Origin of the sequence: Burkholderia sp. WP42, assembly GCF_000745665.1 — a bacterium.
GTDB lineage: Bacteria > Pseudomonadota > Gammaproteobacteria > Burkholderiales > Burkholderiaceae > Burkholderia > Burkholderia vietnamiensis.
Genome location: NZ_JQJT01000017.1, coordinates 170586 through 225172 on the forward strand (window position 1 = coordinate 170586; position 54587 = coordinate 225172).

Sequence of the window (54587 nt, forward strand, 5' to 3'; positions counted from 1 at the left end):
GCGCCTGGGGCGATGCCTGGGTCGGTATCACCGGCAATCCGCAGTAACCGGACGTTCGGTTTTGGCGCGATGCTGCCGTAATCACGTTGTCGCGACAGTTCACGCGGCCACGCCGCGCCTTTCTGATGCGGCCCCATCACTGATCACGTCGCGCTCGCGCGCGACGAGGTGCCGCTTCGTTTCGATATATGCGGATGCAGACGACGCTGCGTGATCCCGCGCAGCAGCAGTCCTGTTCGATCGCTTCCGGTCCGTGCGCCAGCGCGATGACGAAGCGCCCGTCGCAACCGAGCACGGCGCCATGTCGGCAGCAACGCGCACGAGGTCTGACGAACGCGCTTACCGACCGCGATTGCGCGCGAATGTGTGGGTAATCATCTGAAGATTCCGCTGAAACGCCCGAGATTGTACAGATGCCGTCAACAGTGAATTTGCGATTTAAGTATTTACCCTGATAGTCGCGCCTCCTAGACTTCCACTCATGCGCAACGACTACCGAGTCCGAAGCGCCCGACAAAACAATCTGGAGGTAACGCATCATGAAATCGCTGATCCAAGCAGTTGCATTGGCCGCGCTGGTCGCCGCACCGGTCGTGTCGTTCGCTCAATCGAACCAGCAGCCGCTGACGCGTGCGCAAGTGCGTGCGGAACTGGTCCAGCTCGAAAAGGCCGGCTACAACCCGAACGACTGGATGAACTATCCGGACAACATCCAGGCTGCGCAGGCGAAGATCGCCGCTGCTCGCGACACCGGCGCACAGGCTGACGTCAGTGGTTACGGTGCCAACCCGGTCGCGACGTCGCAGTCCGGCCGTCGCGCAGTCGTGCCGGTCGCGACCGATCGCTCGTCGGTCTACTTCGGCCACTGAGCCGTTCGTCGTCACGCGGCCGCCGGCCGCCGCGCCGGCTGCATCGACAAACCCGCACTCGCCCTGAGTGCGGGTTTTTTCATTTGCACGGCCGCGGCGTGCGCTGACAACCGGTCGCGCGTGCGCTAGCATCGCGGTCGGTATCGACGCGGCGGTCGGCGGCGCAACGCGCTTGTCGCCGGCCGATTCGCGACGCCGCGCGCCGAGGCGCGGCGGGCACCAGCAACACGCCCGGCACCGCGTTCCACGACTTCAACGAAAACAAACAGGAGCATCCATGCGTGTCCCGACCGGTCTGCTGTGCGCGCTCGCGCTGACGGCGAACCTTGCCCATGCCCAGACGAACTGCGCCGATGCGGCGGATCAGGCCGCGCTGACGGCGTGTGCCGATCGCGCGTACAAGAAATCCGACGCGGAACTGAACCGCACGTACCAGGCCGTCACGGCGCGCCTGCGCGATGCCCGGCCGCTCGCTGACAAGCTCGTGAGCGCGCAACGCGCGTGGATCGCCTACCGCGACGCCGAGTGCAGCTTCTCGAGTGCGAACGCCGAAGGCGGCAGCGTGTACCCGATGGTCGTGTCGACCTGCCTCGACGATCTGACGAAGACGCGCACCGAAACGCTGAAGGGCTATCTGTCCTGCGAGGAAGGCGATCTCGCGTGCCCGGTGCCGGCGCGCTGAAAGCGCGCTCTAGACGTCGTCCGCTTCGTCGAGCAGCTTGTGCCGCATCGCGTAGCGGACCAGCGCCGCCTCGTGCGGCATCTGCATCTTTTCGAGGATCCGCGTCTTGTAGGTGCTGACCGTCTTCGCGCTCACGCATAGCGCCTGTGCGATCTCGGTCAGCGTCTGGCCGGCCGCGATCCGGCGGAACACGTCGAACTCGCGATCCGACAGCCGCTGATGCGGCAGCGTCTCGGCCGGCTCGTTCAGGCTCTGCGCGAACTGCTCGGCCATCGTGAGGCTGACGTAGACGCCGCCCGTCGCGACCTTGGTCACCGCGCCGACCAACTCGGCGCTCGCGCTTTCCTTGGTCAGATAGCCCGACGCTCCCGCACGAAACGCGCGCACCGCGTATTGCTGCTCCGCGTGCATCGTCAGCACGAGCACGCGCAGCGCGGGTTTTTCGTCCTTGATCTGCTTGATCAGCTCGACGCCGTTGCGGCCCGGCATCGACAGGTCGAGCACCAGAACCTGCGCGGGCGTCGAACGGACCAGCGCAATCGTCGACGGGCCGTCGCACGCTTCGCCGGCCACTTCGAATCCGGTGGCGTTCTGCAGAATGTGCCGCAGACCGTCGCGCACGAGCGTATGGTCGTCGGCGATGAGCACCTTGATCATGTGAGGGTGTTTTCCTGTTGAACAGCGCCGAGCGGGAACGCGACCGTGATCGAGAAGCCGCGCGCGAGCGCGGTGTCGATCGTCACGCTGCCGCCGAGCATGTGCGCGCGTTCGCGAATGCCGATCAGCCCGAACGATTTGTCGTGCGCGGGGCCGCCCGGCGCCGCGCCGCGGCCGTTGTCCGCAACGCGCAGCACGCAAAAGCCTTCTTCGATGTCGAGCCGCAGCGCCACGCGTGTCGCATCCGCATGGCGCGCGACGTTCGTCAGCGCTTCCTGCACGATCCGGAACAGCGTGGTCGCGCCCGTGCTCGTGAACGCGATGCCGCCCGTTTCGATGGTGCGCTCGACGTCGATCCCGTAGCGGTTGGTGAAATCGTTCGCGAGCCACTCGATCGCCGGCACGAGGCCGAGGTCGTCGAGCATCACGGGACGCAGGTCGGCGGCGATGCGCCGAACCGACGCGACGGTCGCGTCGATCAGCCGGCGCATCCCGTGCAGGTGCGACAGCACGCCGTCGTCGGGCTGCGTGTGGCCCTGCGCGCGCAACTGCTGCTCGACGACCGACAGATCCATCTTCAATGCGGTGAGCTGCTGGCCGAGGTCGTCGTGCAGTTCGCGCGCGATGCGCGTCTTTTCTTCTTCGCGCACGTTCTGCAGGTTCGCCGACAGTTCGCGCAGCTCCTCGCGCGATTGCTTCACCGCGTTCTCCGCGCGCAGCCGCTCGGTGATGTCGCGCAGCATCACCGTATAGAGCTTGCCCGATGCGTCGCGGATCTGCGAGATCGACGCCTCGATCGGGAATTCCTCGCCGTTGCCGCGCAGCCCGAACAGCACGCGCTGACGACCCATCTGCCGTTCCGAGACGCCCGTCACGCCGAACTGGTCGACGTGCTTCGCATGCGCGGCGCGGAACCGCTCGGGGATGAAGCGCGACAGCGGCGCGCCGATCGCCTCCATTGCCGACACGCCGAATACCTGCTCGGCCATCGGGTTGAAGATCACGATCGTCTGCTTCTCGTCGATCGTGATGATCGCTTCCATCGACGAACGGATGATGCCCATCATCCGCGCCTCGTTCAGGATGCCGCGGCTGTTCGCGCCGGCATCCGCGCCGCCCGCGCGGCCGCGCAGCAGCGCATGGACCAGCGCCGCGAACGCGATCGACGCGATCAGCCCGGCTGTGAGCACGATGCCCGCCGCGCGCTGCGCGCCGGTCGCGCTCGGGCGGCCGTCCGCGGAATAGGCCAGCGTGAGCAGCGTGCCGCCGAAATTCAGCTGGTCGGTGCGCTGCATCAGGTCGGGGGACGCCATGGCCTCGTCGGTCGTCGTTTCCGCGCTCGCGATCGGATGCGGATTGTCGCCCGCGCTGATGCGCAGATCGAGCCCGCGCTCCGCGTCGAGCGCGCGCTCGACCAGCCGATTCGGGTTCAGTTCGGCGAACAGCACGCCGTCGGCGTCGGCTGGCGTGGCGGCCGTCCGGGACGCGGCCGCGGCGCGCAGAAACAAGGTGAGGGTGCGCGCATCGCGGGACGTATCGCTGTCGGCGGGATGAATGCCGAGCGCGACGTCGCCGCTGCGCAGCGCGCGGGCGAGCGGCGCCTGATCGAACGAGCCGAAATGCACGTCGGGCGCGTTGGACGCCGGGGCGCTGAGTGCGGCGACCGCGAGCGGACCGTCCGGCATCGGCGCATGGCCGGCGAGGGCACCGAGTGCTGCCGGCGACAGCGGCGCGTAGCCGATCAGCCGGACCGGCGAGCGGCCGCTGTCGAGATCGAGCGTGTCGACGTACCGGCGCCATTGCTCGGGCGTCATCTGCGGCGCGAGCGCGAACGCGCCACGCGCGCCTTCGAGCACGGCGACGCTTGATTGCAACTCGTGACGCAGCATCGCGCTCACGTGCGAGGTGCGACGCTCGAAGCGTGTATGGACGGCGCCTTGCCACTGCTCGCGAACGAGCAGCGCGACGCCGAGCGACAGCGCCGCGCCGGCGAAGAGTGCAACGACACCGGCCGCGAACGGCTGGCGTAAAAAGCTTGGCGAACGCGTCGGGCCTCGGGCGTCACGCGGCGGGGTTCCACTGGCGGTCATTCGATAGCCATTCAGATGTCGGGGTTGCCCGTGGCACGGGGCAATGCGGCAAATCCGGAAAAAACTCGCACCGGCCGCGGACGGCGTCTATTTTGAAGGTGAAATTGTGCGCGTTTTGCACGTATTTTGTAATAGGGGCCAGCCAAAAAACCGACGCGAGGCGTCGCGACGGGCGTCGCGGCGGCGTTTGATGCGGGTCAAGCGGAGGCTCGGGCCCACACGGCAGACTGTTCGGCAGGCGAGCCGGCATCGGGCCGGCCCGCGATGACGGGCGCGCTACGCGCGTGCCTGCTCGGAGGAAAGAACCATGTACAAACGGATTTTCGTCGGGCTCGACGGCAGCCCGAGCGCGCGTCTCGCGCTGAACGAGGCGATCCGGATCGCGGCGGCATCGGGCGGCAACGTGACGTGTGCGTACGTCGTCGAACATCGGCCGCAACTCGTCGACGTCGATGCGGGCTTCGCGGCCGAACACGACGGCGATGCGGCGGCGGCCGACGCGGCGACGCAGGTGCTCGACGACGCGAAAGCGGTACTCGCGCAGCATCGCGTGCCGGGCACCGTGCGCGCGCTCGACGCTTACGGCGACGACATCGCTGCAGTGCTGATGCGCACGGCGGCCGAAGCCGACGCCGATCTGATCGTGATGGGCACGAGCGGGCGGCATGGCCTGCGCCGGCTGTTGCTCGGCAGTGTCGCGGAATCGCTGCTGCGGGCGGCCGATCGTCCGGTGCTGCTGGTGCGGCAGCAGAGCGCCGCTCCGGGCGCCTGACGCGGCGATGCGGGCCGCGCAGGGCCGCTCGTGGAGGGCGGGCGAGCGTGTGCTGCGTGGTGCGAGCGGCCCCGTGAGGCGCTGCGGTGGGCGGCGGACCGACGGCATGCTCGTCCGCGGGCCGGATGCACGCATTGCCGATCAGCGGCGTTGGCGCAGCGGTTGCGTGTCCGCGGGAATTTCTGGCAGGATCGGCACGGGTTCGCCCGGGCTTCGTCGGCAGGCGGCGTCCCGCGCGCTCGCGTCGCCGTTTGCATGGCGGCGGCAGGTGGCGCGGCGGTGGCCCATTGCCATCCTGCGTTGCCAGCCCGATTCCATCCTTCATCGACTTCATCCGCCATGCCGATCCGCGCCGCCGACTTGATTCGCCAGTTCAATCTGCAACCGCATCCCGAGGGCGGCTATTTCCGCGAAACCTACCGCGCCGCCGATGCGGTCACGCGTGCCCCCGACGGCGCGCCGCGCGCGGCGTCGACGGCGATCTACTACCTGCTGTGCGATGGTGCGTATTCCTCGTGGCACCGGATCCGTTCGGACGAGGTCTGGCATTTCTACGCAGGCGACCCGCTCGAGGTGTGGGTGCTCGACGAGCACGACGGGCTGACGATACACCGGCTCGGCAACCCGCTCACGCATCCGGGCACCGTGTTCCAGGCCGTCGTGCCGGCCGGGCGCTGGTTCGGCGCGCGGTGCGCCGCGCCGGAGCACGTCGCGCTGGTCGGCTGCACGGTCGCGCCGGGGTTCGAGTTCTCCGAGTTCGAGCTGGCGGACGCGACCGCGCTGGCCGCCGCGTTCCCGCAGTACGCGGAACACGTCGCGGCGCTCGCGCAGCGCCGCGACGCCTGACGGCGCCCGGTACGTTCCCGGCGGCGCTCGGCAAACCCGTTTAGAATGCTCGGTGGTGCAGGATCGGCCGCGGACGTGCCGCGGCGATCGCTGCCTGCCGTATCGACGGCCGCCCCGTCGCACGGTCCGCATGTCTTCCAGGAGCGCCGCCGTGTGGCACTTTCCCGTTGCGATTCCCTCGTCACTCGGCCCGTGGGCCGTGTTTGCGAGCGTACTGATCACGCAGCTCGGCGTGCCGGTTCCGGCCGTGCCGATGCTCATCCTCGGCGGCACCATGGCGGCGATGGGGCAGGCGTCGTGGGCGAGCATGTTCGCGGCGGCGATCGGTGCAACGATGCTCGCCGATTCGCTGTGGTTCTTCATGGGCCGCACGCGCGGCCGGCGCCTGCTGAACGGGCTCGTGCGTTTCTCGCTGTCGCTCGACACGACGCTGCGGTTCGCGCGTAACGTATTCGAACGCTACGGCGCGCCGCTGCTCGTGCTGTCGAAGTTCCTGCCGGGCCTCGGGCTGGTTTCGGCGCCGCTGCTCGGCACGACGGCGATCGGCATCGGCGTGTTTCTGTTCTGGGATCTTGCCGGCGCGTCGTTGTGGGCCGCGTTCTGGCTCATCGGCGGTGCGGCGGTACACGACCAGATCGTCCAGTTCGTGCTGTGGGTGCGCGCGAGCGGCGGCACGATCCTCGATGCGTTTCTCGCGATCTTCATCACGTTCCTGCTGTACCGCTGGGTGCGGCGCGTGCAGTTCCGCCGCTACCTCGCGCAGGTGCGCATCTCGCCGCCACAACTCGTCGAGATGATGACGTCGAACGAGCCGCCGCTGATCTTCGACGCGCGCCCGCGCGCGATTCGCGAGCGCGAGCCGTACCGGATCGCCGGCGCGGTGCCGGTCGATCTCGATTCGCCGGATCTGCTCGATCCGGAATTGCTGAAGCGGCCGATCGTCGTCTATTGCGTGTGCCCGAACGAGGCGACCGCGAAGCGGCTGATCGCGAAGATGCAGCGCAAGAAGATGATCCACAACGTCCGCGCGCTGAAGGGTGGCCTCGATGCGTGGGAAAAGCACGGCTATCCGGTCGAACCGCTACCGGCGGATGCGGATGCGTCGCGGTATTTCGTGCAGCCGGACCACCATGGCGCCGCGCTCGCCGGCGAATACACGGTGCGGGCGACGTTGTCGAAGTGAGGCGGCGGCGCTCGCTTCGTCTTTCGTCGCACGTATGTCGGTGACTTCGGGCGCGATTCTTCATATTCGGATTGCGTTTTACCCGGCAAACAAGAACGTCGATTATTTCTTATCAGAAGTATTTCCCGGCAAGTCGCAGCGACAAACGTTGATCGCCGAAGCTGTTTGATCATCTCTGACACTGTGGTTTGCCTGCTTTCTGTTACGCTCACGCACCGTGAATAACACCATATCAATTGCGGATGCGCTGGGCCGATGAAACATTGCGACGCACGCGGAAAAACCATCAACGAAACACGATGGCGAACTCCCGAATCTGCGTAATCCCGAGACAATTCCAGAATGATCGATTCAAATCGGCACGCGCCCAGATACGGGAATCCCGCCTGGCGTCGCAACAGCGCATCGGCCGGGCGCGCATTGACAGATCGCCACTATTTCGGCGACTTGCGATTCGAGCACTCGCTCGTCCACCGCACCGTGTAGCCGCGCCTGGAGCACACGGTGACCGATCGGCCGCCCGCCGTAGCCCGATGTACCGCTACGCAGCCGGTGCGATCGATGCGAACCTCCCGGCACCGTTGATGATCGCTACACCGGCTCGTTCGCTACGCAGCGATCACGCGCGGTCGGTTTATCGGCGGCACGCGATACGAAATCGATAATGCGATCACCGAAGGCCGCCACCCGGACCGGTTTCGACCGCGTAACGATACGGCGGTGGTGCGACGTTTCAGCGGACTAAACGAAGCACAAATACCAGTCGATCAATGCGGCAGTCCGCAACCCATCTTTACCAAAAAAGTCCCGACAACTACGGGAATACATGAGGCCAATACCATGAAAACATCCATTCGTTTGCCGGCCCTGTTGGCAACTGCACTCGTCTCGGCGGCACTGTCTGCGTGTGGCGGCGACGGCGTGAATCCGATGAGCGCCGGCGTCGCCGGTGCGGCGTCGTCTCCGGCGCCCGTAGCGCCGCAACCTGTGCCACCAGCTGCCCAGGCGGCGTGTCGGCCGGCCGGCAAGTTTACGTACACGGGTTCCGCGTCGCAAATCGCGGCGAATAACGGGCAGTTCGCCGTCGTGACCGTGCCCACGCTGCCGCCCGCATATGCGAACAACCGCAACTTCACCGCGCCGAATGCGCCGGCGTCGAGTCTGGTTCAGCAGGCAAGCGGCGCGTTCACCACGCTCGCGTCGTCCGCTGCGGCGACCGACTGTCTCGGTCTCGATCACGGCGCCGTGACCGAGATCCAGAGCAGCGGCACCGACGTTGCGATCGGCCGGTGGAACCAAGCGATGGACACCGACGGCAACACCTATACCAGCACGCAAGGCGTTCATTACGCCGTCGGTACGCCGCTGGCGTTGACGGCGACGAGCGGTACGCTCGCCTGCACGCAACTGCTCGCGGATACGGTCGCGAGCGACAACGGCAACGCGTCCGGCACGCTCGGCGCGACTACGGCTACGCTGGATCTCGGCGCACGCACGCTCGACAACCTGCGCCTGTCGCTCAACGTCGCAAACACCGCGTACACGCTGACGTACGCGCAAGCACCGTTGAACGGGACGTCGAAAACGGGGCAGCTGTCGATTCAGTCGGTCGTCGTCGGCCACGATGCGACGCAGCCGCTGGTCGCCGTCGGCTACGCGGGCTCGCTGCCGAACGCCGGCGGTATCGGCGGCGTGGTCGTGCTGGCGTGCAAGTGAAGTGACGGGCGCTACGCGCCGATAGTGCGGATTCCGGCCGCGCTCGCGATCGGCCCGGTGAGGGGCGTGCCGCTCGGCATCGCGTATGCGATGTTCTACGCGAACCGCGCGAGCGCATCCGCGCCGACGAAGCCGTAAGCGGACCGGTGCGCCCCGGCGACGGCCCGCGGCGGCATTGATCACGATCATGCGTGCGCGGGCCGGACGTCATATGCTGTCGAAATCGCTTGTCCGCGCTTCGCGTGCGCAGCCGTCGATTCGTGCGACCGCGCCGGCCGTCCGGCCGACGTGCACCGCCGCCGCGCGAAGCATCCGTCGTCGCTCCCGACGACGTGCCCGCGAGGAGACCGCCGCCATGCCATCCACCCCATCCATTCCGACGCTCGCCAGAATCGCATTGGCCGTCGATCCGACGCCCGAGGCGCTGTCGGCCGCCCGCTACACGCGCACGCTGCTGCGTCCCGGCATGCAGTTGCGCATCATCTGCGCGATCGACAATCCGCGCCTCGTGCTGCCCGACATCCCGCGCGTCGACGCGCTGCTGACATCGGCGCGCGAAGAGATGACGCGTGAAGCGCAGGCGACGCTCGCGCGCATTGCCGCGTTGTTCGAAGACAGCGGCGTGGCCGTCGAGCAGGCGATCGTCGATACGTCGGTCACCGGCGGTACGGTGGCCGATGCGCTCGCGAGCGACACGTCGGCATGGCAGGCCGATGTGCTCGTGGTCGGCGCGAACCCGCACCACGGCCTGCTGAGGCTGTTCGAAGGCGCGGTGTCCGATACGCTCACGGCGCGCGCGCAGTGCGCGCTGCTGATCGTGCCGGCCGGCTATGCGCGGCCGTCGGACGGGCCGCTGCAGCGGCTGATGTTCGCGGTCGACGGCAGCGAGCCGTCGCTGCACGCGGTACGCGTCGGGCTCGGCTTCGCGGCGCCGACGACGTTGCTGTACGCAGCCTATGTCGTCGACCGCGCGATTCGTCTGACGGACATCGTGCCGGTGCGCGCGCTCGAGGACGCGTATCGCGCGGAAGGCGAGGACGCACTCGCGCGGGTCGGCCCGCTGTTGCATGCCGCGGGAAATCCGACCAAGCGCGGCATCGTCGAAACGCGCCCGACCAGCGACGACGTCGCGCACGCGCTGATGCGGGATGCCGTGCACTGGCGCGCGGAGCTGCTCGTCGTCGGTACGCATGGCCGCCGCGGCATCGCGGCGTGGCTGATCGGCAGCGTCGCGCGGCGCATTGCTCATGTCGCGCAGGTGCCGGTGTTGCTGGTGCGAGGCGCGGCGTAAAGGATTGGCCGCGCCGCGTGCAAGGGCGATGCTTTCGTCGACCTGCGGTAGAAACGACGCGTGCTTTCTGTAAGATATTCGGAATAGTTGCGCACGCGGCGTGCGTCGTGTCGTGCGCTCGTCACGCCGCGATTCGACGCGTCGGATGCGGCGCGCACGATCCGGCGAGCATCTGGGGCCGGTTCGATTCGTCCGCTTTCCGGGGTGCGGCCATGCAGCGCGTAGCGCGCGATCCCGTCAGGGACTCTCTGGCACGAGGGTAGGCAGCCTGCGGCTGCCTTGGATAACGGACGGGGTGGAGTTCACCCCGTCCGCTTTCCTGGCCGCGTGCCAACGGCTTTTCTCGCAGGTATGGTCTGGTTCGATGTCGCGGTGTGCAACGGCGGATGATGGTGCGACGTGGAGCGATGCATCTGCGGCCGCGGCTCGGTCATGCGACGCCGCCGACGTCGGCGCTCAGTCGCTCATGCGGCACGTAGCGTTCGCTGATCGCGCGCGCGGCGCGTACGCCGGCATGCACGCATGCACCGATGCATCGCATGCAGGTGCGCACGCGAGCCCGGCCGGCGATCGCGCAGATGCGGCCAGCCGGGGCGCGGCTTGCGGCGCGGCATCGTGACGATCGGCGCGGGCGCGGCGGTCCGCACGCACAGCGCCGCCGCAAAGCGCTGCAACGCGCGCACCGAACCGGCAATGCTCTGGTACTTTTCGCGGCCGATCTGCGCATCGAGCGTGACGAGCAAGCCCGCTTCACGGGCGAGCGCGAGCAGCGCGTCGAGATCCTCGTACGGACGATTCCCGGCCGACCCCGCGGGGCCGGGCAGCGCGCGCGGGCGCCGCAGTGCGTCGCGGGCCCGGATCGTGCGATATGTCATGGTTGGTCTCCTGCGCCGGACCCCGCGTGCCGGCTCGATGGCCGGCTGCGCGATGAACGGTATGAACGCTTGGTTCATGACGTCAGTATCTTCCGCCTGCACGGCGTTGCCAATCGGTGCGTGCTGAAGTCGCTGTAGGCCGATGCGCGCCGGCTATCGGAATCCACTGACAAGTGCGGCCGATGCACGGCCGCCGATACCGCTCGAACCTGCATCTCGCGGCCGTGACGGGCACGGGTCGTGCGGCCTCGTCGTGCGGCCTGTCTTGCCCGTTCGAACTGACGAATGGCGGTCTGCACGCGTTGCTTGACGCGGCATTTCGGCCCGTCTAACTTGCTCGGTGTATCGCTGTCATCGCGACGGTTCATCGTCGGCGCGATCGCACGATATCGCGTCCTCGGGGGGACGTGGTCATGCTTCCGGTTGCTCGCGGCCAGTTGCGCCGCGAATCTGCGCGCGTATCGATCCTTCGAACGGTCGGCACGGCGGCACGCAAGGTGCCGTTGACCGCGCGCAAACCCGCATCGGCGCATCGCACGCCGGGCGCGCGTCCAGTCGTTAATCTTCAGGTAGTGCCCTTGATCTTCGTTCCTCGACCCGCCAGGAGCCGTCGATGTCACCCGACAATTTGCTTGATTCGCTGAAGGCCGCCGCCGCGCAGCGCGCGATCGACGCCGACCAGCTGCGCACGATGCTCGACGACGAAGTGCGCGCGCTGTCCTCCGATGCGCGCGTGCACGATTACATCCACGTGTTCGCGATCCGCCATCTGCGCGAACGCATGCGCAGGCAGGACGAACTCGAGCGCGACGCGTCGTCCGGCACGCGACGCAACGAGTCGGACAGGAGCAGCAGCCGGCATCCGTGACGCCGATGCGCCGCCGGATGCCGGCGGCCCGCTCGCGCATGGGCGAGCGCTCGCGCGATTCGCCACACGTTTGCGAATCATCACGACAACCTCAAGTAAACCGCGCAATTGCCGTATACCAGGTGAACTGGTCCACTGCGCGTTCGCGCTTCCTTACTGAGTCGTTGCTGCCATGCTCTCGTCCATCCGCACCCGCATTCTTGCCGCGTGCGTCGCAATCGTCGTATTTGCACTCGTCGCCACCACGCTCATCAACTACTTCATCGCGCGCTCGTACAACGACGATGCGATCGATCGCAACCTGACATCCGTCGCGAGCGGCCACGTGGTCGGCATCGGCGACTGGGTCGCGACCAAAAGCCGGATGATCGCGTCGCTGCAGGATGCGGCGCTGTCGCCCGATCCGCTGCCGGTGTTCAAGCAGATGGCCGCAGCCGGCGGCTTCACTAACGTGTACGCCGGCTATGCGGACAAGGTGTACCACTTCGCCGACCCGACCGGCATTCCGTCCGACTACGATCCGACCGTGCGGCCGTGGTACAAGCAGGCCGCGCAGGCCGGCAAGCCCGTCGTCACGCCGCCTTACGTCGACGCGGGCACCGGCAAGCTGGTGGTCTCGTTCGCGGTGCCGATCCTGCGTGACGGCGTGCTGAAGGGCGTCGTCGGCGCCGACGTCGGCATGGACAGCGTGATCGCCAACGTGAAGTCGATCCACCCGACGCCCGCGAGCTTCGGGATGCTGGTCGACAGCAGCGGCCACGTCGTCGCGCATCCGGACACGAAGCTCACGCTGAAGCCGGTCGCCGACGTGTCGTCCGAACTCGGCGGCATGAGCGCCGCGTCGATCGCGACCGCCACCGCGCCGGTCGAAGTGCATGTCGGCGACGACGCGAAGCTGGTGCGCGCGCAGGCGGTGCCCGGCACCGACTGGTATGCGCTCGTGCTGCTCGACAAAGCGGAAGCGACGGCCGGCATGCGATCGCTGCTGACCGCGTCGCTGATTACGCTGGTGGTGATCGTCGGCATCGCGTCGGTGATCATCGGTGCGATCACGACGACCGCGTTTCGCCGGCTCTCGCAGGTCCGTCAGGCAATGGCCTCGATCGGTTCCGGCACCGGCGACCTGACGCAGCGCCTGCCGGCCGAAGGCCGCGACGAGGTGTCCGACATCGCGCGCTCGTTCAACAGCTTCGTCGACAAGCTCAACGACGTGATGCGACAGATCCGCGACGCGAGCGAATCGGTGCGCACGGCCGCGAACGAAATCGCTGCGGGCAATCAGGATCTGTCGTCGCGCACCGAATCCGCCGCGGCGAGCCTCGAGGAAACCGCCGCGTCGATGGAGGAAATCACCGCGACGGTCGGCCAGTCGGCGGCTGCGGCCACGCAGGCGGACGAACGCGCGGCATCGGCGTCGCGGATCGCGTCGCACGGCGGCGTCGTGGTGTCGGACGTCGTCGCGACGATGGGCAAGATCGAGGAGGCCTCGGGACGGATCGGCGACATCATCGGCGTGATCGACGGCATCGCGTTCCAGACCAACATCCTCGCGTTGAACGCGGCCGTCGAAGCCGCGCGTGCGGGCGAGCAGGGCCGCGGCTTCGCCGTGGTCGCGCAGGAAGTGCGCAGCCTCGCACAACGCAGCGCGCAGGCCGCGCGTGAAGTGAAGGTGCTGGTCGAATCGACGGTCGCGAGCGTGTCGGCCGGGTCGGGACAGGTGCGGCAGGCCGGCGACACGATGCGCGAGATCGTCGCGAACGTCGCCAACGTGACGACCATCATCTCGGAGATCACCCATGCGGCCAACGAGCAGACGCGCGGGATCCAGGAAGTGAACCGCGCGGTCACGCAGCTCGACGAAATGGTCCAGCAGAACGCGGCGCTCGTCGAGCAGTCGACCGCGGCCGCCACCGCGCTGCAGACGCAGGCGAACGCGCTCGCCACGACGGTCGGGCAGTTCAAGATCGCCTGACCTTCCTCCGGTACGCGGTGCGGCCGCGCTCACGCGTGGCCGTCGTCGCGCATCAGCGCCAGCCGGTTGTAGAGCGTTTTCAGGCTGATGCCGAGCGCCTTCGCGGCGCGCGGCTTGTTGCCGTCGAAGTGATGCAGCGTTGCGGCGATGAAGCGCTGCTGCGCATGGTGCAGCGTCGCACCGATCGGCAGCGCGATGCGGTCGTTCGACGTGTGCTCGGGCGGCATCGCCAGCTTCGGCAGCGCGAGATCGATCCCGTCGTCCGCGAGGATGTACGCGCGCTCGATCATGTTGTGCAGTTCGCGCACGTTGCCGGGCCACGAATACGCGCGCAGCGCCGCGATCGCCGCATCGGTCAGCTGCTTGTGCGCGCGGTTGCGTGCGTTCAGCGCCGCGACGAATTCATGCGCGATCGCCTCGGCGTCGCCGCTGCGCTGCCGCAGCGGCGGCACATACAGCGCGAAGGCGGCGAGGCGGTAGAACAGATCCTCGCGCAAGCGGCCGGTGCGCACGGCTTCCGCCGGATTGTGACGCGTCGACGACAGCACGCGCACGTTCAGTGCGATCGGCTCGCTGCCGCCGACCCGCATGATCGTGTTCGACTCGAGCGCGCGCAGCAGCTTCACCTGCAGCGCCGCAGGCATTTCCGCAATTTCGTCGAGCAGCAACGTGCCGCCGCACGCCGCTTCGAAGAAGCCCTCGCGCCTCGCGACCGCGCCGGTGAAACTCCCTTTCTCGTGGCCGAACAACTGCGCGTCGGCGATGTCGGCCGGAATGGCGCCGCAGTTGACCGGCACGAACGGTCCGTCCCGGTGCGCGCTGAGCGCGTGCAGACACCGCGCGACGATATCCTTGCCGACCCCGCTTTCGCCCGCGATCATCACGCTGGCGCCGGTCGGGGCGATCCGCTCGATGCGGTCCTGCAATACGCGTACGGCAGTCGAGCCGCCGGACAGCCGCGATGCATCGCCGCGTTGCTTTGGATGGACATTGAATTCAACCATGACTGTCAGAGCGCGCGCCGTTTTGAAAATCGGCGTCGCGCATTCCGTCGGCTGCAATATCTACATCGACAACGGAATGGCCGTCGCAGTGCCGCGATATAGAAAATTTCAATGTGCGGCGTGTGGCCTCTAGAAATATCCGATCGCATTACGGCGATCGGGATCGTTGCTTTTTTACAGTCGACGAATGCAAATTCGTCAGACATTTGTAGGGCCGGAGGCCTGCGCGCACCGCGGCGGGCCATCCGACATGCGCCGCTGCGACATGCGGGGCGGTCCGCGGCCTACGCCCGAGATCCCGCGCAGGTACGCTGGTTGCTGCGCCGTCGAGGCTCGCCCGGCATGCTTTGCGGCTAGTCCTCCGCCGGGGCGGCAGCCGCGAAATGACGGTCGCCGGCGCGATGCAAGGTAAAGATGAGGACCTTAACCCGTGAGCTCTTTCGGCAGGGCGCGTGGGTGCTGCTTGCTGTCGGGGTGGCGTCCGCGCTGCAGGCGTGGGCGATTCGCGTCGTCGGCGTGCATGAGCCCTTCGCACCGCTGCCGTTCTATGCCGGCGTCGCGGCCGCCGCCTGGCTGACTTCGCTGGCCGGCGGGCTCGCTGCGACCGCCGTCAGTCTCGCCGTGATCGGCGCGCTGTGGTGGCGCCCGGCGGCGCCTTCCGAATTGCTGGCCCAGGCCGTCGCGTTCGTCGCGATCAGTTTCGTCGAGTGCGCACTGGTCGTGGCCGTCAAGCCGCTGTTTGCGAACGACCGCTTGCGCGGCGCCGACAGCGACGACGAAGCGCCCAGCCCGACGCGTCGCGAGCCCGCAGCCGCGTCGCTCGAGCATGCGCCTTCCGACGACTTGGCGTTGTTGCACAGCGTGGTCGACGCGTCGCCCGACGCCATCGTCGGCGTCGACGCGGGACGGCGGATCGTCAGCTGGAACCGGGCCGCGCGTCGGATCTTTGGCGTCGATGCGACGGCGGCAATCGGTCGCGACGTCACGACGTTGATCGCACCGCGCTGGCTCCGGCTGCAGCCGCTTCCGGCGTCGTTCGAGCACCCGCGCGCGGCCGTCGGCCCGTTCGACGTGCTGTGCGTGCGCGGCGACGGCGGCCGTTTCCGCGCGAGCTTCGCGGCCGCACCGATCGTCGATGCCGGCGGCAACTGCACGGGCCTGTCGATCACGCTGCGCGAGGCCGACCAACGGCGGCGCGACGAGCGCGGCCACCTGCGGGCGTTGCGCGGCGCACGCGTGCAGGCGGACCAGTCGAACCGGCTGAAGGACGAATTGCTGTCCACCGTATCGCACGAACTACGCACGCCGCTGAACGTGATCTACGGCTGGGTCGAGGTGTTGCGCAGCGTCGACGGTCAGGCATTCGCGCAGCAGGCGATCGATGCGATCGATCGCAGCGCGCGGTCGTTGTCGCGGATGGTCGGCGACCTGCTCGACGCATCGTCGCTCGCGACCGGGCGTACGCGGCTCGAGCGCGCGCCGGTCGATCTGGTGCGCATCGTGCGCGATGCGGTGCGCGAACTCGGCGGGAGCGCGGACGCGAACGGCATCGCGCTGTCGACCGACTGCGCATTGACGAACTGCGTCATTTCCGCGGACGGGGAGCGCTTGCGCCAGGTGCTGTCCAACTTGCTGTCGAACGCGATCAAGTTCACGCCGTCGGGCGGTCGCATCACCGTGTCGCTGGCCCGCGCTGGCGCGCGCGTGCGCATGGCGGTCACCGATACGGGCCACGGCATTTCCGCCGAGCGGCTGCCGCATCTGTTCGATACGTTCAACCGGCCGGAAGGCGCTGCGGCCTCGCCGAAACGCGGGTTGGGGCTCGGCCTGTCGATCGTGCGCAATATCGTGCGGCTGCACGGCGGCGACGTGGCTGCGAGCAGCCCTGGCGCCGGCCTCGGCACGACCGTGACGGTGACGTTGCCGGTGGACTGGGACGCCGACGATCCGGCCGCTGATCCGGCGCGCCCGGCCACGGCGTTGAAGGCGGTCGCGCTCGACGGCTACCGCGTGCTGGTCGTCGACGACGACGCCACGTCGCGCGCGAGTCTCGCGGCCGCGCTCGAAACGTTCGGCGCGCAGGTCGCACTGGCGCATTCTGGGCGCGACGCGCTGAACGCGCTGTCGCGCCAGCGGCCTGGCGTCGTGCTGTCCGATCTCGCCATGCCCGACGGCGACGGCTTCTGGCTGCTCGATCACATCCGTCATCTGCCGGGCGACGACGCACGCATGCCCGTGGTTGCCGTGACCGCGCATACCGGCGCGGAAGACCGCAAGCGCGTGATGGCGGCCGGCTTCGACGCGTATCTGCCCAAGCCGGTCGATATGCCGACGCTCGCGAGCGTGATCGTCGACGTGTCGTCCGAAGGTGACGGAGCGGCGGCCGGCCGGGGACAGCACTGAATTGCGGTGGCATGCGCCTATCCCGAGGAGCGGACGATGAAGCGATCGAACTACACGCAACGCGACGGCATCGGCGGCCGACCGGCGCATCGCATGCGGATGCGGATGCGGCCGGCCGCGCAGATCATCGGCGCGTGGCTGCTGTCCTGCGCGTGCGTCGCGACGCCGCGCGCGGCAGCGGCCGACGAAAGCGTGGGGCACAAGCTCGCGAGCGAAGCATCGGCGGTGGGCGGCCAGCTGCGCGATGCGACGCTCGCATCGCGCATCCGCGCGGCGCTCGTGGCCGAGCGCGGCCTCGCGTCCGACGACATCGATGTCCAGGTCCACGGCCGCGTGGCCGAGTTGACGGGCAGCGTGCCGGACGAGCCGCAGCATGCGGCGGCGATCCGCGTCGTGCGTGACGTCAGCGGCGTGAGCGGTGTGCAGGATCGGCTGAAGGTGGGCCGGAAGTAGCGCGACGCAGCGGGGTGGTCGAGTTGACGCAGCAGCGTTGCCACGACCTACAGCATGCGGCGGCGCTTCACGTCGTGCATGACGCGGAGGGACGTGCGTGAGAGACGCCGACGGCGCTCTGGAAGCAGCGTTCCGGACGAGCGCCGTGTGACGGGGCTGCAACCGTTCCGAGTTCGCGCTGCGCCGCCGCGACGCATACGCCCGCAGCCGTCGCGATTTTCGCGCGCCGATCGACCGACGAATACGGAGACGCCGATGAAGATGAACACGAACCATCACGGCAACAGAGGCCACCGCAGGGCGTCCCCTCGCATCCCGCTGCTGCTGTCGATACCGACGGCGCTTGCACTGGCCGCCACCTCGGCGCTCCCGCAGCCGCCCCCGGCATCCTCGGTGCGCGTTGCCCCTGGCGTCGTGCGCCCGGGCGAGACGCCCGACGAGGCGGACATGACACGACGGCCCACCGGTTTCGATGCGGAGTTCGTCGACAAGGCCGGCATCGTCGGCAAGACGGCGGTGCAGGCGAGCCAGCTCGCGCTCGAGCGCTCATCGAATCCGCAATTGAAGGCGTTCGCGCGCAGAATCGTCGACGACTACGGCCGCATGACGGCCGAACTGCGCCGGCTCGGCGCACGTAAAGGCGTGCCCGTGCAGACGCGCATGCTGGTCGACCCGGCGCTCACTGCGCTGCGCACCGAAACGGGCGTGGCGTTCGACAAAGGCTATCTGTCGGTCGCCGGGCCGACGGCGCAGGAGGCGGCGGTGAAGCTCTACGAAGCCGAACGTCGCGACGGCCGCGACGCGCAGCTTCGCGCGTTCGCGGCCGATGCGCTGCCCACCCTCAACGAACACCTTCGCGCGGCGCGCGAGCTTGCACGGTCCGTTGCGGCGCGTTAGGCCGCCATCTCCATCTCATTGCCGCCCGGTCGTCGCGTCATTCTCCGGGCCGCCGGGCGACGCCTCGTAAGGCGGCGAATCGAGCGCCGTTTCGCCTTCCTCGATCAGCCAGTAAGGCGACGCGCCGTAGTACGCATGCAGCGCCTCGGCCCACGCCGGATCGGCCATCGCTGGCCAGCGATCCTTGTCGAAACCCGGCGCCTCGCGCACGCGCTCGGTCGGCACCGGCAACACGAAGCAGCGACGCTCCGCATCGAGCGTCAGCACGTTCCACGGCAGCGCGAGCAGCTTGTCGCCGATGCCGAGAAAGCCGCCCGACGACACGACCGCATACGCGATCCGGCCGGCGCGCACATCGAGCATGATGTGCGTGACCTTGCCGATGTCGTCGCCGTCGATGGTCAGCACGTGATCGTCTTCCAGCGTGCCGGCGGCCATCACGTCCGGCCCCGGCCCGCCCGTCGAGCGGCCGTCATCGCCGACGATCCCTGCATGCGCGCGTGGCGCCCGGTCGGTTGTCATCGCTGTTCTCCTGGTCGAATCGATAGGGTGGCCTCGGTAGCCGCCATCACCGCCGGCGCGGCAGCGACACGTCCTCGAGCGTGTTGGCCAGCTCGTCGCGCGCCGGGCCGCCGGCGCGCGTCGCGATGTCGCCGAGCGACACGATGCCGACCACGCGGCGCTGGCCGTCGAGGACCGGCATCCGGTGCAACTGCACGTCGGCCATGCGCTGCTGGACGTCGCCGACGCCGTCGTCCTCGATGCACCATTGCACCGGCGCCGACGCGACGGCCTTCACCGGCGTGTCGGGCGAATGGCCATGCGACAGCGCGCGTATGGCGAGGTCGCGGTCGGTCACGATCGCGACCAGTTCGCCGCCTTCGCATACGGGCAGCACGCCGATGTCGAAGCGCTGCATCAGTTCGGCCGCATGGCGGATCGTGTCGTTCGGCGCGACGCAGACGACGTCGCGCGACATGATCTCGTTGACGCGATACATGGACGCCTCCTTTTTCAGAGCAAGATGAGCGCGGAGCAGGATGCGTGCCGCGCGCGGTTCACTCGCGGCCGGCGAACGGGTCGCGCGGTGCGACAAATTTGCCAGCGCGCTTGTACATCTTCCACGGCTGCTGCCGCGGCCGGCTCGACGAGCAGTGCGTCAGTGTCCGACGCCCGTCATCACGACGATGGCGAACACCAGCGCGCTCTCGACGGCCGCGAGCGCCGCGACGCCCGCGGCGCCGCTGACCTCGTGCCATGCACGTTCCATGCGTTTCATCTGTCTGCTCCGGTCGGTCCGGCCCGGCGCAGCGTGGCCGCGCAGCCTGGGCCGGGTGCCGCCGTCAGCCGTGATCGCGGCGGCGGTGTCAGGACATCCGGCGCGCGTGGTTCGCGCGGAGCCGGAAGGGTGTCGCGGCGTCGATCGCGCTCGCGCCGCCGAGGGCGGGTTGGGCGCTGTCAGGGAGCCTTGCATCGATCGGTTCGTCGATATGGACTTCCCGGCACGGCCGTCGCAACACGCTGATGCGGCGACGGAAAGGAGCGGCGGCCGCTGACACGGCATCGCGGCCGCCAGCCCGAGTGATCGAGCCTCCGGGATCGAAGGGCGCAACGACCGTACCTGTATACGGCGCGCGGGATGTCGCTTGTCGCGACGTCACGCATGCGGACGCGGCAATACATCGCGATCCGCTACGGGACAAAGAAAGGAAAACGCCGACGAATAAGCTGCGGCGAGGCGACGGTACGCGGTGATTTCTGCACGTGGCGCGAGCGTTTCGACGCATGGAAGCTCGCCCCGCGCATCTATCGAGTTCAATGGAACGTACGAGCGCTGCGTGGGACGGCACCTTCTGCGCGAAGCCGCGCTGCGCGCGCTCATCGCTTGTCGCCGCGAACGCGCGCAGCGCACGGCCCACGTCGCAAGCCCTGCGCTCCGCAGCAACCCGCCGCAGCGGCTCACCACCCCATACCGCCTCGCGTCGCCCGCCGCAAAAAACCCGGCCACCCAGACCCCGCAGGCACGCTGTTTGCGCACGCTCGCCGCGCCAATCGACACGCGCGACCCGCCGCGCAGGAGCCACATGAACAGCCGATCCTTGCTGCACCGTCCGGAACCCACGCCCGACCTCGATCCCGATCCGGCGCTGCCGGAGCACGACGATCCGGTGGACCCGCCCGTGCCGGTCTGCCCGCCGCAAGGCGACCCGCCGTCGCGGCCGCCGCCGGTACGGATGCCGGGCGGGGGCGGCGCACCGCAGCCGGCCGCGCGCTCACTGAGAGGAGGACCATCATGGACATTCACGTGCAATCGCCGGACAAGCGCGCGATCGCCCAGGTGCTGGGCCGCTATTTCGAGTCGCGTTCGCTGCGCTATCACATCGAGGAACTGCCGGGCGGCGTCTTGCAGATCGGCTTTCGCGCAAGCGGCCGGCCGGCTGCCGTCACGGTGTCGTTCGACGAGTCGGCTTACGACACGTATACGCACTGGGACGCCAGCCAGAAGCAGCTCGCGCTCGGCCGGCTCGCCGACGGCTTCTCGCGCATGATGTCCAAGCGCAGCACGGCCGCGCTCGCCGGCGACTATCACGTCGAGCGTTTCTGATTCAGCCATTCAGCCCCGGCTTGCGCCGGATCCCGGCAAAGCGCCCCGGCTCAACGGGCGCTTTGCGACTTTGCGCGCGTCGCGTAGGATATTTGCTGTTAAGCGCACGCTACGTTCGCACGGCCCGCTGCCGGCGGCCTTGGCCGGCAGCGCGCGACGCGCTTTGATCAGAGTTCATCTTGATTCGAGTTCGATACGCATACCCGACGGAGATTGCCCCGATGACCGTTGCCCGCCCGTTGCTGTCACCCGGCATGCGCCGGCTGGTGTTCGGCCTGTCCGCCTTCACTGCGCTGACCGCGGTCGGCGCGCGCGACGCGGCGGCCCAGACGCCTTCGCCGCTCGGCGAATGGCAATATTCGGCGGGCGTTCCGCTGCGGAAGATCTTCGGCCCCACGATCCCGACGTGGCAGGTGAGCGTCGGCGCCGCCATGACGCTGCAGCCGCGCTATGAGGGCTCCGATCGCTATCGGGTGATGGGCGGCCCGAACGTCGACATTCGCTATCGCGACCTGTTCTTCCTGTCGACGGGCGAGGGGCTCGGCGCGAACGTGCTGCGCGGGCCGAACTGGCGCGTGAGCATGTCGGTCGGTTATGACCTCGGGCGCCGCTCGGCCGACGACCTCGGCCATCTGAACGGCCTCGACAACATCAACGCGGCGCCGGTGATGAAGCTGGCCGCCGACTACGTGATCTCGAAGGACTTCCCGCTCGTGCTGCGCGCCGACGTGCGGCGCAGCATCGGCGGCTCGAACGGCTGGGTCGGCGACTTCTCCGCGTACATGCCGATGCCCGGCAGCAACGAGCACTTCTTCTGGTTTGCCGGGCCCACCGTATCGTTCGCCGATTCGCGCTACATGAACAGCTGGTTCGGCGTGAACCAGGGCGCAGCCGCGCGTTCGGGGCTGCCGGCCTATTCGTCGGGCGCGGGGATGAAGTCGTTCGGCGCCGGCGTGACGATGGTCTGGTTCGTCAACAAGAACTGGTTCGTGACGATGGACGGCGCGATCGAGCAACTGGTCGGGCGCGCAAGACGCAGCCCGATCACGCAGCAGTCGACCAACGGCGTGTTCGACATGTCGGTCAACTACCAGTTCTGATTGCCTCGGCACGCCGCGGCGCGCATATGACACACCCGCGCGCGCCTGTGGCATCCGGCGTCACGGTGATATGATTCCGACCTGTACAAACGTACAGTGATCGATCCCGTGACGCCTGCATCGCCGCCTCCTCCGGCGTTTTACTACCTGACCAACTTCGAACGTGCGCTCGCGTGGCTCGGCGAGCGCTACGACGACCTGCTCGACGCCGCCGAGCGCGCGTTCGTCGCCGAGTTCGCGCGGCTGCCGCAGGCATCGCGCGCATTGCTCGTGCGGATGCTGATGCGCAACGGCTCGGACTTCCGCGCGAGCAAGCTCGCGTATGACGAGATCGGCTGCCCGCTCGACGCGGCCGCGCCGCTCGCCGCGCTCGGCTGGGTCGATCCGGCGCCCGCGCTGACGCTCGATGCGCTGTTCGCGCTGTCGACGCGCGCCGATCTGCTGAAGATGTTTCCGTCGCTCGGTGCGCATGCGGGCGAGCGCAAGCCGGAATGGCTCGAACGCCTGCGTCCGGCTTACGGCGACGTCGCGCAACCGCTCGAAGCATGGTGCGCCCAGGCCGACGATCGCGTGCTGCGGGTGACGGTCGGCGCGCTGTGCGAACGGCTGCGGCTGATGTTCTTCGGCAATCTTCATCAGGACTGGACCGAATTCGTGCTCGCCGATCTCGGCGTGTTCCAGTACGAAAGCGTGCCGTTCGCGCCGTCGTCGCGCGCGTTCCAGCAGCGTGCCGACGTCGATGCGTATCTCGCGCTGCACGCCTGCCGCGCGGCGCTCGACGCCTGGCCGGACGAGCTGCCGTTCGACGAGCTGCTCGACGCGATCGACGTGGTCGAATGCGCGCAGCCGTGGCTCGCGACGCGCCGCGCAAAACTCCTGTTCACGCTCGGCCAGACCTGCGAGCGCCGCGCCGACTGGGACGCCGCGCTCGACGCGTATGCGCGCAGCGCGTGGCCGGGCAGCCGGCATCGGCGCATTCGCGTGCTGGAACGCTGCGAACGCATCGCCGATGCACTCGCGCTCGCGCTCGATGCGCGCGAGCGCTTCGAAAGCGACGAGGAACGCCAGCGGGTCGAGCGGATGCTGCCGCGCTTGCAGCGCCGCCTGGGGCAGCCGGTCGAACGCGCGCGCGGCGCGCCGGCCGTGCCGCGCGAGACGCTCGTGCTGGCGCGCCCGGACGCGTCCGTCAGCGTCGAATACGCGGTGCGCGACCATCTTGCGCAGCCGGGCGCGCCGGTCCATTACGTCGAGAACACGCTGATCAATTCGCTGTTCGGACTGCTGTGCTGGGAGCCCGTGTTCGCGGCCGTGCCCGGCGCCTTCTTCCATCCGTTCCAGCGCGGCCCGGCCGACCTGCACGCGCCCGATTTCGCGGTGCGCCGTGCGGACGCGTTCGCCGCCTGTTTCGCACAGCTCGAGTCGGGCGCATACCAGGACACGATCCGTCGGCACTATGCGACCAAGACGGGGCTGCAGTCGCCGTTCGTGTTCTGGGGCGTGCTGACCGACGAACTGCTCGACGACGCGCTCGCGTGCTTGCCGCCCGAGCATTTGCGGCTGTGGTTCACGCGCCTGCTCGCGGATATCCGCAGCAATCGCTCGGGGCTGCCCGATCTGGTCCGCTTCTGGCCCGGCGAGCGGCGCTACGAGCTGATCGAGGTGAAGGGCCCCGGCGACCGGCTGCAGGACAACCAGACGCGCTGGCTCGCGTACTGCGTGGCGCACGGCATCCCGGTGCGCGTCGTCGATGTCGAATGGGCGGGCGCCGGCGTCGAACACGCCGAAGCGGCGGGGCTGTCCGCATGAGCTACGTCGTCGCGGTGCGGGCGATGTGCGAGTTCACCGCGCGGCGCGGCGATCTCGACCTGCGCTTCACGCCCGCGCCGACCGCGCTCGAAGGCATCGCCGGCCACGGCGCCGTCACGTCGGCGCGCGGCGCACGCTACGAAACCGAAATCGCGCTCGCCGGCACGTGGGGCACGCTGACCGTGCGCGGGCGTGCGGACGGCTACGACCCGCTCGCGAACCGCCTCGAGGAGATCAAGACCTACCGCGGCAGCCTCGACGCGATGCCGGCCAACCATCGCGCGTTGCACTGGGCGCAGGCGAAGGTCTATGCGCATCTGATGTGCGCGACGCGCGGCCTCGCCGAAATCGACGTCGCGCTCGTCTATTTCGACATCGTGTCCGAGCGCGAAACCGTGCTGACGGAAACGCTGAGCGCCGAGGCGCTCGCCGCGTTCTTCGCCGAACAGTGCGCGTGCTTCGTCGGCTGGGCCGAGCGCGAGGCCGCGCATCGTGCGGCCCGCGATGAGGCGCTGCGCGCGCTGACGTTCCCGCACGGGCAGTTCCGCAGCGGGCAGCGCGAGCTGGCCGTGTCCGTCTATCGCGCGGCGCGCGACGAAGGCTGCCTGATCGCCCAGGCGCCGACCGGGATCGGCAAGACGCTCGGCACCGTGTTTCCGATGCTGAAGGCGTGCGGCGAAGGCAAGCTCGATCACGTGTTCTTCCTGACCGCCAAGACGCCCGGCCGCGCGCTCGCGCTCGACGCGGCCAGGACGCTCGGTGCCGGCACGCCGGCGCTGCCGCTGCGCGTGCTCGAACTCGTCGCGCGCGACAAGGCATGCGAGCATCCCGATCGCGCGTGTCACGGCGAGTCGTGCCCGCTGGCGCAGGGCTTCTACGACCGGCTGCCGGCCGCGCGCGACGCCGCGATCAGCGCGGGGCTGCTCGATCGCGAGACCGTGCGCGCCGCCGCGCTCGCGCACGACGTGTGTCCGTATTACCTCGCGCAGGAGCTGGCGCGCTGGTCCGACATGGCGATCGGCGACTACAACTACTACTACGACGGCAGCGCGATGCTGCATGCGCTCGCGCAGCAGAACCAGTGGCGCGTCGGCGTGCTCGTCGACGAGGCGCACAACCTGCTCGACCGCGCCCGGCGGATGTACAGCGCGTCGCTCGATCCGTTCGCGTTTGCCGCCGCGCGCGAAGCGGCGCCGCCGACGCTGCGCAAGGCGTTCGACCGGCTCGCGCGCGCGTGGGGCGCGCTCAATCGTGCGCAGGCCGAGCGCTATGCGGCGTACCCGGCTATTCCGGCGGGGCTCGTGTCCGCGGTGCAGAACCTCGTGGCGACGATCGGCGAGCACCTGACCGATGCGCCGCGCGCGAACGACGACGCGCTGTTGCGCTTCCATTTCGACGCGATCCAGTTCGGCGTGCTCGCCGATGCATTCGACAGCGCGTCGATCTTCGACGCGACCTTGCACGGCGAGCCGCTGCCGCGTCAGGCGGCACTCGACACGGTCGATGCGCTCGTGCCGGCTGCGCGCCGCCGTCGCATCCAGTCGACGCTGTGCGTGCGCAACGTGATACCGGCCGGTTTTCTCGCGCCGCGCTACGAGGCCGCCCGCGCCACCGTGCTGTTTTCCGGCACGTTGAGCCCGTTCCGGTTCTATCGCGACACGCTCGGCTTGCCGGCCGACACGGGCTGGCTCGACGTCGAAGGGCCGTTTCGCGCCGAGCAGTTGACGGTGCGCGTGGCGAGCCACGTGTCGACGCGCTGGCGCGATCGTGACCGCTCGCTCGAGCCGATCGTCGATCTGATCGCCGCGCAATATGCGACACGTCCCGGCAACTACCTCGGCTTTCTGAGCAGCTTCGACTATCTCGCGCGCGTCGTCGCGCTGATGCAGGCGCGCCATCCCGACGTGCCTGTCTGGGCGCAGTCGCCCGGCATGGCCGAAAGCGAGCGCGACGCGTTCCTGGCGCGCTTCGACGCCGGCGGACGCGGCGTCGGCTTCGCGGTGCTGGGCGGGGCGTTCTCGGAAGGCGTCGATCTGGTCGGCGAGCGGCTGATCGGCGCGTTCATCGCGACGCTCGGCCTGCCGCAGATCAACGACGTCAATGAACAGATGCGGCGCGCGATGGACGCGCGTTTCGGCAACGGCTACGACTACATCTATCTGTATCCGGGCCTGCAGAAGGTCGTGCAGGCGGCCGGGCGCGTGATCCGCACCGAACGCGACGAAGGCGTCGTGCATCTGATCGACGATCGCTACCGGCGCCGCGAGGTGCGCGATCTGTTGCCGCGCTGGTGGCGCATCGGTTGAACGCGAGGGCGGTGCGGCGCGCCGCTACAGCACGTTGAGCATCGCGAGCGCCGTTTCCTGCAGATGCGGAAGCACGCGCCGCACCGCCGCGTCGGTCGATTCGCCGGCGATCGGCATGTTGGTGCTCAATGCGGCGACCACTTCGCCGTGACGATTCTTCAGCGGCACCGCGATGCCGCGCACGCCCACCTGCAATTGCTGCTCGATCACCGCGAAGCCCGCGTCACGCGCGTGGTCGACCTGTTCGAGCAGGCGCGCCTTGTTCGTGATCGTGTGCGGCGTGAACGGCGCCAGTTCGGTGCCGTCGAGCCACGCGCGCACGGCCTCGCGGTCGGGATGATGGGCGAGCAGCACGACGCCCGGCGACGTCAGCGGCGCCGGCACGCGCGCGCCGAGCACGAAGCCGGTCGTCATCACGCGCGACACGCCGTTGCGGGCGATGAACACGAGTTCCCAGCCGTCGAGCACGCTCACGTACGCCGATTCGTTCAGCGACGCGCTCAGTTGCTGCAGATACGGCTGCACCATGCGCGGCAGGCGTGCCGAGTCGAAGTACGACCAGCCGACCCGCAGCACGCGCGGCGTCAGCCCGTAGAGCTTGCCGTCGGTGTACACGTAGCCGAGCGATTCGAGCGTCAGCAGGTAGCGGCGCGCGGCCGTACGCGTGAGGCCGGTGCGCGCGGCGGCCTGGGTGGGCGTCATCCGTGCATGCTGACTGTCGAACGCCTCCAGGATCATCAGGCCTTTTTCCAGGCCGGCAATCCAGTCGCGTCGGTCGAGTTCGGGCTTTTTCATCGTCGAGGGCGGAGTGGGGCGCGTGCGGTCGCCGCGCCCGGACGGGCGATCATCGTGCGAATGCGCGGCTGGGAGGCGAGGCGGTCGATGCGGTCGACGGCTTGCGATGGAGGACGCCGCAGCGACGCGGCGGGATGGGCACGAAGCATCGGATGCGGCGTGCGCCGCATCCGGGATGCCGTTACTCGCTGCTCGTCCACTCGACGTTCGCGCCGACCGAACGCAGGTTTTCGACGAAGTGCGGATGGGCACGACGGATCGGCAGCGCGTTCATGATTTCCGAACGGCCTTCGATGCTCGCGGCCACCATCAGCAGCGCGATCGCGACGCGGATGATGTACGGGCTTTCGACGCGCGCCGGCGTCAGCGCCAGCCCACCGAACGTGATGAGCCGGTGTGGGTCGGACAGCAGCACGTGTGCGCCGAACTTCGACAGCTCGCCGGACCAGCCGAGCGCGCCGTCGTAGACCTTGTTCCAGAACATCGCGCTGCCTTCGGCGCGCACGCCGAGCGCGATGAAGATCGGCAGCAGGTCGACCGGCAGGTACGGCCACGGCGCGGCTTCGACCTTCGTGAGGATGTTCTGCGTAAACGGACGCCGCACGCGCAGCGGGCCGTCGCGTTCCGCGCGCGACCAGCCGTCGCGGTGCGTGACGGTCACGCCGAACTTCGCGAAGGTGCGGTCGATCAGCGGGAAATGCTCGGGCGACGAATTGCGCACCGTGATGTCGCCGCCGGTGATCGCGCCGAGCGCGAGGAACGTCGCGATCTCGTGGAAGTCCTCGGCGAAACGGAACTCGCCGCCGCCGAGCTTGCCGCCGCCCGTCACGCACAGCCGCGAGGTGCCGAGGCCGTCGATCGCGACGCCGATCATCGCGAGGAACTGGCAGAACTCCTGCACGTGCGGCTCCGACGCCGCGTTCATCAGCGTGGAGGTGCCGCTGGCCGCCGTCGCGCACAGCGCGAAGTTTTCGGTGGTCGTCACCGATGCGTAGTCGAGCCAATGATCGTTGGCCGTCAACGGGCCGTCGGCGCGGACGATCAGCGAATCGGGCGTGCGCTCGATGTGCGCGCCGAAGCGCTCGAACACCTCGACGTGCGGGTCGATTTCGCGCACGCCGAGCGTGCAGCCCTTCACGTCGTTTTCGAGCCGCGCGACGCCGAAGCGCGCAAGCAGCGGCGGAATCAGCATGATCGACGAGCGCATCGCCTCCGGCAGCCGGTGGACGGCCGGATCGAACGTCGTGTTGCGGTGGTGCAGCTCGAGGATGCCCGTCGCGAAGTCGACCGACACGTCGCTGCCGAGCGTGCGGAAGATGTCGAGGATCTTGCGCACGTCGGTGATGTCCGGCACACCGACGAGACGCAGCGGCTGATCGGTCAACAGGGTGGCGCACAGGATCGGAAGGACGGCGTTCTTGTTCGCGGACGGCTTGATGTCCCCGCGCAGCGGGGTGCCGCCGTGGACGATGAGATTCGACATGATATGGGGGCGTATCGGTGACTGACGTAGGCCCATATGATGCCATTGGTCGGCGACCGGCGTGGAGTGTTCGGCACGGAAAAGGGGCGTGCGCGTGGGGGGCTTGACCGTGTTTGACGTTGGCTGCAGGCGCGACGCGCGGTTGGCGGCCGGCCGGGCGCCGCGCCGCGCATGGCCGGGCCCATATGGCCGGCCTATGCCGGGCCGGCCATGACGCTCATGGCGTCATTGGGTCACCCGCATCCGCGCGGCGACGACCAGCGAGATCAGGCAACCCACGGCGAGATAGCCGGCCACGAGATGCCACGCGCCGCCCGCGAAGCTGACCAGCGCCACCGCGATGAACGGCGTGAAGCCGCCGCCGACGACGCTCGCGAACTGATAGCCGACGCCCGCGCCGCTGTAACGGTACTCGGCGCCGAACAACTCGGTGAAGAGCGGCTGCTGGACGCTGACCACCATGTCGTGCGCGGCATTGGCGAGCAGGATCGAGAACACGACGATCCACGCGACCGAGCGCGACTCCAGCGCGAGGAAGAACGGCACCGCCGATGCGAGCCCGATCAGCGCGCCGGTCAGATAGATGCGGCGCAGGCCGAAGCGATCGGCGAGCCACGCGAAGCTCGGGATCGTCACGCAGCTCACCGTGCCGACCAGCAGGCCGATGTTCAGGAACAGGTCGCGCGACATGCCGAGGTTCGACGTCGAATAGCTGAGCGCGAACGCGGTGACGATGTACATCGTGAACAGCTCGGCCAGCCGCAGCGCGACGATCAGCAGGAACGCCTTCGGATGGCGCGTCAGCGCTTCGAGCACCGGCAGGCGCAGCTTGCGGTTGCCGTGCTCGACCTTCTCGACGAACTCCTGCGACTCGTCCATGCTCTTGCGCACCCACAGTCCGATCAGAACCAGCACGATGCTGAACAGGAACGGCAGCCGCCAGCCCCACGACTTGAACGCGGCGTCGCCGAGCGTGTGGCTCAGGATCGACACGATGCCCGTGGCCAGCACCAGCCCGACGCCGTAGCCGACCTGCACGCCGCTGCTGTAGAACGCCTTCTTCTGCTTCGGTGCGCTTTCGACGGCCATCAGCGCCGCGCCGCCCCATTCGCCGCCGACCGCGAAGCCCTGGATCGCGCGCATCGTCACGAGCAGCACCGGCGCCCACCAGCCGATCGTCGCGAAGCCGGGCAGCAGGCCGATCGCGACGGTCGACAGCCCCATCAGCATCACGGTGAGCACCAGCATCCGCTTGCGGCCGAGCCGGTCGCCGTAATGGCCGAACACGACGCCGCCGAGCGGGCGGAACAGGAAGCCGACGCCGAAGGTCGCGAACGCCGCGAGCGTGCCCATCGTCGGGCTGACCTTCGGGAAGAACGCGGAATTGAAGACCAGCGCGGCGACGATTCCATACAGCAGGAAGTCGTACCAGTCGACGACGGCGCCGACAAAGCTGCCGATCGCCGCCTTGCGGGCCTGGCTGCGGGCGCGCTCGCCGGCAGCGGTGTCGAGGGTGTCGAAAGTTGGGGTCACGACGGTGTCTCCTGGCATCGCGCATCGTGATTCGCGGCGGCGCCGCGTCCGATGCTGCATTGAGATGATTGGGTGAACCGAGAATAGGGCGCGCGCCGCACGACGGCAATTGGCCGATCGGGAGATTTGCGCGATTATCGTTCTTCGATGTGCGATTATCGGACGCTTTGCGGGTTTGCACTAGACGCGCCACCGGCTGGCCGAACGGCCGGGGTGTGCCGCCGTGAACGATCTGGTTAAAATCTCGACCATCGAAACCTTGCCCGACTCGGGCGGACCTCGGCCGTCGCATCGGCCGGCGGGCGCCGCGCAGGTCGGGCGTACTCACCGACCGCATGCCTCCGGAGACTGGAATGCCCGGCAATTCTCACCCACTGTCCAGCGATACGCCGCCCGTTGCCGATCCGGCCGCCAATCCGCTCGGGATGGCCGGACTCGAATTCGTCGAGTTCGCGGCGCCGGTGCCGGACGCGCTCGCGCAGCGCTTCGAGCAACTCGGGTTCAAGGCTGTCGCGCGCCATGTCAGCAAGAACGTCACACTGTACCGGCAAGGACAGATGCAGTTCCTGATCAATGCGGAGCCCGATTCATTCGCCGCTCGCTATGCGGAGGAGTACGGGATGGGCGTGTGCGCGATCGGGCTGCGTGTGGCAAGCGCCCGGCGTGCGTTCGAGCGGGCGATCGAGCTGGGGGCGTGGGCGTTCGAGGGCGAGCGGGTCGGCGTCGGCGAACTGAAGATTCCGGCGATCCAGGGCATCGGCGATTCGCACCTGTACTTCGTCGATCGCTGGCGCGGGCGCGACGGTCAGCGCGGCGGCGTGGGCGACATCTCGATCTTCGACATCGATTTCCGGCCGATCGACATCGCGACCGCGCACGCCGATCTCCACTGCGAGGGCACCGGGCTGCAACAGGTCGACCACTTCACGCAGACGGTCGGCGCGGGGCGCATGCGCGAGTGGCTCGACTTCTACCACGACCTGCTGCACTTTCGCGAAATCCACGAGATCGACGCGCACTGGCACGTGTCGGAGGAATCGCGCGTGATGGTGTCGCCCTGCGGCGCGGTGCGGATTCCGGTCTACGAGGAGGGCACGCGCCGCACCGAGCTGATGCACGCGTATCTGCCCGATCATCCCGGTGAGGGCGTGCAGCACATCGCGCTCGCGACCGACGATATCGTCGCGAGCGTCGATGCGCTGCGCGCGAACGGCGTCGACTTCGTCGAGCCGCCGGCGCGCTATTACGACGAAGTCGATGCGCGACTGCCGGGGCACGGCGTCGATCTCGACGCGTTGCGCCGCTGCGCGGTGCTGGTCGACGGCGAAATCGGCGCCGACGGCGTGCCGCGCCTGTTCTTCCAGACCTTCGTCAAACGCCGGCCCGGCGAGATCTTCTTCGAGATCGTGCAGCGTCAGGGGCATCACGGGTTCGGCGAAGGAAACCTCGCCGCGCTGGCGCGCGCCCGCGACGCCGGCTGAGCGGTACGGCGGATTGCTTAAGCGCGGCCGCCGCAAGCAGGGCGGCAGCCGCGGCGGTGCTTTCAGCGAGTGCCGGACGCGAGTACGCGGCGGCATGCCGCTTCGAGCCGTTCGCGCATTGCATTGGTCGGGCGCCGGTCGTGCGGTTGCGCAGTGGCGGCCGTGGTCCCGATCGCCGCTCGGCGGAGCGCAGGATCGAGTACGACGGGCTCCGTGCCGGGCACGCAGCTGCATGAGCACGGCGGCGACCATCGTGCGGACCACGGGTGCGGCCGCATTCTGCGCACGCTGCGTGGTGTGCAGGCGGCCTAGTCGGCCGCCTGCAGCTTGCGCGCCTGAGCGCGCATCCCGTCGAAGATCGCGTCGGCCACATCCATCGGGAAATCCGCCGGAATGTGCGACGCGACGTCGGCGATCACCGCTTCCGTGCGTGCCGCCACGTCGGCCATGGCTGCGCGCACGTCGTCCTCGGTCAGCCCGACGCGGCTGCCTTGCGCGATCCAGTGACGCGGCCGGATGTCGCCGATCACGTAATGACGATTCTTCCCGCACACGGCCATCGCGAGCCGTGCGCGCCGCGGCGACAGCTGGTTGCGGCGCGTCCCGATGATCGGATGCGCGGACAACACGTCATACAGCGGCGTGCTGCGATACGTGTTCCCCGGCAAGTGCGCGATGCTGAAGTTCTTCGCGTGGCCGTCGATGGCCGCGAGTACCCAGAACACCAGCTGCGTGACGAAGAAGTTCATCCGGTCCTGCGCGGCGGCGGAATTCGCGAGGATGCCCATGATCGCCGCGATGCCCGGACCGCCGTCGGATTCGTATTTCATGCCCGACGGCGTGCCGGTAGCCTGGCACATGTCCTCTTGCGGCAGCCGCAGGATCCATGTGCGGTCGCGGGACGGCCTGCGATCGAAGCGCTCGACCACCAGCGCCTTCTGATCGTCGAACCGGCCGATGTCGCAGGCGGCCACCGGCAAGCCGTAAGCGGCGACGATCTTCGAGCACAGCCATTCATTTTCGACCGACGTCCGCATGTCGGCCTGCATGTTGCCGACGCGGCCCAGCGGCAGCTTGAAGATATGAGTGGTGGGCGTGCTGCCCGACGGCAGCATCCAGCGGTTGCCGTGACGCAGCAGCGCGGTCTTTTCCTGCGCGCCGGCGATCGACAGGCGCAATTCGCCGCCCGATTCGGCATGGCCCGGCAGCGGTGCGGCGGTCGCGTCGCGCAGTACGCCGGCCACGGCCGCTTCGTCGAGCACCGTGCCGTCGATCGATTCGAGGTCCAGCGGCGTCTCGCCGGGCGGCAGCAATTGCAGCGCGCCGACGCAGTCACGGCCGATCGACGCGAGCAGTTCGAACGGCGCCGTGGACGCCAGCCGATAACGCTGCGCGATGCGGCGGCGGATCGGCTGACTGTCCGGCAGCAGGTTGTCGAAGTAGTCGGCGACGGTCGCGCCCTGATGCGGCTGGTTGCCCGGCGTGAATGGCAGCGACAGGGACAGCGGCCGACCCTGCGGATCGTCGATCCAGGTGGGCAGGTAGACGAGGCGTTCGACGCCGCGTCGAATTTCCCAATAACCGACCGGAATGCCGTTCATCCACAGGTCGAGACGGTCGTGGCGGGGGCGGCGAACCATCGTCACCAGTCCTCGCGGCCGGCGTCACGCGCTTTGCGCGGTGCGGCCGCGGCAGGCTGCTTGCGCGTGGCCGCACGCGTGGCTTTCGCGGCGGCCGGCGCCGGGGCGGGCTGAGCGGACCGGTTTGACGAGCCGGACGAGCTACGCCGAGACGGCGGCGATGTCTGCTCGGGCGCGGACGCGGAAGGTGCGGGCGCCGCAGCGTCGCCGGGCTCGAGCGTCACGCGCACGCCGAGCACATTCAGCACCTTGAAAAGCCGTTCCATACTGACTGCCGAGGGATTGGCCTCGAGCTGCGCGTACGACTGCTGCGTGACGCCGAGGCGGGCCGCGAGTTGCGCCTGCGTGAGCCCAGCTGCCTTTCGGAAGCCGACGAGGATCGGGCGCAATTGGGGCAAGGTCTGGACAGGGAATGCCATGGGCTCTCCGCGGAATGACAGGCGATCGCTTGTAATGGGTAAATACAGTCTATCGAATGTATTTGCAAGATACAAATCGTAGCCTGTATTCGGCGAAAACAAGCGATAGGCTGTTGGGGAGTCGCTGGGGCGGAGCGTGGAACGGGGCTGCTGCGCGCCTTATGGGCGGTGGTTGCAGTCGCGGTGCGACAGGTTGTTGGTGCCGCGCCGCGACTGAGCCGCTTCATGACATGACCTGCTGGTCCAAGTGGCACGGTTTTGTGGGCTAGGGTTGCGATCGCGCTACGCGGCACGTCGTGCATCGGCAAGATTCGCGATCAGATTGTCGACCACGACGCGCTTCAGACTGACGAGCGCCGCCGACGCGTCGAGATCGCCCGAGTGGATGCACAGCTCGACCGACGGCAGCGGCGGCAGGCCGTCCCGTTCGCCCAGCCGGCGTAGCGTCGGCGGGACGCCGGCCATCGTCCTCAGCGTGATCCCCAGCCCGCCCGCGACGCCCGCCCACAGGCTTTGCAGGCTGCCTGTCGTATAGGCAAGTCGCCACGGGATACCTGCGTTGTCCAGCGCGCTCGTGCCGGCCTTGCGGAACATGCAGGGCGACTTGTACAGCGCAAGATCGAGCGGCTTGCCGGATGGCGGACGGATGTCGAGGCCGGCCGGCCCGATCCACGCCATCGGCAGGGTGATCAGGTGCTCGGCGTCGGCACGGCTTTCGGCACCCATCGCGAGCACGACGTCGAGCTCGCCTGCGTCGAGCCGCTCGAGCAATTGTCCGTTGCGTTCGACCACGATTTCCACGCGCACCGCAGGATGTGTGCGTTTGAACTGGCCGAGCGCGGTGGGCAGCCACGATTCGGCGAAGTCTCCGGGCAGACCAAAGCGAACCGCGCCTTCGATCGCCGAGCCGCGGATCGCTTGCACGGCCTCGTCATTCAATTCCAGGATGCGGCGTGCATACGACAACATCAGATCACCCGCCTCCGTCGGGACGAGGCCGCGCCCCTGGCGACGAAATAGCGGCTGGCCGATCTGCGTTTCGAGCTTGCGCATCTGCTGGCTGACCGCGGATTGCGAGCGGCCGATCCGGTCCGCGGCGCGATTGAGGCTGCCGAGCCGGTCGGCAGCGAGCAGTGTGCGCAGCGCGTCCATGTCGAGATTAGGAACGGTCATGATGTCGTTTCTCTTATGGGTCCGTTTCGAATTATCGTATTTATCGCACATTTTCGCAGCTACCATCAACTCGACCATCTCCCCCGACGGGGATGGATGCGGATTCCGTTGCCGATATAGGCGGTGTGTCTTTCAAATCTTTCATCTAAGGAGTGACCATGAACATCGGTTCGATACTCAGACAAGGTATCCCTGGCTTGCTACTGGCCGCATCGATCATTCCGGCCGGCGCGTCCGCTGCGCCGTCGCTCGCAGGTACCTGGACACTCGTCGCCGCCGACGTTCAACATCCCGATGGGACGCGTGGCCGCGACTATGGTGCCGATCCGAAGGGCTTGCTGTTGATCGACACGAGCGGAAATTATTCGCTGCAGATCTTCAAATCGGAACGGCCGCGCTTTTCGTCGAATGACAAAAGCAAGGGCACGCCCGACGAGTATCGAGATGCAGTGCTGGGATCAAGCACGCATTACGGTTCAATCACGATCGATCCGGCAGAGGGCACGCTGACGTTTCACATCAAAAACTCGTCGTTCCCGAATTGGGTAGGACAGGAACAGAAAAGGAATTACGAATTGAAAGGGAATGAATTGAGTTATCGCGTAACGCCGCGACCGAATGGCGATGTGCCGATTTCCGTCTGGCGGCGCGTGGATTGAGCATTGTTTCCAATTAAAGCGGAAATCGGTTGTCGTGCGATTGAAACATCTTCATTCTGGATATAACCTGCTTTGGCATTAGCCTTCGAGCGAGCTGTTAAAACTGCCAGTGAATACGATTTTTAAAAAGACGTAAGATGGGCTCCGTGACTTGAAATTATGCAGGTTACTCATCAAATAAATATTCTTAATCCCATTTGAGGTTGGCTTACCGCCTCCTTGTCGAATCGCCGGAGATCGTCCTCGGTAAACGGAGAGTCCGCTGGATTAATCCCCGGCATGACGGGTCGTCGTGCCGCATCGCGGCGAAACGGCAAGTGCGCGGTACTCAACCCCTCTTCGTGCGCGATACGAGAGGGCAATCCTTCGTCCCGCGCGCGCTGTTGAGCGGACGGATCACTTGCTTGAAGTTTGGTAGGGGATTTCAGTGCTAGATCGACAACAACTCGAAGCTTTTGCCGTCGTCGTCGAAACGAGGAGTTTCGAGCGTGCGGCGGAACGGCTGAATATTACGAGGGCCGCCATCTCGCAACGCATCAAGGCGCTGGAGGATGCATTGGCGGCGGCCCTGCTGGTCCGCAGCAAGCCGCTGGCACTGACGCCGGTGGGCGAAGTTCTGTTCAAGCACACCACGGCGGTGCGTCTGCTCGAAGCCGATACGTTCAGCCAGATCGACCGTCGTGGCAATCGGGGCGGCATGCAACTCGCGGTCGGCGTCGATGCGTATTCAATCGATGCATGGTTCGGCCGGGTCGCGCACCGGATTATCGAGCGCAACGTGCTCGAACTGGAAGTCGTTGTCGACGATGCGGACCCGGCCTTTCCGGCGCTGGCGCGTGGTGAAATCATCGGCAGCGTGTCGACGGTGTCGAGGCCAGTCCAGGGCTGCATTGCCGTACCGCTCGGCGCAATGATCTATCGATGTGTCGCGAGTTCGGCCTTCATCGAGCGCCATTTCGAGAAAGGCTTCAATCTCCACGCTGCATCGTTGGCTCCGGCGGTCGAGGTCGGCAGACGCACGGCGCTGCTCGAACGGTATTTCGAGGCGGCATTCGGCGTGAGCGTCGGCCGCTATCGAAGAAACTTGCTGCCGTCGATCGCGTCGCAGCTCAAGACGATCCAGTCCGGCCTGGGATACGGCATGCTGCCGGAGCAGACGGTGCTGCCGTTTCTCGAAGACGGCCGGCTCGTCGACGTGCGACACGACATGCCGCTTCCTGTGCCGTTGTACTGGCATCGATGGCGCGCGGCCCCCCCGGTCTGCGAGACGCTGTCCGAGGAACTGGTCAATCGCGCGCGCGAGGTTCTGGCCGCGGACGACCGCGAGCGAGTCGGGATGAGCGAGCACGTGCATGAAGCGGTAACACCGGCTCGCATGTGCGAATCCGTCGACTGCGCCGCTACGGGTTGACGGCTATCTCCGTTCGTTCGCTCGCCGCGAGAGTGCCGAGACGGGTAAGCGCCGCACGTTCGTCGAGCACGTGCATCAGCGATTCCACCGCGCCGTGCAAGCGCTGCGCGAGCGGCGCTGCGATCCGGTATTCGCCGTCGACGCGCGCGATGTCGGCTTCGGTGGCGAACACGTTGTCGAGCACGTGCCGCGCGCCGAGCGCGGTGAGCACCGGTTTGAGTGCATAGTCGAGTGCAAGCAGATGGGCGAGACTGCCGCCGGTCGCGAACGGCAGCACCGGCTTGTTTGCGAAAGCCGCCTGCGGCAGCAGGTCGAGGAAGGCCTTGAATAAACCGGAATAGGACGCTTTGTAGAGCGGCGTCGCGACGATGACGGCGGCCGCGTGCTGCACGGCCTCGAGCGCCGCCTGAATGGCGGGATCGTTCCAGTCGGCATGAAGCAGAGCACCAGCCGGCAGATGCCGGATGTCGATGCACTGCACCCGGTGGCCGCGCGCAGTCAGCCGCTCCGACGCAATGCGGAGGAGGTGCCGACTGCGCGACGGCTCGGTGGGACTGCCCGACAGCATCACGATATCGAACATGGCGATCAAGACCTCAACACTGTCGAATCGTTACGTCGCCGCGCAGCCGGCACTGGCATGCAAGACGCTTGTCGCCGTGGTCGTGACCGAGCCATTCGAGAAACGTGCTTTCCTTGTCTTCGGGATGCGAAAGATTGTCCATGCCCGCCAGTACCTCGATCACGCAAATGCCGCACATTCCCGCGCGGCATCCGAAGGTCAGTCCGCCCAGTTGAAGCTCCGCCGCGTCCGACAGATACGCGTCGTGCGGCAGCGCGAACGATTCGCCGGTCGTGCTGATGATGACTGTATGCATGTCCGCTCCGTCGAAAGTGGCTCAGGCTGCCGCGCGGTGGCCGACTGTGGCCTCGAAGAGCTCGCGGAAATACAGCGCGAGAATGGTCTGGATGTCGTCGAAATAGCGCAGCACTTTGTCGACGTCCGCCTCCTCGCGAATCAGGTAGCGCAGGATGCGCCACATCTCGCCCGCGTGATCGTCTCCGACGTCCGTATTGATGTGCGCGAGTTGCCCCTTGATCTTGTCCTCACCGAGCGTCTCCTTCATCGACTTGATCTGGCGGGGCGTGAGCTTCGCGGTCGTGTATTCGACCAGGTAGCTGGACGCGACCACGCCGATCGGATGCTCGTGTTCGGCGATGAAGTAGAAAAACCCCTGCAGCAGCCTCGTCGCGAGGAATGGCTCGGTCGCGTACAACTCCTCGTCGGTTACGCCGAGTGCCTTGCAGTCTTGCCTGAACAGCGTGTCGTGATTCATTTCCTCGGCCTGGTATTCCGCATACAGCTGCGCGGCCTCGGGAGAGATCTTCGTGATCGCGTGGAGAGCCTTGGCGTGCGCGGAGCGGCTGAGACGAATGCGCCAGACGTGCTCGATGGTATGACGGCGATACCACTGGCTATCGAGCTTGCTGCCTTCGAGATGGCTCGCGTAGGGGACGGTTGCCGCCCATTCGGCCATTTTCTTGTCGAGATAGCGATCGAGTCGATTACGGACAGCTTCGCCGTCTGCGAGCGAGTAGAAGGGAATCGGATGGTCGATGCCGCAATGCTGGACGCGATTCATGATTTCTCCTGGGGTGTGGGTTCTGCATCGGTAACTGCTGAGTCGGAATAGCGAACGACGAGCTGCGCGTCGAGCATCGCCGAGAGCGCGCGCACCTGGGTCGCGATGTCGGACACGGGCACCTTCCAAAGCGCGTTCAGGATGAAGATGCCGCGTTCGGAATCGGGTAGACGGGTGTGAGGCCGGACCGGCATGTCGACGATGTCCGGCGCGGGCGTCAGCCGGTCGATCGACAGCACTTCGAGCGTGCGATTGCGTTCGCCGTATCGGCTGAAGAACACGGTGCCGTCGCTGAGCGTGCCCGCCCGCCGCCGCGTGCTTTCGCGCAGCGCGTCCAGGCGCCGGTGCCACGCGCCGGCGGCGGTTCGTTCGGTACAGAGTGCTTGCACCCAAAGCTCCAGCATCGAGATGCCGCCGGTGAACACGCCGACGCTCTGATTGATCAGGGCGCCGCCCATGCGAGCGTTGATCTCGATGATGTCCCATCGGCCGGCGCGCCCGTCGAAGCGGGTCTCGATGTGGTAGCACCCGTCGGTGAGGCGCAGCGCGGCGAGGCATTGCTCGATGAACTGCTCGCCTTCGCGCTGCTGCGCGTCGGACAGGGCGGGTGCTGGCAGCGAGTTGCCCATCTCGAGCGTCGTGCCGGTGGCGTCGTCGAGGTATTTCGCGTGTACGCCGATGACGTAGCTGCGGGCATCGGCCGCGATGACTTCGAAGCTATACTCGTCGCCGCCGATGTAGTCTTCGGCGATGAAATCGAACTGCCCGTCGAAGATCGCCCGAAACGCGAGGTCGGCACGCATCTGCTCGCGCAGCGCGTCGAGGCGGGCAAGCGTCAAGCCGGCATCGAGCCGGAAGCAGGCGAACGAACCGGCGCCGCGACGTGGTTTGACGAACAATGATCGATCGCTCGCAAGCAGCGCGGGGAGCGTCGCGTGGTCGAGCAGCGTAGCGCGTGCGCCGCTCAGGTTGAGCGCGTTGAGCTGCGTGCGGCACTGCAATTTGTCCATACAGACGCGCAGCGCGTCGGGATCGGCATCCGTGGCGCCCAGCAGGCGATTGGCGCGCGCCATCAGTAATCGGTAGCCTTCGAATGTGGCGAGCGTCGCGACGATCGCGAAGCCCTCGGCCCGTGCCTCCGCCATCGTCTCCTCGACGTGCACATCGTTCAGATAATCGTCGTCGACGTGCCAGAGCCGGGCGGCACCCACGGCGGAAATCTGTTCGAGGTCGCGCGAATCGCGAGCGCGCGAACTGAGGATGACGAGCGCGATGCCCAGGCGCTCCGTATATGTGCGAACCAGCGCTGCGTAAGAGCGGGCCTGATGCGCGAAAAGAAGCAGGGCGGGCGTACTCATGATCCGGAGCTCACGGTTGGGTGGTTTCGATGCGGAAGGCTTCCAGCACGTGCGCGACATCGCGCGCGACCTGCGTACCGGAGGGCGAGTCGAACAGAAAGCGGCCGGACTGGAGCGAGCAATAGCCATCCTCGTGCTCGATCAGCTGTCCGTCGTTCGGTACCAGCTGCCGATACAGACTGTCGAGCCGTCCGTCGAACCGCGTGACGGATCGCACGCGCTGCGGCAGGCAGGTCGGCCGCGGGAACATCAGCCACGCCCCCACCGACCCGGTCGGTGCATACAGCTGTGCGGGTTGGTCGAGACTCATGTTGACCCACTCGCGAAACAGGTTGATGCCGGTCGCGCGGTGAATCATCGACGGCACGTCGGCACCGCCGACGCGGGCACCGACCTCCAGAAAAACCAGCTCGTCGTCGGTGGTATGGAAGAGTTCCAGGTGAAACGGGCACGCGCGCAGTCCGATCGCCGTCACGCATTGAGTCGCGAACTTCGATACGTAGGCGTGCAGCGCGGTGCCTGGCTCCAGCATGATCGCGCCGAGCGGTGCGCCGGCCGTGAAATCGAGGCAGGTGTTGACGTAGCGAGACGGTACGACGAGCGTTACGTTACCGTTTCGATCGACGAGTCCGTCGACGTGCATCAACGTACCGGCCACGAACTCCTCAAGATCCCACTCGCCGCCGGACGGCAGGTTGGCGATCGCGGTGCGCAGTTGCACCGCATCGCAGATTTTCTGCACACCGTGGCTCGACTGGCCGTCGATCGGCTTCAGGATCAGCGGGTAGCCCGTATGTTCGGCAAACGTGAGTGCGCTGCTCACCTCCGTCGACGTCACGGACCGGTAGCGCGGCGTGCGCAGCCCGGCTTCCTGAACCTTCTGCTTCATCAATAGCTTGTCGCGTCCCAGCCGGTTCTCATCCGGCTTCTTGCCTGGAATATCGAACTCGGCGCGCAATTGCGCGGCCAGATCCTGAAGCGACTCCGAAAAGACGATGAGTCGGTCGATCGGGCCGCTCGCGCCGACGATTTCGGCGATGACCGTGCGGTAGGCGGCGATGTCGTCCAGCCGGTCGAGCTCATAGAGCCGGTAGCTGTCGGCAGAGGCGGTCACGGCGGAGCGGCCGCGACGGTTGACGAGATAGCTGACCCGATGCTGCCTGTGATCGACGAATTCGTCGTAGCGCACCAGGTCGAAATCCCACCGCCCGGTGCCCGGGAATTGCGCGAGATTGTTGATGATGAGAATGTTCATGCGAGTACTCCATTGGCGTCCGATCCGGTCCGTGCCCCGACGAGTCGACGCACGAGATCGACCAGCCGGTCGATCTCGTCCGGCGTGCCGATCGCGATGCGCAGATGCGTCGGCAGTCGATAGGCAGACATCTGCCGCGTGATGAAGCCGTGCGACAGCAGCGCATCGTAGATATGCGCCGCGTGCGGACCGAAGTCGGCGAGCACGAAATTGGCGGAACTGTCGACGACCGTCGCGCCGAGCGTGCGCAGGTCAGCAGCGAGACGTGCCCGGCCTCGCGCGGTCGTCTCGACCACACGGGCCAGATGCGCTTCGTCGTCGAGCGCCGCCGTGGCGCCCGCCAACGCGACGCGGCTGACCGGAAAGGGCGGTCGGATCCGCGACAGTGCGTCGATCAGGCCCGCAGCGGCGATTGCGTATCCGATGCGCAACCCCGCGAGACCGTATGCTTTCGAGAATGTGCGCGTGACGACGACGTTCGGATGCGATAGCGGCAACTGCCCGGTATCGCGCGGCGCGTCGTCGTCCGCGAATTCCGCGTAGGCCTCGTCGAGCACGAGCAGCACGTTGGACGGGAGCTGTGCGATCAGATGCTCAAGTTGCGCGGCCGTGAGCGAGCGGCCGGATAGGTTAGTCGGACTGTCAACGATCAGCATGCGCGTGTTCGAGTCGACCTGTTCGAGTAGTCGATCGACGTCGTGACCGAAATCCGGCCCGCTTGCCGCGATGCGCAGCGCAGCGCTCTGGGTGGTGACGAACGGCGGATACGCACAGTAGCCGTACTCGGACAGCACGACGTTGCGGTCGGCCGGAACGAACGCCTGGACCAGCGATGCGATGACGTCGATCGAGCCGTTTCCGAGCGCCAGCATGTCGGCCGGAACCCGCTGGTGCCGGGCAAGCTTGTCGAGCAGCGCGCCGCTGTCCGGATAGCGGTTCGATTGCTCGAGCGCGCGTTGCATCGCGGCGAGCACTCCGGGCGGCGGCGGGAACGGCGACTCGTTGCTCGAGAACTTGTGGATATCGTGCAAGCCTCGCTCTGCTCGCAGTTTTTCCTCGGTGATGCCCGGCCGGTACGGAGCAAGCCCGCGCAGCGCCGGAACCAAAAAGGCGTTCCAGTCCATCGGATCTCCCGTGTTCAGCGTCCCGAGGCTGCCGTCACTGCGTAGCCGGACGTTTTCATGGTCGTCAGTGCCTTGCGCAGGTGAGAACCTTCCTGCACCTCGTACAGGGACCCGAATTCGCGTTCGGCGAGCGGCAGCAGATGCGTGCCCTGGTCGACCCGCGCGACTTTCGAACGTTGTCCACGCAACAGTTCGACACCCGGTTCGTTGTGTGCGGCGTGCGGTCCGAAGTAAATCGGGAATGCATCGGCCGCCCGATAGGCGGGCAGGAACGTGCGGCGCGGCAGCTGCGATACGTTGCGCGCCGATGCATGGAGCGTCAGGCAGTGCAGGAACAGGACGCTGCCGGCTGGCACCTCGATGCTGACCGCCCGAGCTTCATCGACGTCGTGGACCTTGCCGCGGAAGAATCCATCGACCTCGTGTGACAGCAGGCCGCGCCGGTGCGACCCGGGTACGACGCGCAGGCAGCCGTTCGCTTCGCTTGCATCGTCGAGAAAGATCAGCGCGGTGACGAGATCGGCGTTGGTGTGCGGATAGTAGGAGAAGTCCTGGTGCCATTCGACGACACTGCCGACTTTCGGTCCCTTCATGTTGAGCTTGCTGTAGTGGAACAGCACGTTCTTGCCAATCAGCCCTTCGATGCAGTCGAGCAGGCGCGGGGCAGTCGCCATGTCCTTGAATGCGGGATGCTTTTGCGTCGGCGACCAGATCCGGCGCACGGTTGCGCCGTCCTCGGGTTCGAATTCATACGGCTTCTCGGGATTGGCGGGCGACAGCAGCGTGTCGATCGCGGCGAGCGAGCGAACAACCTCGTCGGTATCGAAGAGTTTTTCGATCACGAGATAACCATGTTCCGCATAGAACGCCAGTTGCTGGTTGGTAAGCATGACAATTCTCCGTTGGGATCAGACCGCCTGCAGTAGCGAACGCTCGTCGTCGTGCGACGCGCCGGTCCCGACTTCGCGATAGGCGGCACCGAGATGCTCGAACTGCGTGAAGAAGTCGGGGAACGAGCAGTTCACGTCGCGGTAACCCTCGAGCCGGTTTGGCTGGCGCGCACGCAGCGATGCGATGAACAGCGACATGAAGATCCGGTGGTCGCCCCAGCTCGACAGGTCGACGCCGCCCGGATACGGCTCGCCGGTGCCGCGGATCTCGAAGCCGTCGTAGACGCCGTCCTTGAAGAGGCCCTTGATGTCGACGCCCATCTTGCCCAGCTCGCTAACCATCGCCTTGATGCGAGGCGACTTGTGCAGCCGCGTGATCGAGCCGCCGACCACGCGGAACGTTCCTTTCACGTAGGCGCCGATCGCGGCGAGCGTCGGTACGATGTTCGGGAAATCGCTGGCGTCGAATTCGTAGTCGCCGGTGAGCTGGGAGTGGGAATTGACGAGCGTCAGCTCATTGCGCGTGTCGTCGAAATGGACGGAGAGGCCGAGCGCCTGTACGACATCGATGATTGCGCGCTCGCCCTGCAGGCTCTCGCTGCCGAGGTTGCCCAGCACGAAGGTGCCGGGGAACAGCGCGGCGGCGCCGATCAGGTACGACGACGATGTGTAGTCCCCGCCGATCCGGTACTCCGCGGCTTGATAGTTGCCCGGCTGGACGCGGATCAGCGAGAAGTCGTCGGTAACGTCAACCTGGATTCCCGAATGGCGCAACGTCGCGATCGTCTGGCGGATGTAGGAAATCGACAGCAATTCGCCTTCGATCGCGATTTCGACCGGCTTGTCGGCGAGCGGCGCGGCGAACAGGATTGCGGTGATGAACTGCGAACTTACGTTGCCAGGGACCGTGCAGCGTCCGCCGCGCAACCCGCCTCCCCAGTTGACGACCGGCGCCTTGCCGGCCTCGCCGATGCATTCGATACGCGCGCCGAGTTCCTCGAGTGCGTCGAACAACGGCTTCATCACCCGCGTGCGCAGAATGGTGTCGCCGGTAATGATGGCAGGCGAGTCGGCGAAACTCGTCAACGCGGTGAACGTGCGAAACACGAGCCCCGAGCCGATCGCGTCGACGACGCGCTGGCCCAGATGCAGCGCGCGGCCGACACCGCGGATCTCGAGGTATCCGGCGTGTTCGTCGATGCGCGCGCCGAGTGCGCGGCATGCTTGCTTCATCGCGCTGGTCTCGACACAGCGCAGATCGTTGTGGACGATCGACGTGCCGTCGGCGAGAGTCGCGGCGAGTATCGCGCGCTGGGTCTCGGGCTTGGACGAAGGGGTGACGGCGTAACCCTTGAGCGAGTGGATGGGTTCGACATGGAGCAGGCTGGACTGTTCGGTCATTTGAATCGCTTCCTGTGTTTGACGATGGCGCGACGATGCAGGCGGGACGACGAAAGCCGGCGGCCGGTCAGGCCGCCAGGCGTTGAAGGGTCCGGTCGTGGACGCTCAGTGCGTCCACGAGTCGGTCAGCACCCGAGCGGATGACGTCGACGGCAGGCAGGCCCGTTTCCCATTCGATCTCCTCGATGGCGCGCGCGGCTTGCTCGGCCGGAAGCGCACCTGTATGGACGCTGACGCCGACCACCTTCGCCGGTCGCAGAAACGAGCCAAGCTGTTCATACAGCGTGACGAGTTCGGGTAGCGGACGCAGCGGCGCATGCGCCCAGCCCTTGTGATGTGCAAGGCCCGCCTCGTGGCACAGCACGAGGGCCTGCGGCATGGCACCGTGAAGCAGGCCCAGCGTGACGCCGCTGTAGGCGGGATGGGAAATCGATCCCTGTCCCTCGACGACGATCCAGTCGTGGTGACGCGCCGATTCGAGTACGAGCGATTCGGTGACACCCGCGACGAAGTCGGACGGGACGGCATCGATCGCGACACCGGCGCCGCTAATATAGATACCGCTCTGGCCGGTAGCGACGAAACCTGCGTTGATGCCTCGTCGTCGTGCAGCTTCCGCGATCTCGATGGCGGTGGTTTTCTTGCCAACCCGGCAATCGGTGCCGACGGTATGGACGATGAAGCGATCGAGCGCGTCGAGCTTGCCTTCACTGGTCGCGAGCGTATCGGGCGGCTCTTTCGTATCCCAGATCCGTGCGCCGGATTCCGACGCAAGTGCGGCGAAATCAGGATCGGTCGCAATTCGGAAATGCAGACCGCTGACGACGTCGAGCCCGCGGGCGAGTGCGAGCGCTATCTGCGCGCGCCATGCATCGGGCAATGCGTTGGAGAACAGGCCCACACCCATCAGGAAAATGTCCGGATCGAACTGCAATGCCGATTCCAGCGAGTCGAGCACCGGGATGCCGTGGCCGTATCCGAGTACCTCGCCCACGTCCTTTCCGGCACAACGGCTGTCGACGACGGCGACGCATTCGCTGTGGCGATAGCGCAGGTAAGAGGTCGCCACCTTGCTTGTCACAGGGCCGAAGCAGCCCTCGGCGAAGACGACGACGCGTTTGTTTCTCAGGTTCAACATCAGCGTGGCTCCATTTTCTTCGATGAACATTCGTGACCGTCGCCGGCCGCGTCGTGTCGCGCCGGAGGGCGGTGATGCGAGAACGGATGCAACAGCAATGACACACGGGAATGTCGGCCGGCGCATATTCGTGCGGAATCGCGATACGTCTTCGATATCGGCCTCGACGTGTTGACGAGAGTAGGCGAGCGCGACGGATCGCAGCGCATTCGTGAGAACTTATTGCGGCCGGTAAATGTCAGCGATGGATCAAAAAATTGGTGTGCCGTCAAAGTTTCTTCGTCGGCGCGGTGCGGGCTTGCTCGATTCGTTGCTCGACTCCTAAGCTGAAGGTCACTACGGCAACAGGCCGGATTCGACTATCGGGAGAGGCGACGATGCGGGTATTTCAACCCCTGAAGATTCATTGGTGCGCGCCGCGCGGAGCGGGCAATACTAAGGCGTCCGAGCGGGACCTCGCGAATGAACTCGATCTCGACGGTCTGGTGGACTTTGCGCAGGAAGCGGAGGACATGCAGATCGATACGCTGCTGATGGGAATCGGTTTTCATCTGCCGGAGCCGTTGCCGCTGATCGGCGCACTCGCGCGCGAGACGCGCAGACTGTCGTTCATGCTGGCCTATCGCCCGGGACTGCTGCCGCCGACGCTATTCGCGCAGGCAGTCAATACGCTGTCGTGGATGTCGAACAAACGGATCTCGCTGAACATCGTCGCCGGCATTTCTCCGGAGGAACAGGCGTACTACGGCGACTATCTGGCGCACGACGCGCGCTACGAGCGCACGTCCGAATATCTCGGTGTGCTGCATCGGTTCTGGCGCGGCGAGACGCCGGTGTCGCATGAAGGCACCCACTACCGGTTCGACGGCGCGCGCCTCGGCCTGCCATTCAAGGACGGCGAGCGACCGCGAATCTATCTGAGCGGCGCGTCCGCGTTGGCCAAGCGCATCACCATCGAATCGGGGGACTGCTGGCTGCGTTACGGCGACACGCCGGAGGGCATCGCGGTCGCTGCTCGTGAGCTCCTGGAGGCCGGGCGCAGCGTCGGCATCCGCATGCACGTGCTGGCTCGCGAAACGCGGGAAGAGGCACATGCAGAAGTGGCCGCCATGATGGCGAACTCGGATGAAGCCCATCGTCAGCAGGTTCAGGCATTCGTGAAGACGTGCGATTCGGAGGCGGTGAAAAAGTCGTTCGATCTTGCCGAGCAGGCGTCCGGTGGCTGGTTGTCACCGATGCTGTGGACGGGCGCCGTCGCCTATCGCGGAGGCCCGGCCCTGTGTGTGGTGGGCAGCTACGACGAGGTCGCACGGTATCTGCTCGAATACAAGCAGGCCGGTGTCAGCGAATTCATCCTGTCCGGCTGGCCGACGCGTGGAGAGATGCGGCGATTCTGTCACCACGTGCTGCCCCTGATTCGCCAGTATGAAGCGCGGACGGCCGGGAGCGAAGACAAGGCAGCGCTCGTCATCTGATGATCACACGATGTTGCGCGACTGGCGCGGCTCGGCCGCACCAGATCGGAAAGCCGGTCAGGAATCTAAAATCAAGGATATAGATAAGTGATACGAAATGATGGATCAGAGGCGAGTGAAACGTGTGGTGTTCATCGGTCAGGACGGCGGCCAGGGTTCCGTCACGACGTGAGCGCCTCGAGCATGGAGGTGGCGATTGATCGGTGAATCGCGCTCCGCTTCGCTGCGCTGGTTCGCGTCGGGACTGATGCTTGGATTGATCGCCGAGCAGACGGTGCTGTTTGCGGTGCCGCTTCTCATTTATCAGCGGACCGGAAGCCTCGCGTATTCGGGCATTGCATATGCAGTCGAATGGGTGCCGGCGTTGATCGCTTATCCGTTCGCCGGCTTGTTCGCGGACCGGCTCGGCGGCCGCCGGTTGTTCCGGTATGCAAATCGCGTCCGGATGACCTGCCTGACGATTGCCGTGGCAGCCTGCTTCGCGATGCCGTCGGCCACGATCATTGCGCTGATGGTCAACAGCGTCTTCCTGTCGCTGCTGATCGCGCCGGTGCGGATGTCGGTGGAAAAGACGGTGCCGATGCTAGCGGACGGCGGCAAGCTGTCGGATTTGCAGTCGTTGGTGCAGAACGTCGAATTGCTCGCGATGGCCCTCGGTCCAGCCCTTGCGGCGGGGCTGGCGCAATGGCTGGGTAAGCTCCCGCTCCTGCTCGTCGCGGCGGCCGGATTCGCGCTGGCCGCGTGGTGCTGGCGCGAACTTCCGGCGAGCCCGCGCGGCACCGCTCACGGTCGGGTCCGGCACGACCTGGTTCTGGGATGGCGATTGCTGATCGCGAACCGGCCGGTTGTGTTGCTTGCGTTGGTGAACTTCGCCATCAACCTCGCGTTTGCGATCGCGGCGAGCGCGAACGCATATCTCGTCACGGGCGTGTTCCGCGCATCCGACAGTGTATTCGGCTTGATGAACACTGGCGCGGGCGTGCTCGGGCTGCTGAACCTGTTGCTGATTCCGAAGCTGACCCGCAGTTGGAGCATCTATCGGCTCGGTGCAGGCGGCTTCGCGCTGATGTGCACCGGGCTCGTATGCATGGGATTGGCGCAGGGTGTCTGGGTTTATGTGATCGCGTTTCTCGGCGCGATGGCGGGGGCTGCTTGGTACAACGTGTTCAACCGGACATTGCGCGTACGTGCGATCGAGCGCGAGCACCTCGGCAAAGTGATCGGGCCGTTCTATCTGATCAACGGGCTCTCGTATCCGCTCGCGGGCGTGTTGACCGCGAGCGTGGGGCCGGTGCTAGGCATCCAGCACATCCTGTTGTTCATGGCTGTGATGCTCAGCGGTCCGGGCGCGTGGGTGCTGTGGGTGACGTCCCGATTGTTTCGCAAGCGGGTCGATGCGCCGCAGCCTGCGGACGAGGTGTGCGAGGGCGCGGAACCGCTGCCCGAGGCCGCCGATCGCGCGTGAGCGAGGTCGCGCGACGATACGATTGCCGATGTACGGAGGATGTCATGACTTCGAAAATCAGAATGGCCCGGCGGCGGCCGGATTTGCCGATCGAGACGGCGTCTCCGCACGCGGAATTCCATGAGTGCGGCGGGGTGCCTCTGCTCGACGAGACCGAACCTCGCCGGATGCGCGACGAATCCGGCGACGGTGGGGTAGTCTTCACGCCGGAGGATCCGGATACCGCCTCGAGCGTGTTGTTCTGAGCGTCGTGCCGGAAAGCTGCGAGGGAGCGATACCGTTCCGGTACGTGCGGGACGTTCGATTCGGGTGCGGGAAGCCGCGACATGCACCATCGGCGCTGCCGGCCCGTCGTCGCGAATGGTTTTATTTCCGGCCATGAGCAACGCGCTCCCGTCCGCCTGACTGCCATCAACCAGCTTCGTACATGGGCCGCGACGCGAATCGGCCCTACGTCAGCTATCTTCGCTCATCGTCAGGATGATCTTTCCTACGTTCACAGCAGACTCCATCCGTCGATGGGCGGCCGCGGCGTCTGCGAGCGGAAACACGCTGTCGACGACCGGCTCCAGACCCGCTCCTCCCGCAAAGCGGTCCAGCCAATGTTCGCGAAACCGCCGAACCATCGCGTGTTTCTCGCTCTGGTCGCGCGACTTCATCACCGTGCCGATGATTTGCAGATGACGGTACAGGATCTGTTCGAGGCTCACGCTGACGTCACCGCCGCCGCCGAGTATGCCGACCTGCACCAGCCGGCCGCCGTTTGCCAATGACGCGACGTTCCGGGAAAAATACGGTGCGCCCACGAAGTCGATGACCACATCGACACCACGTTTGCCCGTCCTGCTTGCGACGACTTCCGAAAAGTCCTGCGTCTTGTAGTCGATCGCATGGTCCACACCCAGTTGAACGATCCGTTCCAGCTTCGAGGCTTCGGCCGTTGCGAAAATCGTCGCGCCGGTTGCATAGGCCAGCTGGACCGCTGCGGAACCCACCCCGCCCGCCGCTGCGTGGATCAGCACCGCATCGCCGCGCTGCAAGCGGCCCAGATGCAACAACGCTTCGTGCGCAGTGACGAACACTTCCGGTATGGCGGCCGCATGCACATAGTCGAGCGTTGCCGGAATGGGCATCGCCATTCTCCAGTCAATGCGCGCCCGTTCTGCGTAGGCCCCGCCGCCCACGACGCCCATGACACGATCACCGACCTTGTAACCCTGCACGGAAGGGCCTGTCTCGATCACCTCGCCGGCGATTTCGAGCCCCATGATCGTCGAGTCGCCGAAGTTCGGCCGGCCGTATCCGCCACGCCGATGGGTCAGATCGGCGCGATTCACCCCTGCGGCATGGACGCGTACCAGTAGATCGTCGGGCCGAACCTCAGGAGCCGCGACCTCGGCCAGCTGGAGCACCTCGGCCTCGCCGAATTCCTTGAATGTGATGGCTTTCATTTCAAACCTTCCTGCGTCGTAGATACATTGCCGGCGAGATCGTCGGGCCGAGGATGGGCGCCGAGCGTTGCCTGCGCCGTGGCGGATGCGGAGATTGCGGCGGGAAACCCGGCATAGAACGCGAGGTGAGTGATTGCCGCTGACAACTCTTCACGGGTTACGCCGTTCGTCAACGCGCGGCGCAGGTGCGCCGGCAACTCGTCGAGATGGCCCCCCGCGATCAGCGCGGCGACAGTCACGAGGCTGCGGTCGCGCGGCGAGAGCGTCGGATCGCTCCAGATCCGCGGATAGAGCGTGTCGTCGACGAATGCCGAAAGCGTCGGCGTGAACGCACGCGCGGCTTCGCGCGGACTATCGAAATGCGTATGAGACATGGCGATCTCCTTTTAAGCCTGGCTGATGAACTTGTGCGTGAGGTAGTACTCGATGCCCTCGGTGCCGCCTTCCGAGCCGTGGCCGCTTTCCTTCATGCCGCCGAACGGCAGTTCGGTCGAGACGATGCGGTACTGGTTGATGCCGATCATGCCGGCTTCGAGACCGTCCGCTACATCGATGGCCGTCCGCGCACTGCTTGTGAACGCATAGGCAGAGAGCCCGTACGGCAACCGGTTCGCTTCGGCGAGGCCGTCGGCCAGGGCATCGAAGCGCATCAGCACCGCGATCGGGCCGAACGGTTCTTCGTGCATCACGCGCGCGTCCTTCGGTACGTCTGCGAGGACCGTTGGCTCGAAGAAATATCCCTCGCCTTCGATGCGCTTTCCGCCGGCCAGAATCGTTGCGCCACGCTCCACCGCGTCGGCGATGAGTTCCTCCATCTTGGCAAGCTGGCGCGGGTTCGCCAGCGGCCCGACCTGCGTGCCGGCATCCATGCCGTTCCCGACCTTGAGCGCGCTCGTCGCACGGACGAAGTGACCGACGAACTCGTCGTAGACTTCGCGTTGGATCAGGAAGCGCGTCGACGAGATGCAGACCTGGCCGGTGCCGCGAAAGCGATTCGCCGCGCCTTCGACCGCAGCCTTTTCGACGTCGGCATCGTTGAATACGAGGACGGGCCCGTGGCCGCCCAGCTCAAGCGTGATGGGTTTGACGCCTTCGGCTGCGCGCGCCGACAACAGACGGCCGATCGGCACCGAGCCCGTGAACGTGACCTTCCGGATTACCGGGGAAGCGATCAGTTGCGTCGACACCTGGTCGGGCACGCCGAACACGACTTGAAGCACGCCCTTCGGCAAGCCGGCGTCGTCCAGTGCGCGTGCCAACGCGAGCGCCGTTGCGGGGCTTTCCTCGCCGGGTTTGATGATGACACTGCATCCGGCGGCGAGTGCGGCGGAGAGCTTGCGCGCCGGGGTGATCGCCGGAAAATTCCACGGCGTGAATGCGGCGACGGGCCCGATCGCCTGTTTCTTCACGAGCTGTTGCACGCCCGGACGGTTGGATGGCACCACGCGGCCGTCGATGCGACGCGCCTCTTCGGCGAACCATTCGAAATAGTCGGCGGCGCGCAGGACTTCGTCGCGGCTTTCTGCCAGCGGTTTCCCTTCCTCCAGCGTCATCACGGTAGCAATGTGCTCGGCGCGCTCGCGCATTAGTTCCGCCGCGCGCTTCAGAATGCGCGCACGTTCGGCCGGCACGGTGTTGCGCCAGACATCGAACGCCGGTACCGCAGCCTGGAGGGCGCGATCGAGGTCCGCTGCCGTCGCCAGTGGAACGCGCCCGATCTGGATTTGCGTGGCGGGATTGATCACCGGCGCCGTTTCGCGTTCGCTCGCGCCGATCCATTCGCCATCGATGAAGAGATGAAGCGCGTCGTATGTGATGTCCATGGTTTAGCCTTTATGGTTAGGATTGCGATTTGATGCGGGTTCGTCTAGAGCCGGATAGGGAGCCTGCGCTACGCCGTGTCTGGATCATCGACCATGGCGGACGGAGCTCAGGATTGAAACGTCTACGTTCCGACTGCCTGACTTCGGGACCAAGTCTAGGCGTGAAGCAGGCGGCAACTTAGATGGCCCGGCAAGAATGAATCTTGTCTCTGGAGGGAAAATCCGCCGCCAAAATGAAAGATGAATGAAAGGATGCAAAAAAACGACACGACGCTGCTCGCTGACTGCACGAAACAGGTGCGGAACCTATGATCACAGACTCGCGCGGGCCGAAACGCAGCGATTCGACGAAAAATTCAAAGCGAGGGTGACTAATGGACAAGGTGCACACCATGTCGGTGTTTGTGAAAGTGGTCGAGATGGGCAGTTTCACGGCTGTCGCAAACCACCTCGATACGACGGTCGGCAACATTTCTCGAGCGGTATCTGTCCTCGAAGACAATCTCAACACGCGGTTGCTACAGCGCTCGACGCGACGGCTCGTCGTTACCGACGCGGGGCGACGTTTTTACGAACGCAGTGTTGCGATCCTCTCGGACATCGAACGGGCGGAAGCGGAAGCACGCGATGCGCTGCTGGAGCCGCGTGGTCTATTACGCGTGCATGCGGTGCCGGGATTGGGGCGCCAACTCGTTTCGCAAGCCGTGCTTGCCTATCGGAGCGCATATCCGGAAGTATCGGTCGATCTCATGCTGTCGCAGCGGATGCCGAATCTGCTCGAAGAGCAACTCGACGTGGCGATCGTGATCGCGCGCACGCTGCCCGACTCGGCGTACGTGAGCCAGAAGATCGGAACCAGTCATTGCATTCTCGCGGCGTCGCCCGACTATCTGGCACGGCATCCGGCTCCCGAGTGTGTGGAAGACCTCGTCGGTCACACATGTGTGCTTCTGAGCACGGTCGATTACGCGCCGGACGAATGGCATCTGCAAGGCAGAGCAGGCGAGGCGGTGTATCGTCCAACGGGATCGCACTTCAGTGTGAATGACATGGATGCGATGTCCACGGTACTGCGGGAGGGCGCGGGAATTGGATTGATCGCTGCCTTCTCGGCAATCGACGATCTGCGCAAAGGATCGCTCGTTCGCGTCCTGCCGGAATTTCACACCGCGCAGCGCAACGTATATGCGGTGTACTCGTCCCGTCAATTCGTCGACGCGAAAATCAAACGGTTCATCGATGTCCTGAAGGTGCAGGTAGGGGATCGGTTGAATGCGTATGCGGATGAGCTCGCGATCATGGTCGCATGATCCCCGTTGCGCTCGGCACGGTCGAGCGGGTATCCGATTGCTCACATCGCCTCGCTCAACCTCACGATCCTGATGACGCGCTTGGGGACGTGTATGCCCGTACGTGCATGCACATTTCTGTCGCGCCGCGGCAACGCCTGAGTGTGTGGAAGTGAATCGCACCCATCGGGTGTTTGCGTGCGCCGAACCCGTGTTCGACTGTGCATCGTCGTCATGGCACCGAACTGGCGGTCCGGTCTCTGCGGCATCGCCTCGAGCACCGCTTGGTGCTTCCCCCGCCGGATTTGTCCGTGATCGCTTGTTCCAGGATTGGGACGTGAGCAGCGACGCCGAATGCGCGTTGATGGAGCGTTCACATCGCTCCGTGAAGTAAGAGACGCCCGTACGCGCAGACAGTCGGCCAACGAGTTCTCGTAGACGCAGTCGTGCCCGGAATCAGAAAATAGATTCGGCATGCAGATCATCGTGCATATTTGATAGGCATCTTGAATGCCACTATTTTGATTTGTAGTCAATTACGAATAAGTTAATTGGATTCGTCCGAGTATTGTTTTGAAAATCCGTAGCCCCGCATAACAACGGTCGATAGGCTTCCATCCATGCAGGAGACAATGAGACGTATCCGATAACGCTTCATTAAATCCGCGTCGATTCGGTGCATCGCACTAAATTGGTGATTATTGGCCATAAGCACCGAATGAGTGCGATAACCATACAAATTAATTACAGAATCAATAAAAAATGTTTCGTGAAGCCTTTTGACTCGTTATTCGAGCAAGTCCTCCAAACTTTGTATTCGAGCATCAAAAAAAGTTTGACGGCCAGATTTTTTCCTTGCTATCGTCTGCACCCAAGACGCACGGCCACGCTGCCATCGGGGTGTAGCGACGGTCCGATCGTCATGCGCGAACGTGCCTGGGCGGTCTCAAGAATCAAGTGCAACGTTTAGCCAACCCGGTGGCAGCCAATTCCATCGCCATGGCCTCTTCGGGGGTTTTCCAGTTGAGGGTTTGACGAGGGCGTCCGTTCATCAGCTTGGCAATATCGTTCAACTGCATCTGGGTCACGCCTGACAGGTCCATTCCTTTGGGTAGAAACTGGCGCAGCAGGCCGTTGGTATTTTCGTTGCTGCCTCGTTGCCAAGGCGCGTAGGGATCCGCGAACCAGATATCCAGATTCAATCGTTCAGCCAGCTCGACATGACAGGTCATTTCCGATCCGCGATCGTAGGTCAGGCTTTCCCGCAGAAAGGCCGGCAGCTTCTT

The 54587-nt window shown here is 66.3% G+C and carries 48 protein-coding genes; 23 read left to right on the forward strand and 25 right to left on the reverse strand.

Annotated features, from left to right (window positions below):
- Positions 1–539 precede the first annotated feature (539 nt).
- Positions 540–869, forward strand: a complete 330-nt coding sequence (locus EX20_RS10910) for a DUF4148 domain-containing protein (protein WP_011882177.1) — start codon at positions 540–542, stop codon at positions 867–869.
- A gap of 277 nt (positions 870–1146) precedes the next feature.
- Positions 1147–1551 (forward strand): lysozyme inhibitor LprI family protein, encoded by a 405-nt coding sequence (locus EX20_RS10920; RefSeq protein ID WP_034193528.1) that lies wholly within the window; start codon positions 1147–1149, stop codon positions 1549–1551.
- 9 nt (positions 1552–1560) lie between these two features.
- Here EX20_RS10920 and EX20_RS10925 read toward each other — a convergent pair whose 3' ends face one another.
- Entirely contained in the window at positions 1561–2208 is a 648-nt protein-coding gene (locus EX20_RS10925; RefSeq protein WP_034193529.1) for a response regulator, read from the reverse strand.
- On the reverse strand, positions 2205–4298 hold the full coding sequence (locus tag EX20_RS10930; protein ID WP_034193530.1) for a PAS domain-containing sensor histidine kinase: 2094 nt from the start codon (positions 4296–4298) through the stop codon (positions 2205–2207). The genes EX20_RS10925 and EX20_RS10930 overlap by 4 nt, the downstream gene beginning before the upstream one ends.
- A gap of 307 nt (positions 4299–4605) precedes the next feature.
- On the opposite strand from EX20_RS10930, the gene EX20_RS10935 reads away from it, so the two are divergent.
- The 5 genes from EX20_RS10935 (at position 4606) to EX20_RS10955 (ending at position 10106) form a co-directional block, all read left to right on the forward strand.
- On the forward strand, positions 4606–5070 hold the full coding sequence (locus tag EX20_RS10935) for a universal stress protein (RefSeq protein WP_011882181.1): 465 nt from the start codon (positions 4606–4608) through the stop codon (positions 5068–5070).
- 339 nt (positions 5071–5409) lie between these two features.
- A complete protein-coding gene (locus EX20_RS10940; protein WP_034193531.1) occupies positions 5410–5916 on the forward strand; it encodes a cupin domain-containing protein in 507 nt (168 codons plus the stop codon).
- A 151-nt stretch (positions 5917–6067) separates the two neighbouring features.
- Complete coding sequence (locus EX20_RS10945; protein WP_014724915.1) at positions 6068–7099, forward strand: DedA family protein/thiosulfate sulfurtransferase GlpE; 1032 nt, start codon at positions 6068–6070, stop codon at positions 7097–7099.
- A gap of 840 nt (positions 7100–7939) precedes the next feature.
- Positions 7940–8815, forward strand: coding sequence for a hypothetical protein (locus EX20_RS10950; RefSeq protein WP_034193532.1), 876 nt, complete (start codon positions 7940–7942; stop codon positions 8813–8815).
- Positions 8816–9170: 355 nt separating this feature from the next.
- Entirely contained in the window at positions 9171–10106 is a 936-nt protein-coding gene (locus EX20_RS10955) for a universal stress protein (protein WP_011882186.1), read from the forward strand.
- Between the two features lie 464 nt (positions 10107–10570).
- Here the strand turns inward: EX20_RS10955 and EX20_RS10960 are convergent, their stop codons facing one another.
- Complete coding sequence (locus EX20_RS10960; RefSeq protein WP_011882187.1) at positions 10571–10981, reverse strand: hypothetical protein; 411 nt, start codon at positions 10979–10981, stop codon at positions 10571–10573.
- A 613-nt stretch (positions 10982–11594) separates the two neighbouring features.
- Between EX20_RS10960 and EX20_RS10965 the strand changes: the two genes are divergently transcribed.
- Positions 11595–11849, forward strand: coding sequence for a DUF3562 domain-containing protein (locus EX20_RS10965; protein ID WP_011882189.1), 255 nt, complete (start codon positions 11595–11597; stop codon positions 11847–11849).
- Between the two features lie 172 nt (positions 11850–12021).
- Positions 12022–13821, forward strand: coding sequence for a methyl-accepting chemotaxis protein (locus tag EX20_RS10970; protein WP_014724910.1), 1800 nt, complete (start codon positions 12022–12024; stop codon positions 13819–13821).
- Positions 13822–13850: 29 nt separating this feature from the next.
- On the opposite strand, the gene EX20_RS10975 is transcribed toward EX20_RS10970, so the two are convergent.
- Positions 13851–14825: a sigma-54 interaction domain-containing protein gene (locus EX20_RS10975; RefSeq protein WP_011882191.1), complete on the reverse strand. Its 975-nt coding sequence runs from the start codon at positions 14823–14825 to the stop codon at positions 13851–13853.
- Between the two features lie 414 nt (positions 14826–15239).
- On the opposite strand from EX20_RS10975, the gene EX20_RS10980 reads away from it, so the two are divergent.
- From EX20_RS10980 to EX20_RS10990, 3 genes are all read left to right on the forward strand, one after another.
- Complete coding sequence (locus EX20_RS10980; RefSeq protein ID WP_034193533.1) at positions 15240–17228, forward strand: hybrid sensor histidine kinase/response regulator; 1989 nt, start codon at positions 15240–15242, stop codon at positions 17226–17228.
- Between the two features lie 36 nt (positions 17229–17264).
- Entirely contained in the window at positions 17265–17681 is a 417-nt protein-coding gene (locus EX20_RS10985; protein ID WP_034193559.1) for a BON domain-containing protein, read from the forward strand.
- Between the two features lie 261 nt (positions 17682–17942).
- The gene (locus EX20_RS10990) at positions 17943–18578 is read left to right on the forward strand and encodes a DUF4142 domain-containing protein (RefSeq protein WP_034193560.1); all 636 of its coding nucleotides are present in this window, start codon (positions 17943–17945) and stop codon (positions 18576–18578) included.
- Between the two features lie 15 nt (positions 18579–18593).
- Here the strand turns inward: EX20_RS10990 and EX20_RS10995 are convergent, their stop codons facing one another.
- A complete protein-coding gene (locus EX20_RS10995) occupies positions 18594–19100 on the reverse strand; it encodes a PRC-barrel domain-containing protein (protein ID WP_034193534.1) in 507 nt (168 codons plus the stop codon).
- Positions 19101–19146: 46 nt separating this feature from the next.
- Positions 19147–19578, reverse strand: coding sequence for a CBS domain-containing protein (locus EX20_RS11000; protein ID WP_011882196.1), 432 nt, complete (start codon positions 19576–19578; stop codon positions 19147–19149).
- Positions 19579–20871: 1293 nt separating this feature from the next.
- Here EX20_RS11000 and EX20_RS11005 point away from each other — a divergent pair.
- The 4 genes from EX20_RS11005 (at position 20872) to EX20_RS11020 (ending at position 26395) form a co-directional block, all read left to right on the forward strand.
- Positions 20872–21183, forward strand: coding sequence for an ATP-binding protein (locus EX20_RS11005; protein ID WP_014724903.1), 312 nt, complete (start codon positions 20872–20874; stop codon positions 21181–21183).
- A 221-nt stretch (positions 21184–21404) separates the two neighbouring features.
- Positions 21405–22283 carry a MipA/OmpV family protein gene (locus tag EX20_RS11010; RefSeq protein WP_034193535.1) on the forward strand — a complete coding sequence of 293 codons (879 nt, stop codon included), beginning with the start codon at positions 21405–21407 and terminating at the stop codon, positions 22281–22283.
- A gap of 108 nt (positions 22284–22391) precedes the next feature.
- Positions 22392–24089 (forward strand): VRR-NUC domain-containing protein, encoded by a 1698-nt coding sequence (locus tag EX20_RS11015; RefSeq protein WP_034193561.1) that lies wholly within the window; start codon positions 22392–22394, stop codon positions 24087–24089.
- Complete coding sequence (locus EX20_RS11020) at positions 24086–26395, forward strand: ATP-dependent DNA helicase (RefSeq protein WP_034193536.1); 2310 nt, start codon at positions 24086–24088, stop codon at positions 26393–26395. Before EX20_RS11015 ends, EX20_RS11020 begins: the two co-directional genes overlap by 4 nt.
- Positions 26396–26419: 24 nt before the next feature.
- Here EX20_RS11020 and EX20_RS11025 read toward each other — a convergent pair whose 3' ends face one another.
- The 3 genes from EX20_RS11025 to shiA form a co-directional block, all read right to left on the reverse strand.
- Complete coding sequence (locus EX20_RS11025) at positions 26420–27190, reverse strand: IclR family transcriptional regulator domain-containing protein (protein ID WP_011882203.1); 771 nt, start codon at positions 27188–27190, stop codon at positions 26420–26422.
- Between the two features lie 181 nt (positions 27191–27371).
- Positions 27372–28673, reverse strand: coding sequence for a UDP-N-acetylglucosamine 1-carboxyvinyltransferase (locus EX20_RS11030; RefSeq protein WP_014724898.1), 1302 nt, complete (start codon positions 28671–28673; stop codon positions 27372–27374).
- 225 nt (positions 28674–28898) lie between these two features.
- The gene (gene shiA / locus EX20_RS11035) at positions 28899–30206 is read right to left on the reverse strand and encodes a shikimate transporter (RefSeq protein WP_034193537.1); all 1308 of its coding nucleotides are present in this window, start codon (positions 30204–30206) and stop codon (positions 28899–28901) included.
- 353 nt (positions 30207–30559) lie between these two features.
- On the opposite strand from shiA, the gene EX20_RS11040 reads away from it, so the two are divergent.
- Positions 30560–31687, forward strand: coding sequence for a 4-hydroxyphenylpyruvate dioxygenase family protein (locus EX20_RS11040; protein WP_011882206.1), 1128 nt, complete (start codon positions 30560–30562; stop codon positions 31685–31687).
- Between the two features lie 308 nt (positions 31688–31995).
- On the opposite strand, the gene EX20_RS11045 is transcribed toward EX20_RS11040, so the two are convergent.
- The 3 genes from EX20_RS11045 to EX20_RS11055 form a co-directional block, all read right to left on the reverse strand.
- Positions 31996–33327, reverse strand: a complete 1332-nt coding sequence (locus EX20_RS11045) for a type II toxin-antitoxin system HipA family toxin (RefSeq protein WP_034193538.1) — start codon at positions 33325–33327, stop codon at positions 31996–31998.
- A gap of 2 nt (positions 33328–33329) precedes the next feature.
- The gene (locus EX20_RS11050; protein WP_014724894.1) at positions 33330–33746 is read right to left on the reverse strand and encodes a helix-turn-helix domain-containing protein; all 417 of its coding nucleotides are present in this window, start codon (positions 33744–33746) and stop codon (positions 33330–33332) included.
- A 282-nt stretch (positions 33747–34028) separates the two neighbouring features.
- Positions 34029–34919 carry a LysR substrate-binding domain-containing protein gene (locus tag EX20_RS11055; RefSeq protein ID WP_014724893.1) on the reverse strand — a complete coding sequence of 297 codons (891 nt, stop codon included), beginning with the start codon at positions 34917–34919 and terminating at the stop codon, positions 34029–34031.
- 158 nt (positions 34920–35077) lie between these two features.
- Between EX20_RS11055 and EX20_RS11060 the strand changes: the two genes are divergently transcribed.
- Entirely contained in the window at positions 35078–35578 is a 501-nt protein-coding gene (locus EX20_RS11060; RefSeq protein ID WP_034193539.1) for a lipocalin-like domain-containing protein, read from the forward strand.
- Positions 35579–36005: 427 nt separating this feature from the next.
- Entirely contained in the window at positions 36006–36989 is a 984-nt protein-coding gene (locus tag EX20_RS11065) for an HTH-type transcriptional regulator ArgP (protein WP_014724891.1), read from the forward strand.
- On the opposite strand, the gene ssuE is transcribed toward EX20_RS11065, so the two are convergent.
- The 9 genes from ssuE to EX20_RS11110 all read right to left on the reverse strand — a co-directional run bounded on the left by ssuE (position 36979) and on the right by EX20_RS11110 (position 45828).
- Positions 36979–37572, reverse strand: a complete 594-nt coding sequence (gene ssuE / locus EX20_RS11070; protein WP_011882212.1) for an NADPH-dependent FMN reductase — start codon at positions 37570–37572, stop codon at positions 36979–36981. The genes EX20_RS11065 and ssuE overlap by 11 nt on opposite strands.
- A 13-nt stretch (positions 37573–37585) precedes the next feature.
- Complete coding sequence (locus tag EX20_RS11075) at positions 37586–37867, reverse strand: 2Fe-2S iron-sulfur cluster-binding protein (protein WP_011882213.1); 282 nt, start codon at positions 37865–37867, stop codon at positions 37586–37588.
- Between the two features lie 21 nt (positions 37868–37888).
- A complete protein-coding gene (locus EX20_RS11080; protein ID WP_011882214.1) occupies positions 37889–38632 on the reverse strand; it encodes an iron-containing redox enzyme family protein in 744 nt (247 codons plus the stop codon).
- Entirely contained in the window at positions 38629–39990 is a 1362-nt protein-coding gene (locus EX20_RS11085; RefSeq protein WP_034193540.1) for an ATP-grasp domain-containing protein, read from the reverse strand. The genes EX20_RS11080 and EX20_RS11085 overlap by 4 nt, the downstream gene beginning before the upstream one ends.
- Positions 39991–40000: 10 nt before the next feature.
- The gene (locus EX20_RS11090; protein ID WP_011882216.1) at positions 40001–41245 is read right to left on the reverse strand and encodes an ATP-grasp domain-containing protein; all 1245 of its coding nucleotides are present in this window, start codon (positions 41243–41245) and stop codon (positions 40001–40003) included.
- On the reverse strand, positions 41242–42369 hold the full coding sequence (gene hisC, locus EX20_RS11095; RefSeq protein WP_034193541.1) for a histidinol-phosphate transaminase: 1128 nt from the start codon (positions 42367–42369) through the stop codon (positions 41242–41244). Before hisC ends, EX20_RS11090 begins: the two co-directional genes overlap by 4 nt.
- Before the next feature lie 14 nt (positions 42370–42383).
- The gene (locus EX20_RS11100) at positions 42384–43259 is read right to left on the reverse strand and encodes a phytanoyl-CoA dioxygenase family protein (RefSeq protein ID WP_011882218.1); all 876 of its coding nucleotides are present in this window, start codon (positions 43257–43259) and stop codon (positions 42384–42386) included.
- 18 nt (positions 43260–43277) lie between these two features.
- Positions 43278–44660, reverse strand: coding sequence for a 3-phosphoshikimate 1-carboxyvinyltransferase (gene aroA / locus EX20_RS11105; protein ID WP_011882219.1), 1383 nt, complete (start codon positions 44658–44660; stop codon positions 43278–43280).
- A 67-nt stretch (positions 44661–44727) separates the two neighbouring features.
- Positions 44728–45828 carry a DUF1611 domain-containing protein gene (locus tag EX20_RS11110; protein ID WP_231572253.1) on the reverse strand — a complete coding sequence of 367 codons (1101 nt, stop codon included), beginning with the start codon at positions 45826–45828 and terminating at the stop codon, positions 44728–44730.
- 347 nt (positions 45829–46175) lie between these two features.
- Here EX20_RS11110 and EX20_RS11115 point away from each other — a divergent pair, with 347 nt between their 5' ends.
- The 3 genes from EX20_RS11115 (at position 46176) to EX20_RS11125 (ending at position 48983) form a co-directional block, all read left to right on the forward strand.
- Positions 46176–47273: an LLM class flavin-dependent oxidoreductase gene (locus tag EX20_RS11115; protein WP_034193542.1), complete on the forward strand. Its 1098-nt coding sequence runs from the start codon at positions 46176–46178 to the stop codon at positions 47271–47273.
- A 247-nt stretch (positions 47274–47520) separates the two neighbouring features.
- Complete coding sequence (locus tag EX20_RS11120; protein WP_224020179.1) at positions 47521–48738, forward strand: MFS transporter; 1218 nt, start codon at positions 47521–47523, stop codon at positions 48736–48738.
- Positions 48739–48782: 44 nt separating this feature from the next.
- Complete coding sequence (locus EX20_RS11125; protein ID WP_043292230.1) at positions 48783–48983, forward strand: hypothetical protein; 201 nt, start codon at positions 48783–48785, stop codon at positions 48981–48983.
- Between the two features lie 210 nt (positions 48984–49193).
- On the opposite strand, the gene EX20_RS11130 is transcribed toward EX20_RS11125, so the two are convergent.
- Genes EX20_RS11130 through EX20_RS11140 form a run of 3 tightly spaced genes read right to left on the reverse strand, consistent with a single transcriptional unit; the run spans position 49194 to position 52012 of the window.
- The gene (locus EX20_RS11130) at positions 49194–50189 is read right to left on the reverse strand and encodes an NAD(P)H-quinone oxidoreductase (RefSeq protein WP_034193544.1); all 996 of its coding nucleotides are present in this window, start codon (positions 50187–50189) and stop codon (positions 49194–49196) included.
- The gene (locus tag EX20_RS11135) at positions 50186–50563 is read right to left on the reverse strand and encodes a carboxymuconolactone decarboxylase family protein (protein WP_034193545.1); all 378 of its coding nucleotides are present in this window, start codon (positions 50561–50563) and stop codon (positions 50186–50188) included. Before EX20_RS11135 ends, EX20_RS11130 begins: the two co-directional genes overlap by 4 nt.
- A 12-nt stretch (positions 50564–50575) precedes the next feature.
- Positions 50576–52012, reverse strand: a complete 1437-nt coding sequence (locus EX20_RS11140) for an NAD-dependent succinate-semialdehyde dehydrogenase (RefSeq protein ID WP_011882226.1) — start codon at positions 52010–52012, stop codon at positions 50576–50578.
- 374 nt (positions 52013–52386) lie between these two features.
- Between EX20_RS11140 and EX20_RS11145 the strand changes: the two genes are divergently transcribed.
- On the forward strand, positions 52387–53322 hold the full coding sequence (locus EX20_RS11145) for a LysR family transcriptional regulator (protein ID WP_011882227.1): 936 nt from the start codon (positions 52387–52389) through the stop codon (positions 53320–53322).
- Positions 53323–54254: 932 nt separating this feature from the next.
- Here the strand turns inward: EX20_RS11145 and EX20_RS11150 are convergent.
- A partial coding sequence (locus EX20_RS11150; RefSeq protein ID WP_034193563.1) for an IS30 family transposase occupies positions 54255–54587 on the reverse strand: 333 nt, incomplete at its 5' end.

What these genes read in the sequence shown, in the direction of transcription:
- EX20_RS10910 (WP_011882177.1), top strand. Translation starts at nt 540, where the DNA reads ATGAAATCGCTGATCCAAGCAGTTGCATTGGCCGCGCTGGTCGCCGCA.
- EX20_RS10920 (WP_034193528.1), top strand. Translation starts at nt 1,147, where the DNA reads ATGCGTGTCCCGACCGGTCTGCTGTGCGCGCTCGCGCTGACGGCGAAC.
- EX20_RS10925 (WP_034193529.1), bottom strand. Translation starts at nt 2,208, where the DNA reads ATGATCAAGGTGCTCATCGCCGACGACCATACGCTCGTGCGCGACGGT.
- EX20_RS10930 (WP_034193530.1), bottom strand. Translation starts at nt 4,298, where the DNA reads ATGACCGCCAGTGGAACCCCGCCGCGTGACGCCCGAGGCCCGACGCGT.
- EX20_RS10935 (WP_011882181.1), top strand. Translation starts at nt 4,606, where the DNA reads ATGTACAAACGGATTTTCGTCGGGCTCGACGGCAGCCCGAGCGCGCGT.
- EX20_RS10940 (WP_034193531.1), top strand. Translation starts at nt 5,410, where the DNA reads ATGCCGATCCGCGCCGCCGACTTGATTCGCCAGTTCAATCTGCAACCG.
- EX20_RS10950 (WP_034193532.1), top strand. Translation starts at nt 7,940, where the DNA reads ATGAAAACATCCATTCGTTTGCCGGCCCTGTTGGCAACTGCACTCGTC.
- EX20_RS10955 (WP_011882186.1), top strand. Translation starts at nt 9,171, where the DNA reads ATGCCATCCACCCCATCCATTCCGACGCTCGCCAGAATCGCATTGGCC.
- EX20_RS10960 (WP_011882187.1), bottom strand. Translation starts at nt 10,981, where the DNA reads ATGACATATCGCACGATCCGGGCCCGCGACGCACTGCGGCGCCCGCGC.
- EX20_RS10965 (WP_011882189.1), top strand. Translation starts at nt 11,595, where the DNA reads ATGTCACCCGACAATTTGCTTGATTCGCTGAAGGCCGCCGCCGCGCAG.
- EX20_RS10970 (WP_014724910.1), top strand. Translation starts at nt 12,022, where the DNA reads ATGCTCTCGTCCATCCGCACCCGCATTCTTGCCGCGTGCGTCGCAATC.
- EX20_RS10975 (WP_011882191.1), bottom strand. Translation starts at nt 14,825, where the DNA reads ATGGTTGAATTCAATGTCCATCCAAAGCAACGCGGCGATGCATCGCGG.
- EX20_RS10980 (WP_034193533.1), top strand. Translation starts at nt 15,240, where the DNA reads ATGAGGACCTTAACCCGTGAGCTCTTTCGGCAGGGCGCGTGGGTGCTG.
- EX20_RS10985 (WP_034193559.1), top strand. Translation starts at nt 17,265, where the DNA reads ATGAAGCGATCGAACTACACGCAACGCGACGGCATCGGCGGCCGACCG.
- EX20_RS10990 (WP_034193560.1), top strand. Translation starts at nt 17,943, where the DNA reads ATGAACACGAACCATCACGGCAACAGAGGCCACCGCAGGGCGTCCCCT.
- EX20_RS10995 (WP_034193534.1), bottom strand. Translation starts at nt 19,100, where the DNA reads ATGACAACCGACCGGGCGCCACGCGCGCATGCAGGGATCGTCGGCGAT.
- EX20_RS11000 (WP_011882196.1), bottom strand. Translation starts at nt 19,578, where the DNA reads ATGTATCGCGTCAACGAGATCATGTCGCGCGACGTCGTCTGCGTCGCG.
- EX20_RS11005 (WP_014724903.1), top strand. Translation starts at nt 20,872, where the DNA reads ATGGACATTCACGTGCAATCGCCGGACAAGCGCGCGATCGCCCAGGTG.
- EX20_RS11010 (WP_034193535.1), top strand. Translation starts at nt 21,405, where the DNA reads ATGACCGTTGCCCGCCCGTTGCTGTCACCCGGCATGCGCCGGCTGGTG.
- EX20_RS11020 (WP_034193536.1), top strand. Translation starts at nt 24,086, where the DNA reads ATGAGCTACGTCGTCGCGGTGCGGGCGATGTGCGAGTTCACCGCGCGG.
- EX20_RS11025 (WP_011882203.1), bottom strand. Translation starts at nt 27,190, where the DNA reads ATGAAAAAGCCCGAACTCGACCGACGCGACTGGATTGCCGGCCTGGAA.
- EX20_RS11030 (WP_014724898.1), bottom strand. Translation starts at nt 28,673, where the DNA reads ATGTCGAATCTCATCGTCCACGGCGGCACCCCGCTGCGCGGGGACATC.
- EX20_RS11040 (WP_011882206.1), top strand. Translation starts at nt 30,560, where the DNA reads ATGCCCGGCAATTCTCACCCACTGTCCAGCGATACGCCGCCCGTTGCC.
- EX20_RS11045 (WP_034193538.1), bottom strand. Translation starts at nt 33,327, where the DNA reads ATGGTTCGCCGCCCCCGCCACGACCGTCTCGACCTGTGGATGAACGGC.
- EX20_RS11050 (WP_014724894.1), bottom strand. Translation starts at nt 33,746, where the DNA reads ATGGCATTCCCTGTCCAGACCTTGCCCCAATTGCGCCCGATCCTCGTC.
- EX20_RS11055 (WP_014724893.1), bottom strand. Translation starts at nt 34,919, where the DNA reads ATGACCGTTCCTAATCTCGACATGGACGCGCTGCGCACACTGCTCGCT.
- EX20_RS11060 (WP_034193539.1), top strand. Translation starts at nt 35,078, where the DNA reads ATGAACATCGGTTCGATACTCAGACAAGGTATCCCTGGCTTGCTACTG.
- ssuE (WP_011882212.1), bottom strand. Translation starts at nt 37,572, where the DNA reads ATGTTCGATATCGTGATGCTGTCGGGCAGTCCCACCGAGCCGTCGCGC.
- EX20_RS11075 (WP_011882213.1), bottom strand. Translation starts at nt 37,867, where the DNA reads ATGCATACAGTCATCATCAGCACGACCGGCGAATCGTTCGCGCTGCCG.
- EX20_RS11080 (WP_011882214.1), bottom strand. Translation starts at nt 38,632, where the DNA reads ATGAATCGCGTCCAGCATTGCGGCATCGACCATCCGATTCCCTTCTAC.
- EX20_RS11085 (WP_034193540.1), bottom strand. Translation starts at nt 39,990, where the DNA reads ATGAGTACGCCCGCCCTGCTTCTTTTCGCGCATCAGGCCCGCTCTTAC.
- EX20_RS11090 (WP_011882216.1), bottom strand. Translation starts at nt 41,245, where the DNA reads ATGAACATTCTCATCATCAACAATCTCGCGCAATTCCCGGGCACCGGG.
- hisC (WP_034193541.1), bottom strand. Translation starts at nt 42,369, where the DNA reads ATGGACTGGAACGCCTTTTTGGTTCCGGCGCTGCGCGGGCTTGCTCCG.
- EX20_RS11100 (WP_011882218.1), bottom strand. Translation starts at nt 43,259, where the DNA reads ATGCTTACCAACCAGCAACTGGCGTTCTATGCGGAACATGGTTATCTC.
- aroA (WP_011882219.1), bottom strand. Translation starts at nt 44,660, where the DNA reads ATGACCGAACAGTCCAGCCTGCTCCATGTCGAACCCATCCACTCGCTC.
- EX20_RS11110 (WP_231572253.1), bottom strand. Translation starts at nt 45,828, where the DNA reads ATGTTCATCGAAGAAAATGGAGCCACGCTGATGTTGAACCTGAGAAAC.
- EX20_RS11115 (WP_034193542.1), top strand. Translation starts at nt 46,176, where the DNA reads ATGCGGGTATTTCAACCCCTGAAGATTCATTGGTGCGCGCCGCGCGGA.
- EX20_RS11120 (WP_224020179.1), top strand. Translation starts at nt 47,521, where the DNA reads ATGCTTGGATTGATCGCCGAGCAGACGGTGCTGTTTGCGGTGCCGCTT.
- EX20_RS11125 (WP_043292230.1), top strand. Translation starts at nt 48,783, where the DNA reads ATGACTTCGAAAATCAGAATGGCCCGGCGGCGGCCGGATTTGCCGATC.
- EX20_RS11130 (WP_034193544.1), bottom strand. Translation starts at nt 50,189, where the DNA reads ATGAAAGCCATCACATTCAAGGAATTCGGCGAGGCCGAGGTGCTCCAG.
- EX20_RS11135 (WP_034193545.1), bottom strand. Translation starts at nt 50,563, where the DNA reads ATGTCTCATACGCATTTCGATAGTCCGCGCGAAGCCGCGCGTGCGTTC.
- EX20_RS11140 (WP_011882226.1), bottom strand. Translation starts at nt 52,012, where the DNA reads ATGGACATCACATACGACGCGCTTCATCTCTTCATCGATGGCGAATGG.
- EX20_RS11145 (WP_011882227.1), top strand. Translation starts at nt 52,387, where the DNA reads ATGGACAAGGTGCACACCATGTCGGTGTTTGTGAAAGTGGTCGAGATG.